Genomic DNA, 52,533 nt, shown 5'->3' on the forward strand with positions numbered 1-52,533 from the left:
GCTTCTTCAGCAAGATCAAGCACTTCCGAGCCGTCGCCACCCGCTACGACAAGGACCCCGACAACTTCCTGGCCAGCGTCAAGCTCGCAGCCCTGCGGGTCCGGCTGCGAGGACAACTTCCTGGCCAGCGTCAAGCTCGCAGCCCTGCGGGTCTGGCTGCGAACTTTATGAGTCTACGACCTAGCGCTGACACCGTGGTGATCACCCGGCATTTCGACAAAGCTCTCGCCGACGCGGAAGACTTTCTCCGGGCCGTCGTTGATCCGGCTGCGCACCGCGCCCTCGATCACTGTTGCCGTGATGAAGGCAGATGCGGCGTGGGTGTGGGACGGTGAGGAACCGCCCGGACCGTACTCGACGAGGACGCCGCGCAGGCTCTTGCCGGGAACCGAAGGTAGTGGATGGTCGAAGATCGTCGTGACGCGGGCCTCGCCCCTCACAATATCAATCGCCATCGCAGGAACGGCGGAGACGGCAACGAGGGCGCCCAGCAGAAATGCTCTGAACATGAAAGGGGTCTTTCTTCGTGGATGGGGAGAAGCGCAGCGGTTCAGGCAGCAGCGAGCCAGCTCTCGAAACGCGCCGGCCCGAGCCGCGCCGCTTCCGTCTGCTCGGGAACAAGCGAACCCTTATCGTGCGCGGCGCCGAAGTAGCGCGCCGCCTTATCGGCTAGCACCTCCCGACGGTCGCCGGTGGATGCGATCGAGTGGGCGACGAAGTCGCGGAACGGCATGCGCTCCGGCCCGGCAATCTCGATCGTCGTGTTGCGGGGAGGAGCAAGCGCGACATCGGCGAGCGCTGCGGCGACATCGACGGCGGCGATCGGCTGGAGGTCGGCATCGGGAACAACGATGCGGTCGCCTGCGACGGACGCCTGGGCAATCGTCGCGACGAACTCGAAGAATTGCGTCGCCCGGACGATGGTGAAGGGCAGGCCAGAAGCCGCGATCAATCGCTCCTGCGCGACCTTCGCGAGGAAGTATCCGTTCCCCTCCAGGCAGTCCGTGCCCACGATTGATAGGGCAACGTGATGTTTCACACCCGCCTCGCGCTCCGCGGCGAGGAGGTTGCGGCTAGAGCGCTCGAAGAAGTCGAGCACCGCCGCGTCCTCGACGGATGAAGAGTTCGATACGTCAACAACGACGTCGGCTCCCGCAAGAACCCTGGCCAAGCCTTCGCCCGTCAGCGAATTCACCCTGCTGCTCGGCGAAGCCGCAACGGCCTCATGTCCTTGTCGCGACAATTCGGCCGTTAGATGCCTACGGATGAGGCCGCTTCCGCCAATCACCACGATCTTCATGATACCCGTCTCCTCTTCGGGAACGGACGGGGCGACTCCTTGCTTTCAGGCGCCCGTTGGACAAATGACGAGGCGGGTCGGTCCCAATGTGACATGCCTTGGAAAAATCAGCACGTGAGACGTGGAACTGCCGCCAGAGATCGATTGACATCCACGGGAAGGGGACGGCGCTGGTGCCGCCCCTGACAGAGCGCAGAACCAACTAAATTTTCGCCTGGACCGGGAGGCGGAAGGGTGAACCAAGGCGGTTAAACGCGTTCATCGCCGCGATGGTGATCGTGAGGTCCACCAGATCTTTGGGCGCGAAGGCCGTGCTTGCGGCCGCATAGGCCTCATCGGAAGCATGCGTATCGCTGACCAGCATGACTTCCTCCGCCCACGCGAGCGCGGCGCGGTACTTTTCAGGAAGCAGGTGGGGCACCTCGGCCCAGACCGGAACCAAGACAACCTTCTCGATTGGCATCGTCTTGAGAAGGTCCCTGGTGTGCAGGGCGATGCAGTACGCGCAACCGTTGATCTGCGACACCCGCAGGAAGATGAGGTGGTTCAGCTCATGGGGTAGATCGGTGCTGGTCGTGATGTAGTGGTGAATGCCATAGAGCGCTTTGCCCCCCTGCGGGGCCACCTCGTTCCAGACCAGTCGCTTGATCTCGCTCATGTCTCATCCTTGTGCTCGGAGAGCCGGAGATCGATGTTCGAAGCTATGACGAACCGATCTGCACGGTTGTGACATGCGATGCCGCATTCTCTCACAAAGCGGATCATCTTCCAGGCGAGAGTATCTACATCCGCTTCCAAGGGGGTCGAGCGGTGGGCCCGGACGTCGCTGCTGTCGATGGCTGCAGCGTCACCCGCCCATCCGGCCTTGGCCAGGGCAGAGAGCATCGCGCGCCAGAAGCCACGACGGGACCAGCGATTGAAGCAGTTGTAGACGGTTGTGCGCTTGCCATACGCGGCCGGGCAGTCGCGCCAGCGGCGGCCTGAGGTAAGCACGTGCAGGATGCCCGAGATAACCTGCCGGTCGTTCTTGCGCTCGGGCCCAGGCTGGTCCTTCGGCATGAACGGCTCGATCACCGCCCGCTGGTCGTCCGAGAGTCAGAACAGATCCGCCATCGCCGCCTCCGCGCTGCAAACGGCGGCGGTGAATCACAAAACCAAAACCCTCGCAACGCCTTGGTCCAGTTCACCCCCTAAAGAACCAGGGCGAGTTCGTCGCGATGGCGGCGAGTGTCTATCTGCACGGCCGGTTGGCGCGTGAGCCCTTCACCCGGGACGAACTCCGCCAGACGTAGCCGTTGTACTACCGCTACCTTACCAAGCTTTTCGGCCCGGCCAGCGCCTGAGGTATTCAACGCGCGAACTGCGCTCTTCATCAACTTCATCCTGCAGACGGCCCGGAGCCATCGCAGCGCCGAGAAATGGGGGCGCCAATGTGCCCGCCCCCGCTGATGTAATGGCCGCCCGGCGCGCGTCTTCTTCAGGCCGTAGAAAAGACTTTCGAAATGGTAGTTCTTGAACTCAGCTTCGGTTCGAAATTTGCACACCTAATATTCGGCTTTGCGCCACATGCGGCTTTCGCACAGAGCTGCGCGAATGGCTGCTTAGCCTTCGGAAGCTGCCATTAACGTGTAACAGCAGGTCCGGGCGGCCACGACGTCCTCGGCAACGAGCCGCCGCCGAAGCAACACGAACAAGAATGCTCCACCGTGATCGGCGGTTGGTTCAAAAGCAAGGCACTTAACAACCGCTGAAAGCAGTCGTCGGGTTCCTTGATGGGATGCCCGGGCGCGCTCACGTCCGAGCTTGGCTGACTGCCGTCGGTGCAGCGAACATCTTGCCCCGCAGCAGTAGCATCACGGTCATGATGGCAAGGCCGAGGACGAGGCCGTTCGCGGCCAGGAACAGCGCCGGAGCGAGGACGGAGAGCGCTCCGGCATCGCCGTGGGCGACCAGGCGAACCGGGGCCGTGGCCATGGCACCGAAGCTGAAGGCCCAGAGCCCAGGGACAGCGCCGGCCTTCGCAATCCAGGGCGCGAGCCGCGCCTAGACCAGGACCTGAAGCAGGCCGTAGCCGATCAGGGCATGCGCGAAGAGGTCCGGCGCCCCGCCCCCGACCGAGAGGTAGGCCATGGCCCCGACCGGCGCGGGCGCCAACTGGATGCCCAGCGTCGGCCGCAGAGCAACAGGCTTCTCGGTCCCGGTCAGCAGGCGGTGGAGCAGCACCGATTCCATCGCGAGCCAGGAGAACAGGCCGGCGCCGAACGCGAGCTGGCCCCAATCGGTGAGACCGAGGACCGCGCCCACAGTAGCCGATACGAAGCTGCCAGCCACGGTCGGCAGATACTGCACCGCGGTCGTGGCAACGTAGTCCCTACCGCCTTGCCAGAGGCCGCCCGTCCGCCAGACCACGAAGCCGAGCGTGAACAGGACGCCGAGGCCGAACAGGACGGTTGCGGCTCCGGCCGAGTAGGGGATGAGCCCGCCCGCGACGAGCATGGTTGCAACGCCGGCGAGGCCGATGAAGCAGCACTGGACCGCATCGACCGCCTCTGCCGCCAGCTTGTCGGGAGCGAGGACGGCCTTGAAGGCATAGAGGACGATGAGCACAACCCAGACCGCGCCGGCAAGGGCGTAGACCGTCTCCCCGACGAGCGCGGACATGTGCCACGCGAGCGCGGCCGCGCGCCAAGCGCCGCCGAGGCCGGACAGCCCCAACACGATGCCGAAGTCGGCGACCGGCGTGTTCGCGGCGACCTCCCTGAGGCGTTGCGCGAGGTGGAGGCGTGGGCCGCCGACGAGAGAGACCGAGTTCATGATCCACCTCCTGCGAAGTCGGGATGTCGTCGGGCGGGCGCTGCGCCCACTACTTCTCGGCCAGGATGATAATGGACTGCGGTCCTGAATTTCATTCCGCTCTCGGTAATGGAGAGGTTCGCGACGCGATGCTTGAGGACGACCGCTCAGCCACCGATCTCGACCTCGTCGAAGCATGGAGAAGCGGTGGTGGAGATGGATAGGACCTGGTTCATCACGGGCTCGTCGCGGGGGCTCGGCCGGGCCTTGGCCCAGGCTGTCGTCGCGGCGGGTGAGCGGCTCTGCGCGACGGCGCGCGATCCTGCCGCGCTCGCGGACCTCGTCGAGGCCGGCGGCGAGCGCGTGCTAGCGGTGCCCCTCGTTGTCAGTGACGAGGCAGGCGCGCGCCGGGCGGTCGAGGCCACGGCGGAGCGGTTCGGTCGGATCGACGTGCTCGTCAACAATGCCGGGAACGGCGACGTCGCGCCCATCGAGGAAACCGACCTCGCCTCGTTCCGCGCGCAGGTCGAGACGAACCTGTTCGGCGTAGTCAACGTCACCAAGGCGGCCATCCCGCTGTTCCGGGCGCAGCGACGCAGCCACTTCCTGCAGGTCTCCTTCATCGGGGGCGAACCGGCGCGACCGGGCGCGGCCCGTACTCGGCCGCGAAGTTCGGCGTGGAGGGGTTCTCCGAGGTTCTCGCCATCGAGATGAAGCCCTTCACCCTCTCGGGGTGCTTGAGGGCGAGGCGGTAGCCGACCGGCGCGCCGTAATCCATCACGTACATCGCGTAGGACTTGGCGCCGCGTTGGCCGAGCAGGCCGTCCACGAGGTCGGCGTAGTGGCCGAATGTGTAGGCGAACTGGGTGTGGTCGGGCGCGTCGCTCTGGCCGAAGCCGCGGTAGTCGGGCGCGATGACGCGGTGGCGGTCCGCGAGCGTCGGGATCAGGTTGCGGAACATGGGAGGAGGTCGGGAATCCGTGCAGGAGCAGCACGGCCGGGCCGTCGGCCGGGCCGGCCTCGCGATAGAAGACCTTCACGCCGTCGACCGTCGCGGAACGGTAGTGGACCGTCGCCAGTGCCTAGGCGGCATCCGCGGCTTGCTCCGCCTTGGCATGAGGGGGAAGGACGGTGCCAGCCGTCGTGAGTATCAGGGCAAGCAGAAGGTGTTTCATCGGTGTCTCCTTTCGTGGGGGCGTAGAGGACCTCGCCGCCTCATGGAGACATCATCGGTGTTCAGCTTGCAGGCGTTAATCGACGTCGTGTGGAAGGCATTGTGGTCGCCTGCGGAACAGATAGGATCGCTTGGTGCCGATGACCTCGGCCAGGTCGAACCGACCCGGACCGAGGCCTCGCATCGACCCTGCGCCCTCTCAGTTGAGCAGCCGGCTTCCCCGGAGCGCCGCGACGGCCATGTCGACGAAGCTCCTGACCTTCGCCGGCGCCTGCCGCCCCTCGGGGTAGACGACATGGATGGGCAGCGGTTCCTCCTCGTAGTCGGCGAGCACGACCTGCAGGCGGCCTTCCATCAGGGCGGAGCCGATCTGGTAGTGCAGCACCCGGGTCAGGCCCCAGCCCGCGAGCGCCGCGGCGATGCCGGCTTCGTTCGTGTTGCTCATCAAGGCGGGATGGACCGTCACGCGCTGATCCTGCGCGAACCGCCACTCCGTCGAGGCCCAGGCGCCCGTGGACATGGCGACGCGGTGGTCCCTCAGGTCCTGCGGTGTCTGCGGGACGCCGTGCCGCTCGAAGTAGTCCGGCGAGCCGCAGACGACGCGGCGCACCGACCCGACCCGCGTAGCCGTGAAGCCGGAATCCGAGAGGTGGCCGATGCGCACGGCGACGTCGATGCCTTCCTCGACGATGTTGACCTGCCGGTCGACGAATAGCGTCCGTGCCGCCATGGTCGGGTAGGCGTCGAGGTAGTCGGTCACGATGGGCAGCACGTGCATGTGGCCGAACAGGACAGATGCCGTCACCGCGAGGGTTCCGGACGGCGTCGCGTAGGAACCTGCGGCGGCAGCCTCGGCCTCGACGATGTCGGCAAGGATGCGCCGGCAATCCTCGTAGTAGCGGCCTCCGGCCTCCGTGAGCTTCACGGAGCGGGTGGTGCGCACGAACAGCCGGGCGCCGACGGTCTCTTCGAGCGCGGCGACGGCCCGCGTCACGGCCGGCGGGCTCATGTGCATCAGGCGCGCGGTCTCGGCGAAACTCGCCGTCTCCGCGACCTTCGCGAAGATCCGCATGGCCTGCCAGCGGTCCATGTCCCTGCTCCCCCGTCCCCAACGGCCCGGCCATCATGGCCTTGACGAATACAGCTGTTCGAGCGGGCGCGCCGCCAAGCCGTCGCGCCATGGTGAACGGCATGTCGGGCCAGGCCGACTAGCCGTCGCGGGCGACCGTGGGTTCAGGGTCCGGCGCCGCTCCGTCGCTGGCGAGCTCTATGGCGAGGCTCTCGATCTCGCGGCAGACCTCGGCGGGGATGCCAGACCACACCGCCCGCGCACGCTCCTCGTGAAGGCGCCCGCCGTCCCGCGAGGCCGCCGCCAGGGCCAGGGCCAGCGCCCGCGACGTGCGCGCGTCGAAGCTCCGGCCGCGGCGCGCGGCGTCGACCTCGACGCCGCACATCCCGAGCCCGCGGGCCTCCGCTTCCCGCCCCGGAGAAACGGGCGGGTCGCGGCCGTCATCGGCCAGGGCGAGCGCGACGGACAGGCGCACGCGCCCGTCCAGGGTGAAGGAAGACATGGCCGCATTCCCAGGCTTCAAAGGTCGGTTCAGAAGCCGAAATGGCTGAGACCCGGATGGTCGTCCGGACGGCGGCCGAGCGGCCAGCGGAACTTGCGGTCCTCCTCCCGGATCGCGTGTTCGTTGATGCTGGCGTGGCGGGCCCGCATCAGCCCGTCCTCGGCAAACTCCCAGTTCTCGTTGCCGTAGGCCCGGAACCACTGGCCGCTGTCGTCGCGGTACTCGTAGGCGTAGCGCACGGCGATGCGGTTGCCGGTAAAGGCCCAGAGCTCCTTGATCAGGCGGTAGTCGAGCTCGCGGTTCCACTTCCGGGTCAGGAAAGCCTGGGCCTCGTCGCGGCTGCTGACGAACTCGGCCCGGTTACGCCAACGGGTGTCGGTCGTGTAGGCCAGGGCGACCTTGGCCGGGTCGCGGCTGTTCCAGCCGTCCTCGGCGAGGCGGACCTTCTCGATGGCGCTCTCTTCAGTGAACGGCGGCAGCGGTGGACGGGACATCGGCTTCTCCTCGGGGTTTTCGGGGTGGAAACGTATCGAGAGGGCGGTCGGCGGGCCGGGACCCTCGGCCATCGGCGCCGGTCAGAGGGCGAGATGGACGGGCCCACTGCCCGCGGCCGGGGTGGCCGAGCAGATCAGCACCTCGTCGTCCGCGCGGGGTGCTGTGGGGGCCTTCGCGTAGGTAACGGCGCCCTTGAGGAGCTTCGTCCTGCAGGTGCCGCAGGTGCCGGTCCGGCAGCTGAACTCCGGGCTGAGGCCGCGGGCTTCGGCGAGTTCCAGCAGCGACCCCGAACCCGGCACCCAGCGCGCCTCCTTCGACGCGTTCAGGAAGGCGACCGGAACTGGCTCCGTCGACGCACGCGGCAGCGTGGCCGCCTCGGCGTCCGCCGGCACGCTCCTGACCAGCGACGAGGGGCCGAAGGTCTCGGCGTGGATGCGGTCGTCGGCGACGTTCAGGTCGCGCAGCCCGTCGTAGAGCGCCTGCGTGAAGGCGGTCGGACCGCAGAGGTAGAAGTCGTAGTCGCCGAACGGCAGCACGCGGGCGAGCAGCGCCATGTCGATCCGGCCAGCGACATCGTAGTCGACGCCCGCCACCGCATCCCCGGGCGCGCTCAGCACCCGCACGACCCTCACCGCGCTCCCGGCCGCGGCGGCGAGCTCGGCCACCTCCCTATCGAAGGGACGCTCCTCCTTGGAGCGGGCCGCCTGGACCAGTGTGGTCGGCCGGATGCCCCGGGTGCGCAGGCCCTCAAAGACGAGGTGGCGCAGCATCGCCAGCAGCGGCGTGATGCCGATGCCGCCGGCGAGCAGCACGGCCGGCCGCTTGGCATGGGCGTCGATGGTGAAGCTGCCGGCCGGCGCCCGCCCCTCGACCAAGTCGCCGACCCGCAGCGTGTCGTGGAGGTGCCCGGACACAGTGCCATCGCGCTTGACGCTGATCCGGTAGACCGCGTCCGAGGGCGCGACCGAGAGCGTGTAGGTGCGGATGACCGGCTTGTCCGCGCCGGGGAGCGGCACACGGATGGGCAGGTGCTGCCCCGCCTGGTGCGGGATCAGCCCGGACCCGTCCGCAGGCTGGAGGTGGAAGGAGCGGATCGCGCGGCTCTCGTCGACGATCTTCGTGACCGTGAACGGGCGCCATTGCGTCGCGAGGTCAGCGGCCCGGAGCCGGTCGGCGGCCGCGTGCCAGTCACCGGTCATCAGGGAGTTCGGCGACCAGCCGTCCGCCTGAAACGTCCAGCGCAGGGGCAGCGCGCCCCGCCGCCGCACGACCCGGCGGGGCCGGAACGTCCAGAGCCGTTCAGCGCCCTGGAAGGCGGCGATCTCGGGGGAGGACAGGACGACCTCGGCGTCGCCCGTCATCTGCAGGAGGTCGCCGGTCTCGAAGTCGGCGAAGACGAGGCCGGCCCGGCCGTTCAGGAGGATGTTGCCGAGCGTGGCGAAGAACAGGTTGCCGGCGAAGTCGGGGACCGTGAGCGTGCCGTCCTCGGCGACGCGAACGAAGCCGGCCTTGCCGCCGCGGTGCGAGACGTCGACCTGGCGGCGGCCGTCGCGCTCGGCGTAGGAGGCGACGAAGAACGTGTCGGCACCCTCGACAATGGCGCGCGCGTCCGCGTCGAGGCCGGCGTTCTCCTCGACGGTTCCAGAAAAGGGCTCGCGCGGGTCGCGGACGAAGGCGAAGTCGCGCAGCTGGATGTACAGCGGGCAGTTGCCGAAGCTCTGGTCGACGGCGAAGTTCAGAACGCCGTCCGCCGCGGCGCGGATGAGGCCGTTGACGCGGTTGCGTCGGCGGGTATGCAGCTCGATCCCGAGCAGCCCGATGGCGTCCCCGTCGCGCAAGCCCGCGCTCGCCGGGTCGCTCGGATCCGGCCGCACCGCGATGTCGAGTGTCGTCGGCGTCGGCGAGGCGATGAACCCGGGACCGCCGGCGACCAGCGTCGCCCAGGCGTCGCCCCGACCGTCGACGCTGCCGGCCACGATGAACGGGATCTGTTCGTAGAACGCGCGGTGTTGGTCGGGCATGAAGTCCCGCACCACCCGGCGCCCGACCTGCTCCATCCGCTCGGCCACGCCGACCTGCTGCTGGATGGCCTTCTCGCCCGGATGCCAGGGCGACGACTTCGTGATGGTCGGACCGTCGCTCATGATACTCTCCCGTCCGGTTCGGGCGGGCGCGCCTGGCGGCGCGACCGCGCGCCAAGGTCACGCGGCGGCCGTGAGGCCGGCCGGCGTCTGAACGAAGGGGACGAAGCCCGGCAGGGCCTCGATCCGGCGCAGGTACGCGTTGACGTTGGCGTAGCCGGAAAGGTCGACGTTGCCCTCGGGGGCGCGCGCCAGGTAGCTGTAGAGCGCCACGTCCGCGATGGTGGGGTGCTGGCCGACCAGCCAGTCGCGACCGGCGAGATGGGCCTCCAGGCGGCCCAGCAGCGTGTGCGCCCGGCCGATCACCTCCTCCGGGTTGAACTTCGCGCCGAACACGGTGACGAGGCGCGCGGCGGCCGGGCCGTAGGCGAGCTCGCCGGCCGCGACCGACAGCCAGCGCTGCACGGCGGCCTCGCCCTCTGCGTCCACCGGCAGCCACTCCGCGCGCCCGAGCTTCCGGGCCAGGTACACGAGGATGGCGTTCGAGTCCGAGACAACCGTCCCGTCATCGTCGAGGACCGGCACCTGCCCGAACGGGTTGAGGGCGAGGAACTCGGGGCGCTTGTGCGCGCCCGCCTTCAGATCGACCTCGATGGCCTCGTGGGCCACGCCGAGCAGCGAGAGGAACAGGCGGGCCCGGTGCGCGTGGCCAGAGAGGGGATGATGGTAGAGCTTCATGACCGTGTTCCCTGAATTTCGGACCGGGCGAAGCCCCGAACCGCAGGGACAAGGTGCCCCGGTGGAAGCACGGCGAGAATGCTCGTCCTTCGCAGTGCATTGTTGTCGCGAGCGGAACAATCCAACGCGAGGGGAGCCGGTCGTCACCGTGCGGTCGGTGCCCGGCCCCCTTCGAGCGGTTACGCCTGCCCCGTCGCGGCCAGGAAGCCGGCGTAGTTGTTGCCGGCGAAGGACAGGTGGTCGCCCATCAGCTTCGCGTGTGCCTCGCCGGTGGCGGACTGCCAGCGAGTGAGGAGTTCCGTGCCGACGGCGACCGAGTTGATCGGCACGATGCCGGCCTGGACCATCCGGGTGATGGCTGCGTCCTCGACGAGCTTGCTCCAGGTGCCGGAGGCGTCGACGACAGCGTAGACGTCGTATCCCGCGTCCTTCGCCGACAGAGCCGCGAAGTCGGCGTTGTCGAAGGCGTCGATCTCGCCCGGCCGATGCACGATGGCGGCGTTCGGCAGGCCCTGCGCCACCACCGGCATGATCGGGCCGTTCGGGCCGTCCGAAGCGCTAGTCATGATCACGGCCGGAAGGCCGTAGACCTGCGCGATGGACACGAGCGCCTTCACGTTGTTCTGGAAATTCGCGGGCGACTGGGTCTGCACACAGTTGGCGAGCCCGGTCTGATGGTCGACGAACAGCACGGCGGCGTTCTCGGCAGTCAATCTCTCGTAGGACATGACGTTCTCGTTCGGGTGGGGCGGCCCCGCTCCGGAACTGCCTGACACCCCGAAGATGCCGTCCCACGTCCGGCGCCACTAGCCGTCTTTCCAGGCACTGTGCGTCCCTGAATGCGGGACGCCGTGATGGCGAGCACGTCCTCGGGCGGGATCATATGGCCACGGCGAAGCGGCTTACCGGCCGAGGCGCTCCATCAGCACGTCCGTCAGCAACATTCTGCCGCTTGGAAATGTCTTTTCCAGAGCGAGAACTTTCCTTAGTCCGGCCTCGACGCAGGTTTGCTTCTGAAATTGGCTGGACTGTCGAGGCTTGACCGGCACGACACACGTCACGCCAACCGCTTCAGCTCAGTATCGCGCCGCAGAAGCCACGGCTTCCGGAAGGCGGGCGATCGAATGGGGAATGCGCTCATGGCCGCCGTCACGCAGACCTTCGAGAACGCGCTCAACCAGACCGGCAATCCGCTCGTCCTCGGCGGCTTCGTCTATGCGCAGCGCAGCTATTCGGGTGCGGCGACAGGCACCCTGGCCGTCCAGAACTTCACCACGCTCTTCAGCCGCGACGCGCAACTCCAGACCGGCCAGGGGACAGGCGTGCAGGTCGGCGTCCTGGACGGATCGGGCTACCTGTCAATCTCCCAGGCCTCCGGCGGCCAGTTCGATTTCGACCAGTTGGACTTCAACAGCGGAACCCTCCTCGGAGCCGCCACCAACACCTACTTCGTCGGATTCAGGAACGGTGTGCAGGTCGTCTCCGGCGACGCGTTCCAGTTGCTCAACCTCAGCGGTCTGCTCGGCGATCAGCAGATCACCTTCGGGGACCGGTGGGATGGCCTGACCGAGGTCCGGATCTTCAACGGCAGCCTTCTCGATCTCAGTCTCGGTCGGCTCGGCTTCCGGATCGACGACGTGGTCTTGAACGACCGGTACGCCCCGGGCGCACCGAGCCTGAGTGCGGGCGTTGCCGTCACTGGTGACAACACCCCGACGCTCACCGGCACGGCCGAGGTCGGCTCGACCGTCGCGATCTTCAACGGTGCGACGCAGATCGGGACCGTCACGGCGGGCGCCAACGGGCAGTTCGCGTTCACGCCGACGACACCGCTGGCCGACGGAACCTACACCCTGACCGCGCGCGCGACGGATGCTGCCGGAAACGCGAGCGTTCCCTCGACCAGCGTCGCGCTGACGATCGACACGGCTGCGCCCGGCGCGCCGAGTGTCACGGCGCCGGCCCTGACCAACGACAGCACGCCCACCATCACGGGCACGGCGGAGGCCGGCACCACCGTCACGCTCCTGAGCGGGACCACCGTGCTCGGCACCGCGGTCGCGGGTGCCAACGGCACCTACACCTTCACCCCCACCACACCCCTGCCTGACGCCACCTACGTCCTGCGCGCCACCACCACCGACGCGGCCGGGAACGTCAGCGGTGCCTCCGCCGCCACCTCCGTGCGGGTCGACACGATCGCCCCCGTCGTCCCCGCCTTCACCTCAGCGGGCGGCACCACCACCGACAACACACCCACCCTCACCGGCACGGCGGAGGCCGGCGCCACCGTCACCATCCTCAACGACACCGCCGTGCTCGGCACAACCGTCGCCGGCTCCAACGGCACCTTCAGCTTTACGCCCACGACGCCCCTGCCGGACGGTCCCCTCAGCCTGACCGCCCGCGCCACGGACGCGGCCGGCAACGCCTCGCCCACCTCCGCCGCGCTCGGCCTGACCATCGACGCAACCGCCCCGGCCGCCCCGGTGCTGGCCGCCTTCACAGGCCCCACCAACGACACCACGCCGACCATCACCGGCACGGCGGAGGCCGGTGCCACCGTCACGGTCCTCAACGGCACCACCGTGCTCGGCACCGCAATCGCCGACGCCAACGGCGCCTTCAGCGTCACGCCCGCCCTGCCGCTGCCGCAGGGCACCGCGAGGCTGACGGCCACCGCCACGGACGCGGCCGGCAACACCTCGGTCCTCTCGGCCGCCACGCCGGTCACGATCGACACCCTGGCGCCGGCCGCCCCCGTGCTCGCCGCCTTCACAGGCCCCATCGGCGACACCACCCCCGACATCACCGGTACCGCCGAGGTCGGCGCCACGGTGACGGTCACGAGCGGCGCCACCGTGCTCGGCACCGCGGTGGCTGGAGCGGACGGCCGCTTCACCCTCACGCCCACCGGGCCGCTGCCGCAGGGCACCAGCACGCTCACGGCGACCGCCACGGATCTCGCCGGCAACACCTCGCCGGCCTCCACGGGCATCGCGGTCACCGTCGACTCGGCCGCGCCGGCCGCCCCGGTGATCACGACCGCGCCGGACAGCACCAGCGACCCCACGCCGACCATCACCGGCACGGCCGAGGCCGGCGCCACGGTGACGGTCCTGAACGGCACCGCAGTTCTAGGCACGGCAGTGGCCGACACCGGCGGCGCCTTCAGTTTCACGCCCACCGCCCCGCTGGCGGACGGGACGCTCACGCTGACGGCGACGGCGCGCGACGTGGCCGGCAATGTCGGCCCGGCCTCGGCCGCGGTCGCGCTAACCATCGACACGGCCGCGCCCGGCGCCCCGACGCTGAACGCGCTGCCGGCCACGACCGCGGACAACACGCCCGAGATCAGCGGCACGGCGGAGGCCGGCGCCACCGTTACCATCGCCAACGGCACCACCGTGCTCGGCACCGCGGTCGCCGGCGCCAACGGCGCCTTCACCTTCACGCCCGAGGTCCCGCTGCCCTCCGGTCCCTACACCCTGACGGCGACCGCCACGGACGCCGCCGGCAATACCGGCCCGGCCTCGAACGCGGTCGTGACCGCGATCACGGCGCCGGTCGTGCCCGACACCACGCCGCCGGCGCCGCCGGTGCTGGACGCCTTCCCGACGCCCACCAACGACACCATGCCGACCATCACCGGCTCGGCCGAAGTCGGCGCCGTCGTGACAATCACGAACGGCCCCGTCGTCCTGGGCTCGGCCATCGCGGGCGCGGACGGCAGCTTCAGCTTCACCCCCACGACGCCGCTGACAGACGGCGCCACCACCCTCACCGCCGTCGCGCGCGACCTGGCCGGGAATCCGTCCGGCGCCGCCACGGTGACGGTCACCATCGACACCGCCCCGCCCGCCGCGCCCACCTTCACGACGCCCGCGGCCAGCACCGACGCCACCCCCGCCATCACCGGCACGGCCGAGGCCGGTGCCGCCGTCACCATCGCCAACAACGGCACCACCCTCGGTACCGCGGTCGCCGGCACCAACGGCACCTTCACCTTCACCCCGGCCGCCCCGCTGGCAGAAGGCCTCAACAATCTCACGGCGACCGCCACCGACGTCGCCGGCAACACCTCCGCCCCCGTCACGGCCACGCTGACCGTCGACACGACCGGCCCGGACGCCCCGGTGCTCAACCCCTTCCCGGCGCTGACCCCCGACAACACGCCCGCCATCACCGGCACGGCGGAGGCCGGCACCACCGTCACCATTGCCAACGGCACCACCGTGCTCGGCACCGCGGTCGCCGACACCAACGGCGCCTTCAGCTTCACGCCAACGACCGCGCTGGCGGACGGCACCCTGACGCTGACTGCGACCGCCGCGGACGCGCTCGGCAACGTCTCGGCCGTGTCCGGTTCGGTCACGCTGACCATCGACGCGACCGCCCCGGCCGCCCCCGTGCTCGACACCTTCCCGACGCCCACCAACGACACCACGCCCGCCATCACCGGCACGGCGGAGGCCGGCACCACTGTGACCATCGCCAACGGCACCACCGTGCTCGGCACGGCGGTGGCCGACGGCAGCGGCAGCTTCAGCTTCACACCGACCACGCCGCTGCCGCAGGGCACCAGCACGCTTACGGCGACCGCCACGGATCTCGCCGGCAACACCTCGCCGGCCTCCACGGGCATCGCGGTCACCGTCGACTCGGCCGCGCCGGCGGCCCCAGTGATCACCACCGCGCCGGGCAGCACCAGCGACACCACACCGACCATCACCGGTACGGCCGAGGTCGGCGCCACGGTGACCATCGCCAACAACGGCACCGTGCTGGGCACGGCGATCGCCGACGCCAACGGCGCCTTCAGCTTCACGCCGGCCGCGCCGCTGCCGGACGAGACCCTCAGCCTGACGGCGACCGCCGCGGACGCGCTCGGCAACGTCTCGGCCGCATCCAGCCCGGTCACGCTGACGATCGACACGAGCCCGCCGGCCGCCCCGGATCTGGCCGCCCTCCCGGACGCCACCAACGACACGACGCCCCTCATCACCGGCACGGCCGAGGCCGGCACGACGGTGACGCTGCTGAACAACGGCGTCCCGATCGGGACCGCTCTGGCCGATGCGGACGGCCGCTTCAGTCTCACCCCCGGGACGCCGCTGACGGGGGGCGCCAACAGCCTGACGGCGACAGCCACCGACGCGGCCGGCAATACCGGCACGGCCTCGTCCCCGGTCACGCTCACGGTCGATCTCTTGGCGCCCGGCGCGCCCGTTCTCACCGCCTTCCCGAACCCGACCAACGACACCACGCCCACCATCACCGGCGCGGCGGAGGCCGGCGCCACGGTCACGATCGCGAGCAACGGCACGACACTCGGCACGGTCGTGGCCGGCACCGACGGCGCTTTCAGCTTCACGCCCACGACGGCGCTGGCGGAGGGGGCCAACAGCCTGACGGCGACCGCCACGGATGCGGCCGGCAACGTCTCGCTCGCAGCGCAGACGCCGCTCCGCGTTGATCTCACCCCACCGCCGGCCCCGGCCGTCGATCCCCTGCCGGCCACGACCGGCGACACGACGCCGACCATCACCGGCACGGCCAAGGCCGGCGCCACCGTCACGGTGCTCAACGGCAACGTCGTGCTCGGCACGGTCGTGGCCGGCGCGGGCGGCGCCTTCAGCTTCACCCCGACCACGCCGCTCCCGGTCGGCACCGCCAGCCTCACCGCCACCGCCACGGATGTGGCTGGCAACACAGGTCCGGCCTCCGCGACGATCGTCCTCGAGATCACGCCGCCCCCGGTCGCGGGTGACACCACCCCGCCGGACGCGCCGGTCCTCACCGCCTTCCCGAATCCGACCAACGAGAGCCAGCCCGCCATCACCGGCACAGCCGAAGCCGGCGCGACGGTGACCATCGCGAGTAACGGCGCCGAGATCGGATCGGTCGTGGCCGGCCCGAGCGGCACCTTCAGCTTCACGCCGACGACGTCGCTGCCGGAGGGCGCCAACACCCTGACGGCCACCGCCACGGACGCGGCCGGCAACACCTCGCCGGCCGGGCAGACGGTGCTGACGGTCGATCTGACCCCGCCGGCGCCCCCCGTGCTCGGCGCGCTGCCGCCCGCTACCGACGACAGCACGCCCACCATCACGGGCACGACCGAGCCGAACGCCACGGTGACCATCGCCAACGGCACCACGGTGCTGGGCACGGCTGTCGCGGACCCGGCGGGCAATTTCAGCTTCACCCCGAGCGCCCCGCTTCCGGCGGGCACCGCGAGCCTCAGCGCCACCGCCACGGATGTCGCCGGCAACACCGGCACGGCCTCGGCCGCGGTGCCGGTCGTGATCACGGCGCCGCCGGTCGGCGGAGGCGACACCACGCCGCCGGACGCACCGGTCCTGACGGGCTTCACGGCACCCACCAACAACACCACGCCGACCATTAGCGGCACGGCGGAGCCCGGCGCGACGGTCAGCATCGCGAACAACGGGGCCGAGATCGGATCGGTCGTGGCGGACGCGAACGGCGCCTTCAGCTTCACCCCGACCACGCCTCTGACGGCGGAGGGCAACAGCCTGACGGCCACCGCCACGGACGCGGCCGGCAACGTCTCGCCGGTCTCGACCGCGGTCGCGCTGACGATCGACACGACGCCACCCGCGGCGCCCACCCTGACCGGGCTGCCGGCCACGACGGACGACACCACGCCGACCATCACGGGCACGACCGAGCCGAACGCCACGGTGACCATCGCCAACGGCGGCACGGTGCTGGGCACCGCGGCGGCTGACGAGGTGGGCAATTTCAGCTTCACCCCGACCGCCGCCCTGCCGGCGGGCACCGCGAGCCTCACCGCCACCGCCCGAGACGTGGCCGGCAACACCGGGCCGGCCTCGGCCGCGGTCAGCCTGCTGATCGACCCCGGAATCGATGCGCCGCCGACCGCCACCCTCACGGTCGCCACCACGGCGGACGGCGTCATCAACGCCGCCGAGGCCGCGGCCACGGCCTTCACGGTGACCGGCCTCGACACGGGCACCACGGCGAGCGCCAGCTTCAGCGCCGGCGGCACCACCGTCACCGTGCCGGTCGTCGCCGACGGCAGCTACGCCGCCGACCTGTCCGGGCTGACGGGCCCGGTGAGCACGAGCCTGGTGCTGACCGGACCGGCCGGCACCACCGCCACCGTGACCGGACCGACCCTCGCGCTCGACACCGTGGCACCAGCGGGCACCGCATCCGCCAGCACGGCGGACGGCCCGGCGGTCGCGAGCTTCACTTACACGGTCAGCTTCCCCGAGGCCGTCACCGGGGTCGGTGTCGACGACTTCCTGCTCACAGGCACGAACGGTGCTGCCGGCACCATCACGGGCGTCACCGGCTCCGGCGGCAGCTACACCGTCACCGTAGCGGGCGTCACCGGCTCGGGCATCCTGACGCTGGGCCTCGCCCCGGCCTCGGACATCGCCGACCTCGCGGGCAACGCCGCGACCCTGGTCCCGGCGAGCCGCGACGTCACCGGCATCCCGCCGGTCCAGCCGGTGATCACGGGCTACAGCGACGATACCGGCGTGCCCGGCGACAACGTCACGAACGACAACACGCCGACGATCCGGGGCATCGGCGCCCCCGGCGCGACCGTGACGCTGACCGCCATCGCCGCGGGCGCGGCCGTCACGGCCACCGGCGCGGTGGCGGCCGACGGAACCTGGACCGTCGCCCTGCCGGCCCTCGCGGACGGATTCTACAGCATCACCGCGACCCTGACGGCCGCCGACGGCGGCGCGATCGGCACCTCCGGCCCGCTCGCGCTGACGATCGACCGCACGCTGGACAGCGCCCCCACGGCCACGCTCGGCCTCGACGCCACGGCGGACGGCGTCATCAACGGCGCGGAGGCCGGCGCGGTCGGCTTCACGGTGGCGGGGCTCGATCCCGGCACCACCGGCACGGTCACGTTCACGGACGGCATCCGCCAGACGAGCGAGACCGTGGGCGCAGACGGCACCTACACGGTCGATCTCAGCGGCTTCAGCGGGACGGTGAACGCGACGCTCGGCCTGAGCGACGCCGCGGGCAACGTGGGCACCGTCCCGGGCGGATCGCTCACCGTCGCGACCGGCCTGCCCGGCGCGCCGGTCATCGCGGCCCTGGCGGAGGATACCGGCCTGCCGGGCGACGGGCTCACGTCCGACACGACGCCGACGCTCTCCGGCGGGGCCGATCCCGGCACCACGATCCGCGTCACGGTCGGCACGCCGGCCGGCCCGGTGACGGTGGAGGCGCAGGCCGACGCGGGCGGTGCCTGGACGGCGACCCTCCCGGCGCTGGCGGACGGGGCCTACGCGGCGACGGCGGTGGCGATCGACGCCGCCGGCAATGCCGGCCCGGCGAGCGATCCCTTCCCGATCCGCATCGACGCGACGGTGCCGGCCGGCACGGCCGTGGCCGACGCCGCGGGCGGCCCGGCGGCGCAGAGCTTCACGGTCGCCGTGAGCTTCCCCGAGGGCGTCTCGGGTGTCGGCGTCGAGGATTTCGTGCTCACCGGCACGAACGGGGCCGCGGGCACGATCTCCGCGGTCACGGGCTCGGGCGGCAGCTACACGGTCACCGTGACAGGGGTCACCGGGACCGGCACCCTGAGCCTCGGGCTCGCGCAGGGCTCTGACATCGCGGACGCGGCGGGCAATCTCGCGAGCCTGGTCCCGGCCACGCGTCCGGTGGCGGTCGGCCCGAGCGCCGCGCCGCCGACCATCACGGGCTTCACCGACGATACCGGCGTGCCCGGTGACGGCATCACCCGCGACGCGACACCGACGCTCACCGGCACGGGCATCCCGAACGGGACCGTCGAGGTGCGCTACGACGGCGCCCCGGGGGCGCCCGCGCTCACCGGCAACGTCGCACCGGACGGCACCTGGAGCCTCGCCGTGCCGACGCTGGCCGACGGAACCTACGTCTTCTCGGTGACGACCCGGAGCGCCGACGGCGCGCTCGCGAGCGCCACGGCGGACGCCCTGCGGCTGACGATCGACACGGTGGCCGACAGCCTGCCGGCGGTCGCGCTCAGCCTCGACGGGACGGCGGACGGCGTGCTCGATCCGGACGAGGCCGCGGCGGCGACCTTCACCCTGACGGGGCTCGACGCGGACGCGGCGGCCGTCGTCACCTTCACGGACGGCACCCGCACCGTCACCGCGAACGTCGCCGCGGACGGCGCCTACACGGCCGACCTGTCGACGCTCAGCGGCACGGTGACCGCCTCGGTCACTGTTTCCGACGTCGCTGGCAACATCGCCTCGGCCAACGGCAATGCGGTGGTCGTCGGCGCCCAGCCGGGCGGCGGAGGCGGCAACGGTGGCGGAGGAGATGGTGGCAGCGCAGGCGGTGACGGTGGCGGGGTCGTCACGCCGCCCCCCGCACCGGCGACGCCGGTGATCGCCGGCATTCAGGACGATACCGGAACCCCGGGCGACGGCGTCACCGCCGACGCGACGCCCACGGTCTTCGGCACCGGCACGCCCGGCTCCTCCGTGACGATCGCCTTCACCGATGCCGGCAATCCGCGCTCGGTCACCGGCACGGTCGGCGCCGACGGGTCCTGGCAGGTCGCCCTGCCGGCGCTGGCGGATGGGACCTACAGCCTCGTCGCCACGACGGCCGACGGCGCGGGGACGGCCTCGGCCCCCTCGCAGGCGCTGCCGATCACCATCGACACGGTGGTGCCGACGGCTCCCGTCCTGGAGGGCGCCGTGGGCCAGACCGGCGGCAGCGTCGCCGACCCGACGCCGGCGCTCACCGGCACGGCCGAGCCCGGTACGACGGTCGAGGTCGTCATCGACACGCCGACCACGCCGGTCGTCGTCACCGGCGTCGTCGGCTCGGACGGCCGCTGGACCGTCGAGGCTCCGACGCTCGCCGACGGCAGCTACGGCGTCACCGTGACGGCCGTCGACACGGCCGGCAACCGCGGTCCGGCCGCCGGACCGGTCACGCTGGTGATCGATACGACCCCGGGCGACGGAACGGGCGGCGGGACAGGCGACGGCGGCGTGACGCCGCCCGGCTCCGGCCTCGGCGAAGAGGGCGGCCCGGCCCTCGTTGCGGACCTCAACCAGACGGTGACGCACGCGCCCGCCATCACGGGCAACCTGCTGGCGAACGATGCGGGCGGCGGCCTGCAGGTAACGGCGGTGCGGTTCTCCGACGGGCTCACGGTCGCGGTGCCCAGCGAGGGCGCGGCCCGGGTGGTGACGGATTTCGGCACCCTGACGGTGTCGGCGGACGGCAGCTACAGCTACCAGGCTATCGGAGCCAACAACCTGCCGGTCGGCTTCGGCGACCGCCAGCACTTCACCTACACGGCGGCGGATGCCGCGGGTCGCACCGCCGAGTCCACCCTCGACATCCAGCTCGACGGCGTGCGCCCGCAGGCGAGCGCCAGCTTCGACTTCTCCTTCACGCAGGCGAAGGTGGGGCTCGCGGGCGAGGCCCTGGTCCTCGTCGGACCGGACGGCGTCGTCACCGACGTCAGCGGCATCGACACGCTGAACTTCACCGACGGGCAGATCCAGAACAACGACGGCAACCGCCTCGTCGATGACATCTATTACTACGCGAAGAACCTCGACGTCTGGCAGGCGCATGTCGATGCCGACCTGCACTACGCGGTCTTCGGCTGGCACGAGGGGCGCGACCCGAACGCCTACTTCCGGACCGGCCAGTACCTCGCCGAGAACCCGGACGTCGCCGCCGCCGGCGTCAACCCGCTCGAACACTACCTGCAATCCGGCGAGCGGGAGGGGCGCAGCCCCGGCGCGGACTTCTCGGCCGAGGCCTATCTGCACTCGAACCCGGACGTGGCGGCTTCAGGCTCCGGGGCGCTCGCCCACTACCTGAACTTCGGCCGGGCCGAGGGCCGCACCGTCTACGCCGGGGAGAGCGACGGGCCCAACCCGGCGATCGGCGGGTTCGACGCGAGCTTCTACCTCGCACAGAACCGGGACGTCGCGGCCTCGGTCCCGGCGGGCGTGACCCCGGAGAGCTACGCCCTCCAGCACTACCTGAACTACGGGGCGGCGGAGGCGCGGAATCCGAACGCGCTCTTCGACACGGCCTTCTACCTCCAGCAGAACCCGGACGTCGCCGCGACCGGCGAAAACCCGCTGCTCCACTACCAGGAGGTGGGATGGCACGAGGGCCGCAACCCGAGCGCCGCGTTCGACACCGATGCCTACCTGGCGCGCAACCCCGACGTGGCGGCGGCCGGCATCGATCCGCTCGCCCACTACATCCAGTACGGGCTGCAGGAGGGCCGCGCGCTGGCCTGAGGCGGGCGCGCCCGGTCGCCGGGCGCGCCCCCCACTCGGCATCGGTGACGCTCGACACCGGTGCATCCTTCGCCGGACGCGGCGCGGGCCCCCTCTCCCGCAGGGGCGCGGGGACCCCGCGCGGCTCGGATGCCGCGTCCGAAGCCATCGACCACCTCCCATCCCCTCAGCGTTCGAGAGTGTACCGTGATCGCCAAACAGGGACGTGCCGAACTCGCGGCGGCGCTGGCACCGTGCCGGACCGCCTTCCTGGGGACCGCCCTGATGAGCGGGCTCGTCAACCTGCTCTATCTCACCGGCTCGTTCTTCATGCTGGAGGTTTACGACCGGGTCATCCCGAGCCGCTCGATACCGACGCTCGTCGGCCTGATGGTGCTGGCCCTCGTTCTCTACGGCTTCCAGGGCGCGCTCGAGACGCTGCGCGCCCGCGTGCTCGCCCGGGTCGGGGCAAGCCTCGACGAGGCGCTCTCGGCCCGGGTCTTCGACCTCGTCGTGCGCGCACCCCTGAAGGGCGCCCCCCCGGGCGACGGCCTGCTTCCCCTGCGCGACCTCGATCAGGTCCGTGCCTTCCTGGCGGGCGCCGGCCCCGGCGCCCTCTTCGACCTGCCCTGGATCCCGATCTATCTCGCGGTCTGCGTTCTGTTTCACCCGCTGATCGGGCTGGCGGCTCTCGGCGGCGCCTGCGTGCTCGCGCTGATCACCTTCACCACCGAGCGCACCACTCGGGAGCCGGCGCAGGCCGCGACTGGGCACGGCCTGCGCCGCAACGGGCTCGCCGAGGCCGGACGGCGCAACGCCGAGGTGCTGGCAGCCCTCGGCATGCAGAGCCGGCTCTCCGCCCGCTGGGCCGTGGCCAACCGCGCGTACATGGACGCGCAGGCCCGCGTGGCCGACGTCGCGGGCGGCCTCGGCGCCGTCTCGAAGGTCTTCCGCATGGCCCTGCAATCGGGCGTGCTGGCGCTGGGCGCCTGGCTCGTCATCCGGGGCGAGGCGAGCTCCGGCGTGATCATCGCCGCCTCCATCCTGGTCTCGCGGGCTCTCGCGCCGGCCGAGCTCGCCATCGCCAACTGGAAGGGCTTCGTCCAGGCCCGTCAGGCCTGGGGCCGTCTCGCCGAGCTGTTCGCCCGCATCCCGGCCTCAGGGCAGCCCCACGCCCTGCCGGCGCCGGCCCGGGAACTCGCGGTCGAGGGCATCAGCGTCGCCCCGCCCGGCACGATGCGGCTCGTGGTGCAGGATCTCGGCTTCGTGCTGAAGGCCGGCCAGGCGCTGGGGGTGATCGGCCCCTCGGCCTCGGGCAAGTCCTCGCTCGTGCGCGCCCTCGTGGGGGTCTGGCCACCGGGGCGCGGGAAGGTCCGCCTCGACGGGGCGGCCCTCGACCAGTGGTCGAGCGCGGACCTCGGACGCCATCTCGGCTACCTGCCGCAGGAAGCCGAGCTGTTCGCCGGCACGATCGCGGACAATATCGGTCGCTTCGAGCCGGAGCCCGATCCCGCGGCGGTGATCGCGGCCGCGGAGGCGGCGGGCGCACACGAGCTGATCCTGCGCTTGCCCGAGGGCTACGACACCCGGATCGGGGAAGGCGGCGCGGGCCTGTCCGCCGGCCAGCGCCAGCGGATCGGCCTCGCCCGCGCGCTCTACGGCAACCCGTTCCTCGTCGTGCTGGACGAGCCCAACGCCAACCTCGACAACGAGGGCGAGGCGGCGCTGACCGAGGCGATCCTGGGCGTGCGCCGCCGGGGCGGCATCTGCGTGGTGGTGGCCCATCGCCCGAGCGCGCTCGCCGCCGTCGACCTCGTGCTGATGATGGCCGAAGGTCGCGCTCAGGCCTTCGGCCCGAAGGACGAGGTCTTCCGACGCGTACTGCGCCCGGCGCCCGCCCCGCCGCCGACCATCGTGCCCGAGCCCGAATCCAATCCCATTCCGGCCCCCGCGCCGGTCCCTGTCCTGCAGGAGAGCGCCTGATGGCCGCGAGTCTCAACCCGGCCGGCCCGGCCACCCTCCTGCTCGATCCGACCGCCCGTCCCGGACCGCCGCGCCCGCGCGCCCAGGCCGCGATCCGCCGCCACCTCGCACAGGCGCTCGGGCTGTCGAGCGCGCTCGTCCTCGGGGTCGGCTCCTGGGCGGTGCTGACCCAGATCGCCGGCGCGGTGATCGCGCCCGGCCAGCTCGTGGTCGAGTCCGAGGTGAAGAAGGTCCAGCACCCGACCGGCGGCGTCGTCGGCGAGCTGCGGGTGCGAGAAGGCGCGCGCGTCCAAGCCGGCGAGGTGCTGGTGCGCCTCGACGAGACCCAGACGCGGGCGGGCCTCGACATCGTGCTGAAGGCGCTCGACGAGCTCGCCGCGCGCCAGGCCCGCGACGAGGCAGAGCGGGATGGAGCGGCGGCGATCGCCTTCCCGGAGGATCTCTCCGCCCGCGCCGGCTACGACCGCACGGTCGCCAACCTGCTGGAGGGCGAGCGGCGGCTTTTCGCCGCCCGGCTCAGCGGGCGCGAGGGCCAGAAAGCCCAGCTCCGCGAGCGCGTCGCCCAGCTGCGACAGGAGATCACCGGGCTGACCGAGCAGGCTGGCGCCAAGACGCGCGAGATCGCGCTGATCGGCACGGAGCTCAAGGGCGTGCGCGAACTCTACGAGAAGAACCTCGTGCCCTACGCGCGGGTGACCGCGCTGGAACGCGACGCTGCGAGGCTTGAGGGCGAGCGCGGCCAGCTCACGGCCTCGACCGCGGCGGCCCGTGGCAAGATCACCGAGACGCAGCTGCAGATCCTACAAGTCGACGGCGATATGCGGACCGAAGTCGGCAAGGACCTCTCGGAGATCCGGGCCAAGCGGTCGGAGCTCGTCGAGAAGCGGGTGGCGGCCGAGGACCAACTGAAGCGTGTGGACCTGCGCGCGCCGCAGGACGGGGTGGTGCACCAAATGACCGTGCATACGGTCGGCGGCCTCGTGATACCGTCCGAGCCCGCTATGCTGATCGTGCCCTCCTCCGACCAGCTCGCCGTCGAGGTCCGGATCCAGCCGCAGGACATCGACAGCGTCCAGCTCGATCAGCGAGCGGTGCTGCGCTTTTCTGCCTTCAATCAGCGCACAACACCTGAGATCGACGGTCAGGTGACCCGCGTCTCGGCCGACGTGAGCCAGGATCCCAAGACCGGACTGAGCTACTACACGGTTCGCATCGGCGTCGCGGAGGCCGAGCGGGCGCGTCTCGGCAGCCTGAGGCTAGTACCGGGCATGCCCGTCGAGGCTTTCCTGCAGATCGGTGAGCGCTCAGTGCTCAGCTACCTCACCAAGCCGCTCACCGATCAGATCGCCAAGGCGTGGCGGGAACGGTAGAGTCCCGATCCTTCTTGATCCCAGGCCGCCGCTGCAGAGACCACCCAGGATTGGTGCGCAACCAAACAAGACTAGGGCGAACTCTTGACTCCTTGCAGATGTTAGGGTCGCCTTTTCCGAAGGTCCGGATGAAGTGGATGAGCAGCCATCGGCGAAAAGGTGCAACGGACCTGACCGCCGTTGATCGCAGACGCATCCCATCTTGGTGTTACGGGAGCGGAGGCGCCAGCCGTTGGGCACCAGAAGCGGCTGTTATAGCCTCAGCCTATCGCGAAGAGGTGGGGCGTACATTGGTGCGCTGAGCTCCGGACAAGCCCACACGTGCCATCGACGTGGTGCTCAATCGCAGTCAGGACGTTATTCAACGAAGCATGGAAGGCAGGAATGCCATCGAGACGGCATCCACGCTCCGGTAGAATCACAAAGGACTCGTTCGGCCAAGCTGACTCTAGGATCAGGCCGAGATGGTGGCCAGAGCAATCGTATAGGGTCCACTCAGTGCCGTCTGCTTCGATCGGGTTGGCGATGACGTCCATGGCTCACTTCCGAATCGACGAAGATACAGTGCTTTCGGCCGCACCGGCGAGCATGTCTAGCGTTTCAGACTGCTTGGCTCAGGCCCTGAGCGGTAGGCGTAGCCACGTTCAGACAAGCAGCGTAATCAACCCATGGCAGATTGCTGCGATGAGGCCCGCCGCGGGAAGTGTCACCACCCAGGCGATCACGATGTTGCCGGCCACGCCCCAGCGCACCGCCGAGGTCCGTCGGGCGGCGCCAACGCCGACGATCGCGCCCGTGATGGTGTGCGTGGTCGAGACCGGCACGCCGAGCCATGTCGCCAGAAACAGCGTCATCGCGCCCCCGGTCTCGGCGCAGAAGCCCTGCATCGGGTTCAACCGGGTAATCTTCGAGCCCATCGTGTGCACGATGCGCCAGCCGCCGAACAAGGTCCCGAGCGCCATCGCTGATTGGCAGGCCAGCACCACCCAGAGCGGCACGTGGAACGTGCCGCCCAGATGGCCCTGCGAGTAGAGCAGCACCGCGATGATCCCCATGGTCTTCTGAGCGTCGTTGCCCCCGTGCCCGAGGGAGTAGAGCGAGGCCGAGACGAATTGCAGGACCCGGAAGCTTCTATCGACCGCGAAGGGCGTCGCCCGTCGGCAACTCCAGGACACGATGAGGACGAGCAGGAGCGCCAGCAGAAAGCCGAGGAGCGGGGAGAGCACGATGGCGGCGACCGTCTTCAGCAGGCCGGCCCAGACCACCACGTCGAGGCCCGCCTTCGCCATGCCGGCCCCGACGAGGCCCCCGACCAGCGCGTGTGAGCTGCTCGACGGGATTCCGAGCACCCAGGTGGCGATGTTCCACGCGATGGCGCCCACCAGCGCGCTCAGGATCACCCGCGGATCGATGATGCCCGCATCGACGATGCCGGTGCCGAGCGTCTGCGCGACGTGAAGGCCGAAGAACAGGAACGCGATGAAGTTGAAGAAGGCGGCCCACAGAACCGCGTATTGCGGCCGCAGCACACGGGTCGACACGATGGTGGCAATGGAGTTCGCCGCATCGTGCAGACCGTTGAGGAAGTCGAAGAACAGCGCGACCGCGATGAGGCCGGCCAGAGCGGGGAGCGCGAGCGAGACGGCGTCCATGCAGATCACACGTTCTCGATCACGATGCCGCTGATCTCGTTGGCGACGTCCTCGAAGCGATCGACGACGTCCTCCAAGTGCCCGTAGATCTCGGCGCCGATGATGTAGGCCATGGTGTCGCCGTCGCCGCCGTCCTTGCGGTGCGCCTGGTAGAGGGCCTTCAGGCCACGCTCCTGAAGCGCGTCAGAGCGGCCCTCGACGCGGGTGATCGCCTCCGTCAGCGCGCTGATGCGGGAGGCATGAGTTCCAACCGCGTTGAGAAGCGGTACCGCCTCGGCGGTGAGCCGGGCGGCCTCGAGCACGGTCTCGCCCATCTCCCGCATCAGCGGATCGAAGCTGCGCACCTCGTAGAGCGCGATGGTCTTCACGGTCTTGTTCATCTGGTCGATGGCGTCGTCCATCGACTGGATCAGGTCCTTGATGTCGCCGCGGTCGAACGGCGTGATGAAGCTGCGTCGCACGGCGAGCAGCACCTCGGCGGTGATCGCGTCCGCCTCCTGCTCCCGGTCGACGATGATCTGGCAGTAGCGCGGGACGTCCTCGCCGCCCTTCAGAACCCCCTGAAGCGCCTCGGCTCCGGCGATCAGGGTCTTGGAGTGGCGGGCGAAGAGGTCGAAAAAGCGGTCCTCGCGCGGCATCAGCGCCCGAAACCAACCCAGCATTCAGCTCCCCCTTCGCTCGTTTGTTCGGATCGCGACACTCAGATGAGGCGTATCTCGCTGGGCTTCAGATCTAGGCGACGGACCAGATCCCGCGAGAGGGAACCTGTGATCTCAACCTGCATGCCGTCGATCGCCAGGGCCCGCATCCGATCCAGCGCGTCGGTCTCGGAATGGGCGATGACGGCATAGACCCGCACGGCCTCGCGCTTCTGCCGCACCGCGACGAGAAACGCCGTGCCCTTTTTCCGCTTCATGCCCGAGAGGCCGAACTGCGATGACGAGCCTCCGATCCTGTGCGGTCAGTCCTTATCCGGCTTCTCCTTCGTGATCGCTCCTGTTTCGAGACCGGCGTGAAACTCCATCGTCACGCCGTTCCTGACCCACTCACCCTTCCAGCGGCCGTCGTCGGCCTCGATGCGGTGATGCGGGTATGACCTGCTTCCCTGAGCCTCTGCTTGACTTGATCGACGGGTATCCAGTCCGCCTCCGACAGTTCGGCGAGCGCCGGGCTGGCGCCACCCGGCGCCGGCGCGAAGGCCGCTGTCCATTTCATTAGCCGTCTCCCTATCCCTCGTGGCGAACAACGGGTGACGCGGAGAGCGGTTGCGCGCGGCTCGGCACGCCATCGGCCGGACCCTGCCCCGGGCAGCCTGATCGTGCCGAGGGTAGGACACAGGTCGCTGCCCGCGGCGCCGTCGACGCTGCACGAAGACCCCGCGCGGGCAGGACGCCGAACCCGTGCGATGGCTGCGCGTACCGAGCGGCTCGGTACGCGCAGCCGATCGTCAGGCGTGTCGCTTGGCGGCAGCGCCGTCGTGCCTCAAGGTCAGAGCCAGGAAGACGATCGCGAGAACGCAGGCGGACAGCAGGAGGACGAAGCAGCCGTTCCAGCCATAATGGTCCGTCGTGTAGCCGACCAGCGCACTGGCCGCCACAGAGCCGCCCAGGTAGCCGAACAGCCCCGTGAACCCGGCCGCCGTTCCGGCGGCCTTCTTGGGCACCAGTTCCAGGGCCTGCAGGCCGATCAGCATCACCGGACCGTAGATCAGGAAGCCGATGCAGATCAGCGCCGCGAGGTCGATGCCCGGATTGCCTTCGGGGTTGAGCCAGTAGACCAGCGTCGCGATCAGGACGCCGACCATGAACACGACGCCGGTGGCGCCGCGGTTGCCGCGAAACAGCTTGTCGGACAACCAGCCGCAGAGAAGGGTGCCCGGGATGCCGGCCCACTCGTACAGGAAATAGGCCCAGGAGGTCTTGTCGACAGAGAAGTGCTTGGCCTCCTTCAGGTAGGTGGGAGCCCAGTCCAGCACGCCGTAGCGCAGCAGGTAGACGAACACGTTGGCGAAGGCGATGTACCAGAGCAGCCGGTTCTTCAGCACGTGCTCGACGAAAATCTCCCGCGTCGAGAACTCGCGCTCGTGGTTCGCGTCGTACCCTTCCGGATAATCCTGCTTCCAGGTCTCGACCGAGGGCAGGCCGCAGGATTGCGGCGTGTCCCGCATGGTCAGGAAGGCGAAGACCGCCACGCCGAGGGCCACCGTCGCGGGAACGTAGAAGGCCGCGTGCCAGTCGTTGAACCACGCGAGACCGAGCAGGAACAACGGACCGATCAGGCCGCCCCCGACGTTGTGCGCCACGTTCCAGACCGAGACGACGCCGCCACGCTCCTTCTGCGACCACCAGTGCACCATCGTGCGCCCGCTCGGCGGCCAGCCCATCCCCTGGAACCAGCCGTTGAGGAAGAGCAGCACGAACATGATGCTCACGCTGGAGGTCGCCCAGGGCGCGAAGCCGAACAGGAACATCACCAGCGCCGAGAGCACGAGGCCGATGGGCAGGAAGTAGCGGGAATCGGATCGGTCCGAGACCAGGCCCATGAGGAACTTGGACAGGCCGTAGGCGATGGCCACGGCCGATAGGGCGGTGCCGAGCTCGCCGCGGCTGTAGCCCTGCTCGACGAGATAGGGCATGGCCAGAGAGAAGTTCTTGCGCAGCAGGTAGTAGCCCGCATAGCCCAGGAAGATGCCCGCGAAGATCTGCCACCGCAGCCGGCGGTAGGTCGGATCGATGCGGTCCGGCGGGATCAGCGGCCGGTGCGCGGCGGGCGCGAGGAAGCCGATCATCGTGCGCCCCCGTGTGCGAGGCCGTGACCGGCCCCGGGCGGCAGGGTCGCGGAATGGGGCCGGTGGCTGCCCTCGGGGCCGCCCTCGGCGGCCAGCCTCGCCGCGCAGCGGCGACCGGTACCCGGCCCCCCCGGCAGGCACGCGATCAGCAGGTCAGGCCTCGCCCTGCGCCGCCACCGCGCGGCATCGTCTCGTCGCAACATCGTTTCCCCCTTCGGGTTTGGCGTGTCTCCGGCCGAGGCCGGGCCGCCGTCTTCGAGTCCTGTCGCAGGCTCGTGCCTCGGAGCCACCTCAGCCGGCAGCCGTCGCGGGACCGGTCGCGGCGTCGTCGAGCGAGCCCGTCAGGGTGGCCATCGTCGTCCGCAACGCCGCGACCTCGTCGGCCGAGAAGGCGAGGCCGAGCTTCGACCGGCGCCAGAGCACGTCCTCGACGGTGCGCGCCCATTCCCGCTCGACCATCCAGCGCAGCTCGCCCGCGTGAAGCCCGTGGCCGAGGTCGGGCCCGAGATCCGCGGCGATGCGCAACGCATCGGTCCCGTAGGCCGCCACCAGGCGCTCGACCGTGGAGGCCGCGAGCCGGGGTGCCGCGCGCGCGAGGGCGGCTTCCAGTTCGGCGACCCCGTCCACCGGGAAGTCGCCGCCGGGAAGCGGACTGGTCCCTGTCCAGGAGCGCCCCCGTGCCCCGAGCTGGCGGCCGATCTCCGCGAGGGCGTCCTCGGCGAGCTTGCGGTAGGTCGTGATCTTGCCGCCGAAGATGTTGAGCAGAGCCGCCTCGCCGGGCCCGCCCTCCGTCTTGAGAACGTAGTCGCGCGTCGCCTCCTGCGCCGTGGAGGCGTTGTCGTCGAAGAGCGGGCGCACGCCCGAGAAGGACCAGACGATGTCCGCGCGGCGCAGCGGCTCGGCGAAGTACTCGCTGGCCGCGCGCAGGAGATAGTCGGTCTCCTCCTCGGTGATCGCCGCATCCGCCGGATCGCCGGAGAAGTCGCGATCGGTGGTGCCCACGAGCGTGGTGCCGTTCGCGTACGGGATGGCGAAGATGATGCGGCCGTCCGCGTTCTGGAAGATGAAGGCCCGGTCGTGCTCGTAGAGCCGGCGCACCACGATGTGCGAGCCCTGGACGAGGCGCACGTGCCGGGCCTCGCTCCGTCCGAGGGGCCCCTGGATCACCCGGTCGACCCAGGGGCCGGCCGCGTTGACGAGGAAGCGCGCGGCGATCTCCTCCTCCCGGCCGGACCGGAGGTCGCGCCGGACGATGCGCCACATGCTGCCCACCCGGCGGGCCGAGACGACGCGGCTGCGCACCGCGATCTCGGCGCCCCGCACCTCGGCGTCACGCGCGTTGAGAACGACGAGGCGCGTATCGTCCACACGCGCGTCGGAATACTCGAAGCCCCGCCGGAACGCCGCCTTAAGGGGAGCGCCGAGGGGGCCGGTGAGGTCTACCGGGCGCGTGGCGGGCAGCCGCTTGCGGCCGCCGAGATGGTCGTAGAGGAACAGGCCGGCGCGCAGCAGCCAGGCCGGGCGCAGACCCGCGTGCAGCGGCAGCACGAAGCGCAGGGGACGCACGATGTGGGGTGCGATGCTCCAGAGCACCTCGCGCTCCGCCAGCGCCTCGCGCACGAGGCGGAACTCGTAGTGCTCGAGGTAGCGCAGGCCGCCGTGGATCAGCTTCGTCGACCAGGACGAGGTCCCGCTGCCGAGGTCGTTCTGCTCTGTAAGCGCGACCGAGTAGCCGCGCCCCGCCGCGTCGCGGGCGATGCCGCAGCCGTTGATCCCACCACCGATGACGGCGACGTCGAAGGTTCGCATGGGCCTCCCCGTTTTCGGGCTGCGACGTTGGAAGGCAGCTGCGAAAGCCGGAGGATTAAATTCGAAGCCAAACGAAAGTCAACCGAAAGTCGATGGTCAACGTCCCGTTTCAACGAGGCGCACCCCGGACGCGCGGCAGAGATCGCGCAGGGCCTCGCTTTGACAGCGATCCGTCACGAAGGTGCCGATCTGGCCGAGATGGGCGAGGCGCACGGGCGCGCTGCGCTCGAACTTGGTCGCATCCGCGACGAGCATGACGTGGCGCGCGTTGGCGATAATCGCCTGCGCCACTCGGACCTCCCGATAGTCGAAATCGAGGAGCGACCCGTCTTCGTCGATGGCCGAGGCGCCGATGACCGCGAAATCCACCTTGAATTGGCGGATGAAGTCGACGGCCGCCTCCCCGACGATTCCTCCATCCGAGCGCCGGATGAGACCGCCCGCCACGACGCACTCGATCTCCGGGCTCGCGCGCAGGGCGTGAGCGACGTTGAGATTGTTGGTGATCACCATCAGACCGGAATGGCTGAGCAGGGCACTGGCGACCGCCTCGGTCGTGGTGCCGATGTTGATGAACAGCGAGGAGCGGTCCGGGATCAAGTCGGCTGCGGCGCGGGCGATCGCGGCCTTCTCGGGGGCCGCCAGCGCGTGGCGCGCCTCGTAGCCGAGGTTCTCGGCTCCCGCCCCGAGCACCGCGCCGCCGTGGATGCGCGAGAGGAGACGCGCATCGCACAAGTCGTTGAGATCCTTGCGGATGGTCTGGACGCTGACCGCGAAGTGTCCGGACAAGGCCTCGACGAGCACACGGCCATCGCTGCGGGCGATGGTCATGATCGCATTCTGACGCTCCGAGAGCATGCTGTCCGGCCTCCAGGGACGTGAGCGAAAGCTGTCGAGGCGCGAGCGAGCAGGATCTGCCAGCATGCGAAAGCTCGTTCGCGCTGAACCGAACGCTAGCGCATTCCACCCGGCGACGGAATGTCCGTCCTACCGCCCCCGGCGATCGTCAGGCCCCGCTCGCGCTCGTGGCGACGAGCCAGTCGATGAACGCGGTGAGCGTCGGTGTCTTGTCCGCGTCGTTCGGCACCAGAGCCACGTAGCCGGGGCGGGGCACGACAATCTCGGGAAAGGGCGCAACGAGACGGCCCGCCGCGAGATCACCGGACAGCACGGGCAGCGGACCAACGCCGTAGCCGAGCCCGTCCGCCGTCGCCTGCAGCGCGACGAAGTAATGATCGAACGTCCGTCGGGGGCCCAGTTCCAGGGGCAGGCCGGCGGCGGCGAGCCAGTCGCCCCAGTCGCCTGGGCGGGTCTCGCTCGTCAGCAAAGTGCCGCCCGCGAGGTCCGACGGTGCGCGCAGGGGGCGGGCGGCAAGCAGGGACGGGCTCGCCACCAGCGTGTTGGCCTCCGCCAGGAAGGGGACGGCGCGGTAGGCCCCCCAGGGATGGTGGGCGCCCGCGCCGAGCCGTGGCTCGCGCCGGACTGCGAGGTCGAAGCCGCCCCGCAGAGCGTTGTGCAGAGTGGTCGTCGTCGTGACGACCACTTCCGCCTCCGGCCGTGCCGCGTGGAAGCGATCCAGACGGGGAATCAGCCAGCGCATCGCGAAGGTCGTGGGTGTGCTCACCCGCAGGGTCCGCGGCGCGAGAGGCCGGCCGCAGATCTCGGCCGCGGCATCGAGCCGGTCGAAGGTGAGGCTGACGGCCTCCGCGAAGGCCCGTGCCGCCGGCGTAGGCACTACGTTCCGTCCGACCCGCACGAAGAGGCGCTGGCCGAACCACGCCTCCAGCGCGGCGACCTGCCGGCTGACGGCCCCGTGGGTCAGCCCGAGCTCGGCCGCCGCTGCGGCGTGGCTGCCGGCACGGGCGGCGACCTCGAAGACGCGCAGAGCGTGAAGGGGCGGAAGGCGACGCATCGGATCCCGGGGCCGGCACCCGTGAGCTTAGCGCACGGATACCGTGAGGCAAACGTGGCTCATCGCCGGAAGCTCACGGATGTAGCGCTCACGACGGCGGCCGCAGGCCGCACCGCACGCCGGACAGGGGGCGCTTCATGCCGACGACGACCGCCGAGGGAACGGAGGCGCGGGCCGCGGGCCCGCCCTGTCCGGAGGCCGGTGCCGCACCGCGGCCCGCGAGGACGCTGGCCGCCGCCGGCATCAATCACGCGCTGCACGACGGCTATACGGACCTGATCTACGTGCTGCTGCCGGTCTGGCAGGCGGAGTTCGGCCTGGGCTACGTCGCCCTCGCGCTGGTGCGCGCGCTCTATGTCGGCGCCCTGGCCGGCCTGCAGATGCCCGCGACCGCGCTCGCCCGCGCACTCGGCGCCCGCAGCGTTCTGGTGCTCGGCACGCTGCTCAGCGCGGGCGGCTACGCGCTCGCCGGGGCCTCGGGCGGCGTGGTCGGGCTTTGCGGGGCCCTCGCGCTCGCCGGAGCGGGCAGCAGCACCCAGCACCCGCTCGCCTCCGCGGTGATCGCGCGGGCCTACGGGCGCGGCGCGCGCGGCCCACTCGGCACCTACAACTTCGCCGGCGATCTCGGGAAGGCGGCGCTGCCGCCGCTCGTCGGCCTGCTGCTCGCCGGGCTCGACTGGCGCTCCGTGCTCTGGCTCGTCGCCGGTCTCGGTCTGGCCGTCGCGGTCGGGGTCGCCGGCCTGCTGCCGCGCGAGCCCTGCGCGCGCGGCGCGGCGGGGGAGCGCGCGCGGCCGGCTCCGCACGATGTGGCGCAAGGGGCCGACCCGCCGCCGCAGCGGGCCGCCTTCGGGCTCCTCGTCGCGATCGGCATGCTCGACAACGCCGCGCGCCCGGCCTTTCTCGTCTACCTGCCGTTCCTGCTGCAGGAGAAGGGCGCGGCGCTCTCCGCGGTGGGCATGGCCTTCGCGCTCGTCGCCGTCGGCGGTGCCCTCGGCAAGGCGGCGTTCGGCCGGCTCGGGGAGCGCTTCGGGGTGACGCGCAGCGTGCTCCTCACGGAGGTCGGCACGGCCGTGGCGATCCTGGCGATGATCATCCTTCCGCTGGCGCCCGCCCTCGTCGTGCTGCCGGGGCTCGGCCTGATGCTGAACGGCACATCCTCGGTGCTGTACGGCACGGTCCCGGATCTGGCGCCGGGCGGACGCGTCGAGCGGGCCTTCGCGATCTTCTACACCTGCACCCTCGGCGGCTCCGCGCTGGCCGCTCCCCTGCTCTACGGCCCGCTCGGCGACGCGGTTGGGCCGAGCTGGGCGGCGGTCGCTGCCGCAGCGATGGCCCTCGCCGTCGTCCCGCTCATGCTCGCCCTGGCACCGCATCTCGCCGTGCCGAGGCGCCCGTGACGCACGAGAGGAGCGACCGCGCATGAGTCCGCTCGTCCTCGCCTGCGTCATGGCCGCAGCGTTCCTGCACGCCGGCTGGAACGCGGTGCTGCGCGGCGGCAGAGACCGCCTCTGGTCGATGACGCTGATGATGATCGCCGTCGCCTGCGTTTCGGCGGCGACGATGGTGTTCCTGCCCTGGCCGAACGCGGCGGGTTGGCCGTACGTGATCAGTTCCGCCCGCATCCATACGGCCGACAACCTGTCCCTCGTGTGGACCTATCGCTCTGGCGACCCCGGGCAGACCTATCCGATCGCGCGCGGCTCCTCGCCCGTCCCCGTGGCGCTGGGCGCGGCCTTGTTCGCGCAGGAAGCCCTCGGCGTCCTGCCGATCGTTGGCGTCGCGCTGGTCTCCGGCGGTATCCTCTCGCTCGCCCTGCAGGGGCGGCGGGTGCGCGCCGACTTCCTTCCCGCCGCGCTGCTCACCGGCCTTCAGATCGGGGCTTACACCGTGGTCAACGGGATCGGCGTGCGGCTGTCCGGGAACAGCCTGTCGCACGCGGCGAGCATGTTCCTGCTGTGGAGCCTGACCATGCCGCCCCTCTTCTTCGCATTGCGCGGCGCGCCGCCGGCTTACACCGTACACCTTGCCGATCTCCGCGGCCGTCGTGAGGAGCCCGCTCGCGGTCCAGAACCAGACCTCGCGCTCTAACCCGCCCGGCCTGTGCCGATGAATGCGCCCGAGCGTGAGACCGTCCCGCTCCGCGACAAAATCGTGGGGCGCGTCGTCGAAGGTCCGGCGCCAGGTGATCACGCCCGTGGACTTCCGATCGGCCATGGCGTGGCTACGGTTGTCCTGGATTGAAGGGCAACTCGCCCGGCGCGCTGATCCTGGGCTTCACCCTCTCCAATAGCCTTCTGAACTCAGGCCATGAGTTAGAGTCTTTCATCAGCAGGACGACGTCACCCAAGTGGTCTTTGAGCTTAGGGTGACCGAATTCGTCAGTAAGATGCTGGAAGTGCTTGTGCTTTCTGTGACCGTGCCCATCTGAAGGATTTCTTTTATTCAGCTCATCTAGCGCGCCTGGCACTAGTCGCGCATATACGATGTCATTCGTGTAAGTGCCAATGACCCCGGGCCTAGCAGCTTATGTTTGGCGGGCGGTCAGAGTTTTGTTCCGAGATGTTGTTTTTGTTGAGTTTTCTCACCTTGCAGGCTATGGATCGCACCGCCGATGTGGCGCTCGCTCCCGAGTCGGCCCATCAGTTCCGGTAACTGCGCCAAAAGCGCACAGACTAGCCTAATGGCGCTTCCATAAGGGTTTGGGTTTGCCCAAACGCCTTGCTGCACGATCGGTTGTCGGCGTGTCGTTTGCCGTGACACGGGTCCAGCGCTTTCGGATTCGTACCAGGGCGCTTTTCGTGCTGTCATGATGGTCCGCGGACATCGGCGCGGGATGGGGGAGGCCGGCTATCGCGCGCGGGTCACACCGCTGAAGGGTGGGCGCCCCTGGCCAGCCACGCTGCGACTTCGCCTTCGACACGGAACCACTCATCCCGGATGCGGTGATCAGCGAAGCGGCGGTGAAGGGCTCGCTCCTCCGCTCAAGATCCGGGTCGACTCGCGAACACCTCCAGATCCTCAGGGCATCCGATCTGAAGGCCGTCGCGTCGGTAGCCGACCGTGCCATCGGTCCAACCGATCTTGACCTTCTCACCATAGCCAATCGCGTAGATCGTGCCGTCTGACCTCTTGGGATTGGCCAGCATACCGCCGAGGCTTCCGCGCACCGAGTGGGCGTATGGCTGCGATCCGATCTCCGGAAGCCACGCACGCAGTTTCGCCTTGGCGACGGCTTCATGGTGCGTCTTCAGCGATGTGCGGTGCTCGACGCCGTGGACGTTCGCGCGTCCCCACCAGACCCGTCCACGCTTGTAGATGTTGGCCAAGCGAGCCTCCCGTGCTCGCTGCAGATTGCCTCGCCCGGGGTGTGCCGGGAAGCGTGCCGGCTCAAATCACCATCTGTTCCTGTGTGTCCGAGATGTCTCGGCCTCTAACCCGCTGATGCGCAGGGAAGAATTGGCTGGGGCGCCAGGATTCTCACCCAGCATGACCTCAACAGAAGGCATCAGCTAAGTTATTGCAGTTGCAGGCGCCTCAGCTTCGTGTGCACACGCAGTGGATACGATCCTGCGATCACTGCCAAGGGCGCCCTCTGACCATCCACAGGCGGCTGTAAGGCATCCCCCTCTCGCTCACTCAGGTCGCTCTGAAGCATGCCGAAGGTCCACAAGGCGCCATAAGCGGAAGTTTGCTGCCGGCCCGGAAGCGGACGTTCCGCCTCCGACCCTTCTGAGACGTTGGGAGCGTCCGCTTTCGGGCTACGTGGCCGAAGACATCAGCCGAGCGACCGCACCAACGATCTGCCGGAGCTGAAGCGGCTTCTCCAACCGTTCGACGCCCTCGAACTCCGCCGGAATGCCAGTCGAGGATACACCCCGGGAGCTCAGCTCGCCTTCAGCACCCGATCAGTCATTGCCTCGGAGAGGCCGAGATAGTTCACGGGATCGGTCAGGCGGCGAATCTCGGCCTCAGAGATGACATCCGTCACCTCCTTGCGGGCTAGGAGCATCTCGGCGAGCGACCGGTCGCCCATCTGTGGATCGTGGATGATGGCGTAGAGGACGTCGTGCGCCTTGTCCCGCCCGAGCTTCGGCGCCAGCCCCATCATGACCGCCTCCGAGACGATCATCCCCTTGGTAAGCCCGAGGTTCCTCTTCATCGCGTCCGGATGGACTTCGAGGCCCTCCAGCACGAAGACCGCCTGTTTCAGCGCGCCGCCCGTGAGGGTGAAGACCTCCGGCAGCACGATCCACTCGATTTCCCACGGGCCGGTAGACCGTTCGTGATCCTCGACCATCGCATCGAGGAGGGCTGCCGTACCCTGGCGCACGGTCGCGGCGCAGGCGTGGATGTAGCAGCAGGAGATCGGGTTACGCTTTTGCGGCATGGTGGAGGAGGAGCCGCGGTTGGTGACGTAGGGCTCGGCCGCCTCGTCCACCTCGGTCTGCATCATCAGCTTCAGGTCGGTGGCGAACTTCGCGAGGGTGCCGGTCAGCAGCCCGAGGTAACAGCCCGCCTCGGCCACGCGGTCGCGCTCCGTGTGCCACGCGATCTCCGGCTGCGCGAGGCCGAGCTCCTTGGCCAGCGCCTCCTGAACGGCAAAACCCTTGTCGCCGAGGGTCGCCAGGGTGCCGGCCGCGCCGCCGAACTCGAACACCTCGATCCGGGGGCGGATCTCGACTAGCCGTGTGCGGTGACGCTTCAGGGTGGCCAGAAGCCGAGCCATCTTGAAGCCGAAGGTGATCGGCACGGCCTGCTGCAGGTTCGAGCGGCCCGCCATCGGCGTCGAGCGATGGTCGCGCGCGAGCGTCTCGGTCGCCACGATGGCCCGGTCGAGATCCTCGGCGATCAGGTCGAAGCTCGCCTTGATCTGCAGGATCGTGGCCGAGTCTGTAATGTCTTGGGTGGTCGCGCCCCAGTGGCAGTACTTGCCTGCATCGCCCTGACAGAGATGAGCGATCTGATGCACGAGGCCCAGCACCGGGTAGCCGATGGTCAGCGTCTCCTCGGCGTAGCGGGCGAAGTCGATGTTCTCTACCTTGCAGACCCGCGTGATCTCGTTCGCTGCCGTCTGCGGGATCACGCCGACCTTCGCCTGCGCCCGCGCCAAGGCGGCCTCCCAGTCGAGGTACATCTGCGTCCGGTACTCGTCGGACCAGATCCGGCGCATCTCCGCCGACCCGAACAGATCGCGGAAGATCAGGCTGTCGATGGCGCTCGTCGGCATCCGATACATTCCTGGCACGGCGGAAGACATCGCGTTGGGCCCGGACGTCACAGGCGCGGATGGTGCCGCCGGTCCGGCCACCGCCTCACCGCCGACGGGAAGAACCGAGGCCGCGCCGAGCCCTACCTTCAGGATGTCACGCCGATCAAAAATCAAACTTAAGCTCCAATCTCGAGAAACTCGCCTCCTCGCGCGCGGACCAGCGGTTCCCCGCTGCCGTCATGCCCGCGCTGCCGCGGGCGTCGAGGGTTCACCCCGGCAAAGGCATCACCGTCCCCCTGCCCGACGACCCAGAAGGTTTACTTAGCGATCATCAGGGATACACCGCGGCAGCGGAACCCGCGGCGAACGCAGCCCAGGGTCCCGGCGGCGAGGTTGAGCACCCAAAGCAGGCCGTGCAGGATAGTATCAGGCGTCAGATTTGGACCCCTAGGCAGCGGCGCGCGTGGGGCGTAGCACCTTGGCATCGACATGAGCCTATGAGTACGTCGTGAAGGCAGTCTACATCGAGCGGTTCGGCGGACCGGATGCCCTCGTCTACGGAGATCGACCAGCGCCTAAGCCGGCAGACGACGAAGTCCTGATCAACGTCAAAGCGGCGAGCATAAACGCCGCCGATTGGAAGCAGCGGCGCGGCAGTTACCCAAACCTCGTATCTCCACACATCCTCGGTCGGGATATTTCAGGCACGATCGTGGCTGTAGGTGCCGGTGTTACAACTTACCGCTTGGGTGATGATGTCTTCGCTGTCACGATGCAGGGCGTGGAGGGCGGTTACGCAGAGCAGATCGCGCTGAAGGCGGGCATCGTGGGCCGTAAGCCTAACGGCGTCTCGCATGAGCAGGCGGCCGCGATGGCTCTCACCGGATTGACTGCCGTCAGCGCGATCGAAGAAACGTTGCAGCTGAAATCGGGCGAGACGATCCTGATCCAGGGTGGAGCGGGCGGCGTCGCGGGCGTCGCTATCCAGCTCGCCAAACATCGCGGGGCGCATGTCATCACCACGGCGAGCGCCGCCAATCATGCCTACGTGCGCTCCCTCGGTGCCGACGAGATCATAGACTACAACGAAGCGGACTTCGTCGAGGCAGCGAAAGGCTGCGATGCGGCGCTCGATACGGTGGGTGGTGAGACGGGCGAGCGAACTCTCCTAGTCCTGCGGCCGGGAGGGCGGGCCGCCTTCATCGGTGGCCCACCTCCTCCATCGGAGGTGGATGGCATTTTGGCTCTGAAGCCGCCGGTGAGACGATCCGCAGAAGGTATGAACCGGGTCGCCGATCTGATCGAAGCCGGGGCCATTCGCCCGCCAGAGATCCGCACCTTCGCGTTGTCGGAGGCTGCCGAAGCCCACCGGATCAGTGAGGCGCGTCACTTGCGTGGTAAGTTGGTGCTCAAAGTGCCTTGATGCCGATTCACCACAAGCACCGTGGCTTCTCGTGAAGGGAGATTGCACCTTGACGCAGAGGTCGCGTTCCACCCTTTCCGGACCTCTGCAACGTCTGCTTGTCAGCAACCTTCTCGACCTCGCTCGCTCACGCGTCCGATCCATGCGCTCGAAGGGATCTCAGCGATCGAAGCGAACCCTGATCTTTGGGAGGGGCTGCGAGGTGGCGGCAGTCTTTGATCGTCGCCTTGGCCGTGTCGATCGCTATCGAGACGGCCGCCATCGTTCGCTCGTCCGGGTCGCGCTCGCGAGCGTAGCGCACAACTTCCGTGGCAAGCCGGTCGACCTCGACGTTGAGCCCCTCGATGGCTGCCGGATCCGTCAGCGTCCGGGCCTGCTCAGAGACCTCCAGCAAACGGTCAATAATTTCGTCAATTCGCTCACGGCGTAGGTTGGACAATCGCTGGCGCAGCCATGCGAGCGCCGAGAACAAGCCGCCGGCCAGAGCGCCCAGCAGGTAGAGGGTGTCGCCGTAGCGGTCGACAAACCCGTGCTGCTCGCGCTCGTAGTAGTCGATGGCACCAGGATGGATCGGGACACGCGCGCTCGTCGCCGCGGCGGTCGTGTCGTAGGCCGGCGCCTGGACGTACTCGGCGGCATCCGTCTTCTCGGCGGCCGCAGTGCGCTTCTCGAAGAGCATCTGCGTAACATCGGCCGCCACGACCCGACTGAGAGAAGCTCGGGCCATCAGTCGGTAGGAGGCCCCCACCGTCTTCACGTCGTCGGCGGGCAGCTTGGGGGCACCCGCGAAGAGGCCGCCCGGGATCGTCACGGCTTGAAGGCGAGGGAAGCGCTCAATGATGGCGCCATCGTCCTCGACCGCGACGAACTCGATCTTGCCGTTGCGGGCAACCGAGCGTACGGCACCGACCAGGGCCAAAGCTTTGGGTGCCGAAGGTGCGATGATGCTGACGAAAGCGTCGATCCGCTTATCGCGGAACGCCGCGGCTACGCCATCCTGATCCACACGGACGAGATGGACTGCGCCCTCCCGGACGGGGCCTCCGGCCGCTTCGGTGTCGAGGGCCAAGCCGTGGTAGCCGAGGATGTTTTTGAGGAGCGAGAAGTCGGCGTCCCGGTGAGCCGCGATGCCGAGCCGCTTGCCGGCAAGCTTCGGGAAGCTCTTGATGCCAGTCTGCGCGGGCGAGGCGATGATCATCGCCTGATCGCGCAGGATTGCGAGCGTCAGCCCGTTGGTGGGTAGAAGCACATCGGGCCGGACCACCGCGAGGTCGGCACGCCCGTCCTGAAGGGCAGCCGCGCTCTCGCGTACATCGTTGAAGGAGAGGATTTTGAGGCGGACGCCCTCGTGGCTCGCGTCCAGGGCATCGGCGTAGGCCTTGATCAGCTCCGGCTCCGTGCCGTCCCGCGGGGCGACCGCGATGGTGAGCACGCTGGCCTGCAAGAGGTACCAGGCCGCTACCGCGCTCGCACCGACCGCGAGGGTAGCCGCCAGGAGCAGCGTCTCGCGGCGGAGCAGCCAGGCTGGAACGGGAAACATGCGCGTCGCGCCTCGCAGGACCGGATCTTCTGCGGAAGGCAATGCTCGAGGTTGCCGCAAGTGCCATCTGGGCGCGGAGCTCCTGCTACAGGCGCGCCGTGTCCACGCCTGATAGGCGGCCATGTCTGCTTCGAAGATGCTGCGAGCCTGATCAAATGTCCGGTTGTCGGGACAGCGCGGAACGTCCACTTGCGGGCGGCGAGCTAATTTCCGCTTTCCACCCGTCTGGGACGCCCGGTAGGCGATTGGCGCCCGTCGGATCTGGCCGAAAGCGGAATAACTGCTCCGGGGCGCAGTTGCTGGGAGAGCCGACGGTCTCCATGCGACCCATGCCAGTCGCCAGCGCGTGGTCTTGTGGTTCCCAAAAGCGGACGTGGCTTTGTCCTGTCCCGGCGGCGATGCGACCGTCTTGGGCAGCTAGAGACCCTGAAATTTGTGACGGAAGCGAGAGTTTGCCTCCAGCCCAAGTCACCCCGTCGCCATGCTCAGGACCTCCGCGCGAAGGCCGCAAGGGCTTCGAGTTGCTTAGCCAGGAAGCCGCGGGTCACCTCGTCGGTGATGGTGCCGCTCTCCACGTCGACCTTTCCGGTCACGCTGCCGACCATCACTTCGGGCTTGTTCAGGACGTGCGCGTCGAGGAACACCAGCACCTGCCGGAGGTGGTACTGGGACCGGGCGCCGCCGATCATCCCGGGCGAGGCGGTCTGGATGGCCACTGGCTTGCCGGCAAACGGCGTCGAGGGCAGACGGGAGATTCAGTCGAGGGCGTTCTTGAGCGCACCGGGCACTGAGTAGTTGTAGTCGGGCGTTACGAAGATGACCCCGTCGGCGGCCGCGATGGCCTCGCCCATGGCGACGACCTCGGCCGGGAAGCCATTGGCCTGCAGGTCGGCGTCGTAGTGCGGGAAGGCGCCTATCAAACCCAGGTGCTCGACCGTCACGCCCTCCGGCGCGAGGTCCGGAAGGGCCCGGGCGATGGCCGCGTTGTAGGAGCCCTTGCGCAGGCTCCCGACCAGCGTGACGAAGCGGAGGGGTCTCAGGTCTGCCATGTGTGGTTCCGTTCCCGTGTCGAGAGTGCGCTCGGATCAGGCCTCGGCGCCCCGGGTCGATGTAACCGACGTCCCAGGGCGGGATGCCGGCAGCATGCCGCGCAGGATGCCATCCCGGTCGACGAAGTGGTGCTTCAGCGCCACCAGCGCATGGCCCAGGACCATAGCCCCCATCCCCCAGGCCAGGGTGACATGCAGGAGTTTCGCCGAGTCGTACCACTCCTTTGCCGGTGCGGTCAGGGGCGGCAGGGTGAACAGGCCGAGGACAAGGATCGGCTTGCCGGCCACCGAACTCCACAGCCAGCCGGACATTGGAAGGGCCAGAAGGGCCAGGGCATAGAGCGCCAGATGGCCGAGGCCGGCGACCCGTTTCATCGCCGGGCTGATCGTATCGGGCAGGGCCGGGGCCGGATGGGTCAGGCGCCACGCGATCCGCAATACGATCAGGAACAGCAGGGTGCTGGCCAACGCCTTATGGGTGATGGTGAGGCCGTGATGAGGGTTCAGGGTCTCCCGGAGGTAGACGGCGCAGAAGCCCAGGATCCAGGCGGCGATCCAGATCGCGGCCATCAGCCAATGCAGCGCCTTGGCGGTCGGCGTGTACGAATGCGCGCTCATCGAAGACCTCCGGTAGAGAGGGGGGACGGCGGCGCGACCCCGCGCCGCCGGACGGTCATGTCAGTCCTGCTTCTCGAAGGCGCCCGCGATCGTGAGATGCAGCTCGTCGCCGATCAGCGGCACGTAGGTCTTCACGCCGAACTCGGAGCGCTTGAGCTTGCCGGTGGCCTCGAAGCCGACGGTGGTCTTCTTGTTCAGCGGGTTGGTGCCGGCGCCGACCAGGGTGACGTCGAGCGTCACCGGCTTGGTCACGCCGTGGAGCGTCAGGTCGCCAGTTACCTTCGCGTGGTCCTTGCCGGCCGGCACGACCTTGGTGGACACGAAGGTCATGTCGGGGAACTTGGCGGCGTCGAGCCACTGGTCGCCCTTGAGCTCGTCGGTAAGCTTGGCGCTGGTGGTCGTCACCGAGGCAACCGGGATCTTCACCGAGAGCTTGGCCGCCGCCGGGTTCTTCGGCTGCAGCTCCAGCGTGCCCGACACGTCCGAGAAGCCGCCGGCGTAGTTCGAGAAGCCCATGTGGGAGACGCGCCAGCCGACCTGGGTGTGGTTCGGATCGACCGCGTAGGTGCCGGCCTGGATCTGGGCCGGGTCGCGAGTCGGAGCAGTCTGGGCGATAGCAGGCGCGGAAAGGGTCAGGGCCAAGCCAAGGATCGAGGCGGTGAGGGACTTCACGGTTGTCTCCGGTTCGTAAACAGGGCGCCGGGCTCGCCTTCCCGACGAGCCGTGTTTTGGCGTTGATGGTTGCCTACCCCCATTCCCGGCCCGATGTGAGACTGCTATCCGGCACCACATGGTTGCTCGAGCGGAAACCTTCGGCGGCGACATTCTTGACGTGCGCGCCTTCTGCGCGGTGGTCGATCTCGGCACCGTGACGGCGGCCGCCGCGAGCCTGCGGGAGACCAAGGGCAGCGTGAGCCGCCGGCTCTCCCGGCTGGAACGGGCGCTCGACGCCCGCCTTCTCGCGCGCCATCCCAGGGCGGTCACCCCGACCCCCGAGGGGCTCGCCTTCTACGCCAGGGCGAAGGAGGGCTTGGCCCTGTTCGACGAGGCCGCCGAGAGCGCGCGCGACTCCCATGCGGTCCCAGCCGGGCACCTGCGGGTGACCACCTCCGTCGATTTCGGCATCGAGGTCATGCCCGAGATCGTGGCGAGCTTCCGGGCTCTGTTCCCGCAGATCACGGTCGAACTCCTGAACACTGACGGCGTGCTCGACCTTGCGGCCAACCGGGTCGACCTGGCGCTTCGCCTGGGCGGCGAGGACGGCGACACCGGCTATCGAGCGTCCATGATGGCCACGCTCGCCATCGGGCTCTACGCCTCGCCGGCCTACCTGGAGCGCCGGCCGGCCCCGGCGGGGCTGCCCGATCTCGCTGACTACGATCTGATCCTCGGCCGCGAGAAACTCGGGCCCTTCGCGAAACTGCTCTCCGCCGACGGGCGGATCGAGCCGGTCCTGCTTCGGCCGGCCATCCTCGCCAGCGACTTCGCAGCGGTACTGAGGTTGACGCTGGTCGGCGCCGGCATCGGCCAGCTCCCGACCTTGGTGGCGGCCCGTTCCGTTCAGAGCGGCGATCTCGTGCGCGTGCTCCCGGGGTGGTCCTCCGGCGGCGGAACACTCCGCGCCATCAGCCTCGCGGGGCGGGAGTTGCCGGCCCGCGTTCGCCTGTTCCGCGAGCACGTGCGTGGCGCCCTGGCCAGCCGTTTAGCCGTGGAGATGGCGCCGCGCTGACCTGGGTCGGCCGGGGCTCCTTCCACGCTTCCGGGCATTTATCTGATCTGCTGGCGACCAAAACTTACCCCAGGCTTCCTGCAAATCGCTCGGCCAGACGCTCGGTCTTAAACGCCTCGACCACCCAACCGACGAAGACCCGCGTCTTCGGTGGCAGGTTGGCGCGCGAGGCGAAGTAGAGGGAGATCGCGCCGGCATCGGCGTACCAGCGTGGCAGCAGCCGTACGAGGTTCCCCCGTTCGAGGTCTGGGTACGCGTCGGGCACGGCTACGAGCGCCACGCCGAGCCCGAGCAGCGCCGTCTCCCGCATGGCGCTCGGGTCGTTCACGACGACGCTTTCCCGCAGGAGCGCGCTCTCCTCGCGGCCGGTTGCGTCTCGCATCGTCCAGTGCCTGATGCGACCGGTCTGGAGCGACCGCATGACGATGCCGTCGAATCCTTGGAGCCCAGCCGGATCGGAGGGCGGCACGCGGCCCCGCATGTAGGCCGGCGACGCCACAGCGATGATGTGGGCGGGTGCCAGAGTACGGGCCACGATGCCGGGGGACAGCGCGAAGCCGCCGCCGATGGCGGCATCGTACCCCTCGGCGACGAGGTCGACCTGGCGGTTCTCGAAGTGCCATTCCGGACGGACGCGCGGATGGCGGGCCAGAAAGCCCGGCAGAAGCGGCAGGACGTGGCTTAACCCAAAGGTCGGCGGCAGGCTGACCTTGAGCGTTCCGACCGGCTCGCCGCCGTCCGCTGAGACGCCGGCAATCGCGGCTTGCAGGCCATCCAGGTTTCCTCCGACCGCCTGGCGGAAGCCCTCGCCGGCCTCGGTCAAGGTGAGCTTGCGCGTCGAGCGGTGAAACAGCCGCACCCCGAGGTTCCGCTCCAACATCGCCACGTTGCGGCTGACCGCGGCCGGCGTCAGCGACAGCCGCCGCGCGGCCTCGGAGAAGCTGCCGCTTTCGGCGCTGCGCACGAAGGCTTCGAGGTTGGCCAAAGTCTCCATGCAACACCTTCAACGATCCGTTGAAGGCATACCAAGCCATTTCCGGCTAATCCAGAGCGAGTGGTTGGCTCATTCTCACGCCATCAATAACGCGATGGAGTGACGACGGTGACCCAGCAACCCCAACCCCTCGCCGGCAAGACAGCGCTCGTGACCGGCGGCTCCCGTTCGATTGGCGCCGCCATCGCCAAGCGACTGGCCGCCGACGGGGCTACCGTTGCCCTGACTTACAGCGCCTCGCCGCAGCGTGCCGCCCAGGTCGTGGCGGACATATAGGCGGCCGGCGGCAGAGCCGTCCCGGTCGAGGCCGATGCCGGTGACCCGGCGGCCGTCCGGGCGGCCGTCGCCCGCACCGTCGAGATGCTCGGCGGCATCGACATCCTGGTCAACAACGCCGGCATCGCCATCAACGCACCTATTGAGGAGGTCCGGTTCGAGGACTACGAGCGGATGCTCGCGGTCAACGTGACCGGCGTGTTCGTCGCGACCCAGGAGGCCGTCCGCCACATGAAGGCCGGCGGGCGCGTCATTCACATCGGCTCGTCGATGACCCGCTACGCCGCCTTCCCGACGGCCTCGGTCTACACGCTGACCAAGGGGGCCGTGGCGGGCTTCAACCGCAGCCTGGTCCGCGACCTCGGCCCGAGGGGCATCACCGTCAACACGGTGCATCCCGGTCCGACCGACACCGACATGAACCCGGCCGACGGGCCGGTCGCCGCCATCGTGGGTCCCGGCATGGCCATCGGCCGCTACGGCCAGCCCGGCGAGGTCGCCAGCGTCGTCGCCTTTCTGGCGAGCCCCGAAGCGGCCTTCGTGACGGGCGCGGACATCGTCGCCGACGGCCAGCTCACCGCCTGAACCCGGCCACCGCCAGGCCAGCGATACAGGAGCAAACCATGCCCAGCATCGGCATCATCGGCGCCGGACAGATCAGCGCCGCCATCGCGACCGCGCTCGCGCGCCGTGGGATCCCTGCCACCATCGCGAATAGCCGGGGGCCGGAAAGCCTGGCGGATACCGTCGCCGCGCTCGGGCCGAGCATCACGGCGGGTACCCGCGAGGAGGCCGCCTCGAAGGACATCGTCTTCGTCGCTGTGAACTGGTCGAAGCTGCGGGCCGCCCTCGATGGCCTGTCGGACTTCGCCGGCCGCATCGTGATCGATGCGAACAACGCCATCGAGGCGCCGCTGTTCAAGCCGTTCGACCTGGGCGACCGTTCATCGTCCGAAGTGTTCGTCAGCTTCGTCCCCGGGGCTCGGGTGGTGAAGGCTTTCAACCATCTGCGGCCGGATCTCGTATCCGGCGATCCCACCAGCGACGGGGGCCGCCGCGTGCTGTTCTACTCGGGCGACGACGGGCAGGCGAAGGCGGAGGTGGCGGCGCTGATCGACCGGCTCGGCTTCTTCGGCATCGACCTGGGCTCACTCGCGGTCGGTGGTCGCTTCGTCCAGTTTCCTGGCGGGCCGCTCACCGCGCTCGACCTCGTCAAGTTCGACTGAACACCCGAACCGGCCATGCCAAGGAGACATCCCATGTCGGACACAACATCGAAAATCTCAGAAGCGGCGGAGCCTGATTACGATCGGCTCCTACGCGCCAACTTAGAGCGTGTTTTCAACGAGCGGGACGCGGAGCGGCGCGCCGCAGCACTCGCCGAACTCTTCGTCGAGGAGCCTGTGATGTACGAGCCGGACAACGTCGTGCAGGGACGCGACGCCATCTCAGCGGTCGCCGGAGCCTTGCTGGACCGGTTTGGCCCGATATTCCGCTTCACGCCGGCCGGGACGGCCGTCGGCCATCACGGCTTTGGCTCGCTGCAATGGCAGGCGGGTGACGAAGGTGGCTCGGTCACGGTCACGGGGTCGGATGTCGCAGAAGTCGTCCACGGCAGGATCGCGCGCCTCTGGGTTCTGCTTAACCCGCCGGAAGCCTGAAACTGCCGGCGCGGAAGTTTATGGCAGGCTAGCGGAAAGGGCGATCATCCCGCTTGGAGCCGAATTCAGCCAATCGCCCACTGTCCGCTTTTCCCCCTTCCGCTCCCGGAAGCGGACAGTCGCAAAACCACCCATCGCGGTCGCCCGTTCGCAGATTGGGCTGCCAGGAAGCGGACATTCCCAAAGCCTGCTTAGGGTCATTCGGCACTCTGGGGGGGCGACCATCATGCTGGCACGCCGCGGCCATCTCGACCGCGGCGTCCGGTTCAGATCTCGGTCTGCTCTGAGAGGATCAGAGCGTCGTCAACCTCAATGCCGAGGTAGCGAACCGTGCTCTCCAGCTTGGTGTGGCCGAGTAGCAGTTGGCAGGCTCGTATATTGCCGGTGCGCTTGTAGACCAGCGCGACCTTCGTGCGGCGCAGGCTGTGCGTGCCGAACACCGAGGGATCCAGGCCGATCAGGGCAACCCAGCGGTCGACCAGCCGACTGTAGTGCCGCGTCGTGAGATGCTCTCCGAGTCGACTTCGGCTTGGAAACAGCCAGTCGCCGGCTTTCAACCTGCGCGCAGTCAGCCAAGCCGCGAGAGCCTCGCGCGTCGGTTCGGTAATCTCGAACGGAACCGGCCTGCCGGTCTTGCGCTGGCAGACGGTCGCTCGAAGACGCACGGCGTCGCCCAGGTAGATGTCGCTCACGCGCAGGCCGACCAGATCACACCCGCGCAGCTTGCTGTCGACGGCAAGGTTGAACAGGGCAAGGTCTCGCGTACGGTTGGCGAGCTGGAGGCGCGTGCGCAGGGCCCAGATGTGCTTCGGCTTCAGTGGCGGTTTGGGGCCGACGATACGGCCGCGGTTCCAGGGAACACGTGTGCTGGTGGGAACAGTGACAACTTCGGGCATGAAAGGCTCCTGGGTTGAGGAGCCCGCCATGAGGAATCCGATGCTGCCGCTGAACCCAACGTCGCAGACGGCTCTCTGCAGCACAAGCCGACATTGGCGCTGGCGGGCCTGGACCGCTGCTCCCGACCCGTAGCAGGCTCTGGGAAGGTCCGCTCCTGGACTACGCAGCCGTCGTCATCTTCGCGTTCAAGACTGTCACTCGTCGTGTGCCACGCAGCCGCCCGAGGCGTCCGTAGGCGATCGGGGGAGGGTTAGGACTGCGCCGGCACTAAGCAGCACCGAGGGTCGGGCTGTGAATCGTCTCGTGTCGCGGTTCGCGGACGACGGTGACGCTCGACGCACAAGGACCTGGGAGCCCGGAGTTCCGGCGCGTCATGACGCGCCGAGGGTAGCTGCGCGGCGTGCCGCTCGCCCCTTGGCGAACAGGCGCCAGCCGTTCCAGGCCATGGCAGTCGCCATGACACCAGAGCGGCCGTATCCGCGCGTTACTGCGTTAGTCTAAGCGATCCAATGCTGGATGCAATCTGGTTGAAGGCATTGATCAGACCATTTGCATCATTTGCAACGAAGAACTGATTAGTCGTACTCGCGCAGCTGCTGAGAAGGTTAAGGCCTTGCTGATCGATAGGGTCTGCCGAGACGCTGAAGCCAATCGTGTAGATCGATATACCAGCAGATTTTGCATTGCTACACGCCTGCGCAGTCAGGGCGTCTAACGCATTGCGCGAGTTTGAAGCGGTCGAGATGTTTTGGTTGCCTGGTGGCAGACGTGTATTCGGACCTGACCCATCCGCGTTCTTGATGTAGCCTGCTGGAAAATACATGGACTGGTTATAGGGCGAGTTCCCGTTCATTGGCCAACTGTTCTCCCCGTCCGTCATCAGGATGAGGATCTTGTTGACTGTGCTCGAGCTGTAGGAGGCCGGCGGGCTCGATCCGCTGGCGAAGACGCTCAATGGAGACAGCGTTCGCCAACCCCACATCAGGCCCTCGTGGATGTTGGTTGACCCCAGCGGCGCCATGCCGTTGATGAGATTCTTTAGGGCGGCGGTATCGCTTGTCAGCGTTTGCAATGGCTTGGTCGTGCAGCCAAAATTCGGGCCGTTTGGCACCCCGGTGTAGGAATTGGAATTTGTCGGTGCCGCCCCAGCAGGAGAGACGTACTTGCAGGACCTTCCTTCAAGCTGCGCGAAACTCAAATTGCTCGTAGAGTCGCATCCAGACGTCCCATTCATGTCTCTGATGTAGCTATTGAAGCTGCAGTTTGAACCTACACATGCGTACGTTACACTGCCATCTCCGGGCTCGTCGGGCGCTAGCATCGGCACAAAAAGGGAATCGTTGGAAGAGGGCATAACATCTTGGACGTTGAGCGGATAAGGCAAGGTCTCGAGACAGCCTGCCCAAGCCCAGTCAGCGTATGCACTCTGGAGTTTCGAGAAAATTTGAAGGCGATTCGTGAAGCCGGAGGCGCCCGGCGATAGCACGTTGGTCCAATGATACGAAGACTTTCCGGCAAGGTCGATCCAGGACGAGGAGCGATAGATTGCTGGAATCGCTACAGCCGAGGCAAAGGGCACGATGGAGAGGCGAGTCCCAGACGAGAAAGAGTCATTACTGTAGACGTAATCCACGAAGTTGGTCGCTGCCGTCTTCAGGGCTTGCATTTTCGTTTGGCCGCCGCCGGAGACGTTCATCGAGCCGGTGTTGTCGAGCACGAGAGCAATTTCGAATGTTTTAGGCAGGGGAGTGGCGCAGCGCGCGGTGGCGCGCGGCCTGATCGCCGTCGTACCGGTGATCTTGCCGAAGAAGATGGGCGAAGGCATCCGCGAAGTCAGCGTGATCTGTCGCGGATTGTCGGTGATGTTGAGTGGGTCAATTGTAACCGCCGCGCCCATGAAACCAGCCATCGTCATGCTGGCCTGGATCTGCAGCGCAGGCTTGGTCGTGGAGAGCGGCGTCTGACATAGGGCGAGTGCCGTCGCGTCTGTGGCAGCCTGCAGTTTCACTTCAAGACGAGTAGCCAACCCGTAGTCGATAGCAGCGCCTGTGAGGCCCAGAATCGGCAGGCTGAGAAAGGCAAATAGGATCGCGACGTTGCCGTCCCGGGCTCCACGCAGGCGTGCGACAGCCTTGCACACTGCGGCTACTTGCATTCTTCGCCTCCCGGAAGGACCACCTCGGTGTAGGTGTTCGCTCCGTATTTCTTGCCGCCCCGAGCCGGCCAGGGCATGCTAACCTTGAAACTGAAAGTTCCGTTCGCGTTGCCAAGCAGCTTGACCAATGCACTGCCGAGGAGTGGCCTATAGTCCATGTTGGCTTCAGTCAGGATATACCGTACGCCTGTTGTCTGAAATCCGGCTGGCACAGTCAGGTCGCTTGCGGCACCGAGACCTCGGGCCGTGGCGTTTGCGCTTGCGGTGCTGGAACAAACCTTCGGGATGAGGTTGAGCTTCGTCAGATCGACGCCCATCGCACTCACGACGATCTTGACTCCAGAACTATCGAATGGGCGCAGCACTGCATTCGAGGAGGCGAAGATATCTGCCATGAGACCGGAGCCGATAGGGTTCTGTGTGTCTCCCTGAGCTGTCAGGTCCGACACAGTACGGGCGAGCAGTGTCAGCTTGCGCCAGTTGTCGATCGCATGTGCGTACTCTGAGACGCCAGCGAAGACTAACAGCAGCACCGGCAGTATTAACGCAAATTCGGTCATGGCGCTGCCCGAGCGACACAAAGTAAAACGGGCCACTACGGTTCCGGGCGCCTCTAACTGGCACATGCTGTGGTTCCCGTAGTCTGATAAGGCTCGGTGCGGAAAACCGCCGTTGACATCAAAAGGTATGAGCCATCTGTGAAGGTACTGAATTTTACTCCGAGCAGGCCGAGGAAAGCCGGAAATTTAACGGCTGCCGTGACGACCACGATTGTGCCGGGCTTGGGGCACACATAAGTATTTCCGAAATTAGTACTCCATGTACCTGTATTCGGATCGACAGGGGCTGAGGGTGTGGACGCGCCGAAGGAGCTGGCCGTCCTCACGTCGAGTTTGACTGCAGAGCAGTTGAACAGAGTGATGAGATTGCTGGAGGCCGAGCCGCACATCTGTGACCGAAGCCCTGTAAGCAACGCCGCCGGGTCGGTTTGCCCGGCGTTAGCGAGCTGGAATTGCCCGGTGAATAAGGACCGAGCGCCAACTTGCAGAGAGCGATCGAGATTTTGAGCGGCCCAGATGAGGAAAGCGACCTGGATGATCGCGGCGCACAACCCCAGGAAAGGTACAGCGACTAGCGCGAACTCAACTGCTGCCGCTCCATCATCGGCATCAGCAAAAGCTTTAATCCTACTGAGTGGCGAGAAGCGGGCTGCCATCACATTGCAACGGTATGAAGCTGATTTTTGTAGATGCCTCTATAAGGCTAAGGTTAAAATTCGGTCTTTTTAGGAGGCCGCTCGCGGATCCGTTATCGTGGACAGAACAAGATCCGTATTCCTCTGCCTGACCTTCTTTTCCTACGGAGCGTTACATAAAAATGCTGGCCAGATGGTCTCTCAGAATCTCGAGATCGGATGTCCGCTGCTTGACACGTCGCCAAGTTGGACTTCCACTGTGACCTGCGATGGCTCGATGCAGAACACTGGCGCTGCCGGTGCGTTCTCAATCCTCGCCGAGCACGACCTCAGGCGGCTTGCTGCAGCTAGGATGATGCAGCAAGTCCGGTCGAACGCGGCGGGCCTTTTCATGCTTGGTTGTCGTCCGTAGCTTCAGCCCCTACACGACCCAGCTAGCCTGGAAGGACGATGCCGAGATACCCTGCAGGAGTACGCTGCCGTCGGACAGGGTGACGAGCGTGCCTCCGGCGACCTGGCTCACCGTGTAGCCCTGGCCCTGCAGCCACAACCTGTCGCCGCTCGCGAACGAGAAGTCGCTCACCGTGTCCTGACCCTGGCCGCGGCCGAACACGAATGTGTCGGCGCCAGCCTCGCCCCGGAGCAGGTCGTTGCCCGTGCCGCCTTCCAGTGCATCGTTGCCGTCACCGCCGAATACGATGTCGTCGCCCTCGTCGCCCCAGAGGCGGTCGTTGCCCGCCCCACCCTGCAGCAGGTCGTTGCCACCCTGGCCGCCCAGGATGTCGTTGCCGTCGCCGCCGTACTGGGTGTCGTCACCCGCGCCGCCCTCGACGAGGTCGTCGCCGGCC

Annotated in this window: 37 protein-coding genes and 8 pseudogenes; 12 read left to right on the forward strand and 33 right to left on the reverse strand. The window is 68.5% G+C overall.

From position 1 onward, the window contains the following. Window positions 1–101 (forward strand): annotated as a pseudogene (locus tag MFF56_RS28410) (IS5/IS1182 family transposase); the annotation flags it as partial. Window positions 102–176: 75 nt separating this feature from the next. Here the strand turns inward: MFF56_RS28410 and MFF56_RS28415 are convergent. From MFF56_RS28415 to MFF56_RS28435, 6 genes and pseudogenes are all read right to left on the reverse strand, one after another. Then, a pseudogene (locus MFF56_RS28415) lies at window positions 177–455 on the reverse strand (cupin domain-containing protein); the annotation flags it as partial. Window positions 456–550: 95 nt separating this feature from the next. Beyond that, complete coding sequence (locus MFF56_RS28420) at window positions 551–1,300, reverse strand: SDR family oxidoreductase (RefSeq protein WP_238231877.1); 750 nt, start codon at window positions 1,298–1,300, stop codon at window positions 551–553. 202 nt (window positions 1,301–1,502) lie between these two features. Further along, window positions 1,503–1,958, reverse strand: coding sequence for a carboxymuconolactone decarboxylase family protein (locus MFF56_RS28425; RefSeq protein WP_238231879.1), 456 nt, complete (start codon window positions 1,956–1,958; stop codon window positions 1,503–1,505). Window positions 1,959–2,104: 146 nt separating this feature from the next. After that, a pseudogene (locus tag MFF56_RS28430) lies at window positions 2,105–2,359 on the reverse strand (transposase); the annotation flags it as partial. Between the two features lie 732 nt (window positions 2,360–3,091). Beyond that, on the reverse strand, window positions 3,092–3,274 hold the full coding sequence (locus tag MFF56_RS32435) for a hypothetical protein (RefSeq protein WP_308445289.1): 183 nt from the start codon (window positions 3,272–3,274) through the stop codon (window positions 3,092–3,094). A gap of 69 nt (window positions 3,275–3,343) precedes the next feature. After that, the gene (locus MFF56_RS28435) at window positions 3,344–4,114 is read right to left on the reverse strand and encodes an SLAC1 family transporter (protein WP_308445290.1); all 771 of its coding nucleotides are present in this window, start codon (window positions 4,112–4,114) and stop codon (window positions 3,344–3,346) included. A gap of 195 nt (window positions 4,115–4,309) precedes the next feature. Here MFF56_RS28435 and MFF56_RS28440 point away from each other — a divergent pair. Continuing rightward, window positions 4,310–4,815, forward strand: a pseudogene (locus MFF56_RS28440) (SDR family NAD(P)-dependent oxidoreductase); the annotation flags it as partial. Here the strand turns inward: MFF56_RS28440 and MFF56_RS28445 are convergent. From MFF56_RS28445 to MFF56_RS28475, 7 genes and pseudogenes are all read right to left on the reverse strand, one after another. After that, window positions 4,803–5,172: pseudogene (locus MFF56_RS28445) on the reverse strand (alpha/beta fold hydrolase); the annotation flags it as partial. The pseudogenes MFF56_RS28440 and MFF56_RS28445 overlap by 13 nt on opposite strands. A 294-nt stretch (window positions 5,173–5,466) precedes the next feature. Further along, window positions 5,467–6,357, reverse strand: coding sequence for a LysR family transcriptional regulator (locus MFF56_RS28450; RefSeq protein ID WP_066919067.1), 891 nt, complete (start codon window positions 6,355–6,357; stop codon window positions 5,467–5,469). Window positions 6,358–6,475: 118 nt separating this feature from the next. Then, complete coding sequence (locus MFF56_RS28455) at window positions 6,476–6,838, reverse strand: hypothetical protein (RefSeq protein ID WP_066919068.1); 363 nt, start codon at window positions 6,836–6,838, stop codon at window positions 6,476–6,478. Between the two features lie 29 nt (window positions 6,839–6,867). Continuing rightward, window positions 6,868–7,332 (reverse strand): nuclear transport factor 2 family protein, encoded by a 465-nt coding sequence (locus tag MFF56_RS28460; protein WP_066919070.1) that lies wholly within the window; start codon window positions 7,330–7,332, stop codon window positions 6,868–6,870. 81 nt (window positions 7,333–7,413) lie between these two features. Then, window positions 7,414–9,477, reverse strand: coding sequence for a 2Fe-2S iron-sulfur cluster-binding protein (locus tag MFF56_RS28465; RefSeq protein WP_066919072.1), 2,064 nt, complete (start codon window positions 9,475–9,477; stop codon window positions 7,414–7,416). Window positions 9,478–9,534: 57 nt separating this feature from the next. Beyond that, window positions 9,535–10,152, reverse strand: a complete 618-nt coding sequence (locus MFF56_RS28470; protein ID WP_066919074.1) for a glutathione S-transferase family protein — start codon at window positions 10,150–10,152, stop codon at window positions 9,535–9,537. A 179-nt stretch (window positions 10,153–10,331) separates the two neighbouring features. Beyond that, on the reverse strand, window positions 10,332–10,880 hold the full coding sequence (locus MFF56_RS28475; protein ID WP_066919076.1) for a cysteine hydrolase family protein: 549 nt from the start codon (window positions 10,878–10,880) through the stop codon (window positions 10,332–10,334). Window positions 10,881–11,291: 411 nt separating this feature from the next. Here MFF56_RS28475 and MFF56_RS28480 point away from each other — a divergent pair, with 411 nt between their 5' ends. From MFF56_RS28480 to MFF56_RS28490, 3 genes are all read left to right on the forward strand, one after another. Then, on the forward strand, window positions 11,292–21,446 hold the full coding sequence (locus tag MFF56_RS28480) for an Ig-like domain-containing protein (protein ID WP_238231881.1): 10,155 nt from the start codon (window positions 11,292–11,294) through the stop codon (window positions 21,444–21,446). A 129-nt stretch (window positions 21,447–21,575) separates the two neighbouring features. Beyond that, entirely contained in the window at window positions 21,576–23,408 is a 1,833-nt protein-coding gene (locus tag MFF56_RS28485; RefSeq protein ID WP_082773337.1) for a type I secretion system permease/ATPase, read from the forward strand. Then, a complete protein-coding gene (locus tag MFF56_RS28490) occupies window positions 23,408–24,778 on the forward strand; it encodes an HlyD family type I secretion periplasmic adaptor subunit (RefSeq protein WP_066927076.1) in 1,371 nt (456 codons plus the stop codon). Before MFF56_RS28485 ends, MFF56_RS28490 begins: the two co-directional genes overlap by 1 nt. Before the next feature lie 644 nt (window positions 24,779–25,422). On the opposite strand, the gene MFF56_RS28495 is transcribed toward MFF56_RS28490, so the two are convergent. The 7 genes from MFF56_RS28495 to MFF56_RS28525 all read right to left on the reverse strand — a co-directional run bounded on the left by MFF56_RS28495 (window position 25,423) and on the right by MFF56_RS28525 (window position 32,939). Next, complete coding sequence (locus tag MFF56_RS28495) at window positions 25,423–26,430, reverse strand: inorganic phosphate transporter (RefSeq protein WP_238231883.1); 1,008 nt, start codon at window positions 26,428–26,430, stop codon at window positions 25,423–25,425. Between the two features lie 5 nt (window positions 26,431–26,435). Beyond that, a complete protein-coding gene (locus MFF56_RS28500) occupies window positions 26,436–27,092 on the reverse strand; it encodes a DUF47 domain-containing protein (protein WP_066927074.1) in 657 nt (218 codons plus the stop codon). Window positions 27,093–27,130: 38 nt separating this feature from the next. Further along, complete coding sequence (locus MFF56_RS28505) at window positions 27,131–27,346, reverse strand: hypothetical protein (RefSeq protein ID WP_066927072.1); 216 nt, start codon at window positions 27,344–27,346, stop codon at window positions 27,131–27,133. 531 nt (window positions 27,347–27,877) lie between these two features. Beyond that, a complete protein-coding gene (gene glpT / locus MFF56_RS28510) occupies window positions 27,878–29,218 on the reverse strand; it encodes a glycerol-3-phosphate transporter (protein WP_066927070.1) in 1,341 nt (446 codons plus the stop codon). Window positions 29,219–29,509: 291 nt separating this feature from the next. Then, window positions 29,510–31,027 carry a glycerol-3-phosphate dehydrogenase gene (gene glpD, locus MFF56_RS28515; RefSeq protein WP_066927065.1) on the reverse strand — a complete coding sequence of 506 codons (1,518 nt, stop codon included), beginning with the start codon at window positions 31,025–31,027 and terminating at the stop codon, window positions 29,510–29,512. Between the two features lie 96 nt (window positions 31,028–31,123). After that, window positions 31,124–31,885, reverse strand: a complete 762-nt coding sequence (locus MFF56_RS28520; protein WP_066927063.1) for a DeoR/GlpR family DNA-binding transcription regulator — start codon at window positions 31,883–31,885, stop codon at window positions 31,124–31,126. Window positions 31,886–32,033: 148 nt separating this feature from the next. After that, window positions 32,034–32,939, reverse strand: coding sequence for a LysR substrate-binding domain-containing protein (locus MFF56_RS28525; protein ID WP_066927061.1), 906 nt, complete (start codon window positions 32,937–32,939; stop codon window positions 32,034–32,036). Between the two features lie 137 nt (window positions 32,940–33,076). On the opposite strand from MFF56_RS28525, the gene MFF56_RS28530 reads away from it, so the two are divergent. Both MFF56_RS28530 and MFF56_RS28535 read left to right on the forward strand, forming a co-directional pair. Continuing rightward, window positions 33,077–34,336: an MFS transporter gene (locus MFF56_RS28530; RefSeq protein WP_066927059.1), complete on the forward strand. Its 1,260-nt coding sequence runs from the start codon at window positions 33,077–33,079 to the stop codon at window positions 34,334–34,336. 22 nt (window positions 34,337–34,358) lie between these two features. Further along, a complete protein-coding gene (locus tag MFF56_RS28535; protein WP_238231885.1) occupies window positions 34,359–35,027 on the forward strand; it encodes an EamA family transporter in 669 nt (222 codons plus the stop codon). A 133-nt stretch (window positions 35,028–35,160) separates the two neighbouring features. Here MFF56_RS28535 and MFF56_RS32365 read toward each other — a convergent pair. From MFF56_RS32365 to pcaB, 3 genes and pseudogenes are all read right to left on the reverse strand, one after another. Further along, window positions 35,161–35,448 (reverse strand): annotated as a pseudogene (locus tag MFF56_RS32365) (P63C domain-containing protein); the annotation flags it as partial. 472 nt (window positions 35,449–35,920) lie between these two features. Beyond that, window positions 35,921–36,265 carry a hypothetical protein gene (locus MFF56_RS28540; protein WP_066923729.1) on the reverse strand — a complete coding sequence of 115 codons (345 nt, stop codon included), beginning with the start codon at window positions 36,263–36,265 and terminating at the stop codon, window positions 35,921–35,923. A gap of 557 nt (window positions 36,266–36,822) precedes the next feature. Beyond that, window positions 36,823–38,166: a 3-carboxy-cis,cis-muconate cycloisomerase gene (gene pcaB / locus MFF56_RS28545; protein WP_066923730.1), complete on the reverse strand. Its 1,344-nt coding sequence runs from the start codon at window positions 38,164–38,166 to the stop codon at window positions 36,823–36,825. A gap of 490 nt (window positions 38,167–38,656) precedes the next feature. Here pcaB and MFF56_RS28550 point away from each other — a divergent pair, with 490 nt between their 5' ends. Further along, window positions 38,657–39,571 carry an NADP-dependent oxidoreductase gene (locus MFF56_RS28550; RefSeq protein WP_082773115.1) on the forward strand — a complete coding sequence of 305 codons (915 nt, stop codon included), beginning with the start codon at window positions 38,657–38,659 and terminating at the stop codon, window positions 39,569–39,571. Between the two features lie 127 nt (window positions 39,572–39,698). Here the strand turns inward: MFF56_RS28550 and MFF56_RS28555 are convergent, their stop codons facing one another. From MFF56_RS28555 to MFF56_RS28570, 4 genes and pseudogenes are all read right to left on the reverse strand, one after another. Further along, a complete protein-coding gene (locus MFF56_RS28555; protein WP_066923732.1) occupies window positions 39,699–41,111 on the reverse strand; it encodes a TAXI family TRAP transporter solute-binding subunit in 1,413 nt (470 codons plus the stop codon). 485 nt (window positions 41,112–41,596) lie between these two features. Beyond that, a pseudogene (locus MFF56_RS28560) lies at window positions 41,597–42,160 on the reverse strand (NADPH-dependent FMN reductase). 36 nt (window positions 42,161–42,196) lie between these two features. Further along, complete coding sequence (locus tag MFF56_RS28565; protein ID WP_066923733.1) at window positions 42,197–42,778, reverse strand: cytochrome b; 582 nt, start codon at window positions 42,776–42,778, stop codon at window positions 42,197–42,199. 60 nt (window positions 42,779–42,838) lie between these two features. Continuing rightward, window positions 42,839–43,450 (reverse strand): YceI family protein, encoded by a 612-nt coding sequence (locus MFF56_RS28570; protein WP_066923734.1) that lies wholly within the window; start codon window positions 43,448–43,450, stop codon window positions 42,839–42,841. Between the two features lie 160 nt (window positions 43,451–43,610). Here MFF56_RS28570 and MFF56_RS28575 point away from each other — a divergent pair, with 160 nt between their 5' ends. Beyond that, window positions 43,611–44,507, forward strand: a complete 897-nt coding sequence (locus MFF56_RS28575; protein WP_238231887.1) for a LysR family transcriptional regulator — start codon at window positions 43,611–43,613, stop codon at window positions 44,505–44,507. Window positions 44,508–44,571: 64 nt separating this feature from the next. Here the strand turns inward: MFF56_RS28575 and MFF56_RS28580 are convergent, their stop codons facing one another. Continuing rightward, the gene (locus tag MFF56_RS28580) at window positions 44,572–45,501 is read right to left on the reverse strand and encodes a LysR family transcriptional regulator (RefSeq protein WP_066923737.1); all 930 of its coding nucleotides are present in this window, start codon (window positions 45,499–45,501) and stop codon (window positions 44,572–44,574) included. 99 nt (window positions 45,502–45,600) lie between these two features. Between MFF56_RS28580 and MFF56_RS28585 the strand changes: the two are divergent. The 3 genes and pseudogenes from MFF56_RS28585 (at window position 45,601) to MFF56_RS28595 (ending at window position 47,438) form a co-directional block, all read left to right on the forward strand. Next, window positions 45,601–46,362, forward strand: a pseudogene (locus tag MFF56_RS28585) (3-oxoacyl-ACP reductase family protein). A 38-nt stretch (window positions 46,363–46,400) separates the two neighbouring features. Continuing rightward, a complete protein-coding gene (locus tag MFF56_RS28590; protein WP_066923738.1) occupies window positions 46,401–47,003 on the forward strand; it encodes an NADPH-dependent F420 reductase in 603 nt (200 codons plus the stop codon). A gap of 33 nt (window positions 47,004–47,036) precedes the next feature. Beyond that, window positions 47,037–47,438, forward strand: coding sequence for a nuclear transport factor 2 family protein (locus tag MFF56_RS28595; protein WP_066923740.1), 402 nt, complete (start codon window positions 47,037–47,039; stop codon window positions 47,436–47,438). A 266-nt stretch (window positions 47,439–47,704) separates the two neighbouring features. Here MFF56_RS28595 and MFF56_RS28600 read toward each other — a convergent pair whose 3' ends face one another. From MFF56_RS28600 to MFF56_RS28620, 5 genes are all read right to left on the reverse strand, one after another. Next, window positions 47,705–48,334, reverse strand: coding sequence for a tyrosine-type recombinase/integrase (locus MFF56_RS28600; RefSeq protein ID WP_066923743.1), 630 nt, complete (start codon window positions 48,332–48,334; stop codon window positions 47,705–47,707). A gap of 485 nt (window positions 48,335–48,819) precedes the next feature. Further along, window positions 48,820–50,490 carry a TadE/TadG family type IV pilus assembly protein gene (locus MFF56_RS28605; protein ID WP_082773116.1) on the reverse strand — a complete coding sequence of 557 codons (1,671 nt, stop codon included), beginning with the start codon at window positions 50,488–50,490 and terminating at the stop codon, window positions 48,820–48,822. Then, entirely contained in the window at window positions 50,481–51,050 is a 570-nt protein-coding gene (locus MFF56_RS28610) for a TadE/TadG family type IV pilus assembly protein (protein ID WP_238231889.1), read from the reverse strand. The genes MFF56_RS28605 and MFF56_RS28610 overlap by 10 nt, the downstream gene beginning before the upstream one ends. Before the next feature lie 53 nt (window positions 51,051–51,103). Next, the gene (locus MFF56_RS28615) at window positions 51,104–51,706 is read right to left on the reverse strand and encodes a TadE/TadG family type IV pilus assembly protein (protein ID WP_082773118.1); all 603 of its coding nucleotides are present in this window, start codon (window positions 51,704–51,706) and stop codon (window positions 51,104–51,106) included. 400 nt (window positions 51,707–52,106) lie between these two features. Next, window positions 52,107–52,533, reverse strand: a 427-nt coding sequence (locus MFF56_RS28620) for a calcium-binding protein (protein WP_373324226.1), incomplete at its 5' end; no start/stop codon positions are given.

Origin of the sequence: Methylobacterium hispanicum (assembly GCF_022179285.1) — a bacterium.
Classification (GTDB): Bacteria; Pseudomonadota; Alphaproteobacteria; order Rhizobiales; family Beijerinckiaceae; genus Methylobacterium; species Methylobacterium hispanicum.

Excerpts from the sequence above, each read along its gene's own strand:
- MFF56_RS28420 (WP_238231877.1), bottom strand. The coding sequence starts at position 1,300 with ATGAAGATCGTGGTGATTGGCGGAAGCGGCCTCATCCGTAGGCATCTA.
- MFF56_RS28425 (WP_238231879.1), bottom strand. The coding sequence starts at position 1,958 with ATGAGCGAGATCAAGCGACTGGTCTGGAACGAGGTGGCCCCGCAGGGG.
- MFF56_RS32435 (WP_308445289.1), bottom strand. The coding sequence starts at position 3,274 with ATGGCCACGGCCCCGGTTCGCCTGGTCGCCCACGGCGATGCCGGAGCG.
- MFF56_RS28435 (WP_308445290.1), bottom strand. The coding sequence starts at position 4,114 with ATGAACTCGGTCTCTCTCGTCGGCGGCCCACGCCTCCACCTCGCGCAA.
- MFF56_RS28450 (WP_066919067.1), bottom strand. The coding sequence starts at position 6,357 with ATGGACCGCTGGCAGGCCATGCGGATCTTCGCGAAGGTCGCGGAGACG.
- MFF56_RS28455 (WP_066919068.1), bottom strand. The coding sequence starts at position 6,838 with ATGTCTTCCTTCACCCTGGACGGGCGCGTGCGCCTGTCCGTCGCGCTC.
- MFF56_RS28460 (WP_066919070.1), bottom strand. The coding sequence starts at position 7,332 with ATGTCCCGTCCACCGCTGCCGCCGTTCACTGAAGAGAGCGCCATCGAG.
- MFF56_RS28465 (WP_066919072.1), bottom strand. The coding sequence starts at position 9,477 with ATGAGCGACGGTCCGACCATCACGAAGTCGTCGCCCTGGCATCCGGGC.
- MFF56_RS28470 (WP_066919074.1), bottom strand. The coding sequence starts at position 10,152 with ATGAAGCTCTACCATCATCCCCTCTCTGGCCACGCGCACCGGGCCCGC.
- MFF56_RS28475 (WP_066919076.1), bottom strand. The coding sequence starts at position 10,880 with ATGTCCTACGAGAGATTGACTGCCGAGAACGCCGCCGTGCTGTTCGTC.
- MFF56_RS28480 (WP_238231881.1), top strand. The coding sequence starts at position 11,292 with ATGGCCGCCGTCACGCAGACCTTCGAGAACGCGCTCAACCAGACCGGC.
- MFF56_RS28485 (WP_082773337.1), top strand. The coding sequence starts at position 21,576 with ATGCCGCGTCCGAAGCCATCGACCACCTCCCATCCCCTCAGCGTTCGA.
- MFF56_RS28490 (WP_066927076.1), top strand. The coding sequence starts at position 23,408 with ATGGCCGCGAGTCTCAACCCGGCCGGCCCGGCCACCCTCCTGCTCGAT.
- MFF56_RS28495 (WP_238231883.1), bottom strand. The coding sequence starts at position 26,430 with ATGGACGCCGTCTCGCTCGCGCTCCCCGCTCTGGCCGGCCTCATCGCG.
- MFF56_RS28500 (WP_066927074.1), bottom strand. The coding sequence starts at position 27,092 with ATGCTGGGTTGGTTTCGGGCGCTGATGCCGCGCGAGGACCGCTTTTTC.
- MFF56_RS28505 (WP_066927072.1), bottom strand. The coding sequence starts at position 27,346 with ATGAAGCGGAAAAAGGGCACGGCGTTTCTCGTCGCGGTGCGGCAGAAG.
- glpT (WP_066927070.1), bottom strand. The coding sequence starts at position 29,218 with ATGATCGGCTTCCTCGCGCCCGCCGCGCACCGGCCGCTGATCCCGCCG.
- glpD (WP_066927065.1), bottom strand. The coding sequence starts at position 31,027 with ATGCGAACCTTCGACGTCGCCGTCATCGGTGGTGGGATCAACGGCTGC.
- MFF56_RS28520 (WP_066927063.1), bottom strand. The coding sequence starts at position 31,885 with ATGCTCTCGGAGCGTCAGAATGCGATCATGACCATCGCCCGCAGCGAT.
- MFF56_RS28525 (WP_066927061.1), bottom strand. The coding sequence starts at position 32,939 with ATGCGTCGCCTTCCGCCCCTTCACGCTCTGCGCGTCTTCGAGGTCGCC.
- MFF56_RS28530 (WP_066927059.1), top strand. The coding sequence starts at position 33,077 with ATGCCGACGACGACCGCCGAGGGAACGGAGGCGCGGGCCGCGGGCCCG.
- MFF56_RS28535 (WP_238231885.1), top strand. The coding sequence starts at position 34,359 with ATGAGTCCGCTCGTCCTCGCCTGCGTCATGGCCGCAGCGTTCCTGCAC.
- pcaB (WP_066923730.1), bottom strand. The coding sequence starts at position 38,166 with ATGCCGACGAGCGCCATCGACAGCCTGATCTTCCGCGATCTGTTCGGG.
- MFF56_RS28555 (WP_066923732.1), bottom strand. The coding sequence starts at position 41,111 with ATGTTTCCCGTTCCAGCCTGGCTGCTCCGCCGCGAGACGCTGCTCCTG.
- MFF56_RS28565 (WP_066923733.1), bottom strand. The coding sequence starts at position 42,778 with ATGAGCGCGCATTCGTACACGCCGACCGCCAAGGCGCTGCATTGGCTG.
- MFF56_RS28580 (WP_066923737.1), bottom strand. The coding sequence starts at position 45,501 with ATGGAGACTTTGGCCAACCTCGAAGCCTTCGTGCGCAGCGCCGAAAGC.
- MFF56_RS28590 (WP_066923738.1), top strand. The coding sequence starts at position 46,401 with ATGCCCAGCATCGGCATCATCGGCGCCGGACAGATCAGCGCCGCCATC.
- MFF56_RS28595 (WP_066923740.1), top strand. The coding sequence starts at position 47,037 with ATGTCGGACACAACATCGAAAATCTCAGAAGCGGCGGAGCCTGATTAC.
- MFF56_RS28600 (WP_066923743.1), bottom strand. The coding sequence starts at position 48,334 with ATGCCCGAAGTTGTCACTGTTCCCACCAGCACACGTGTTCCCTGGAAC.
- MFF56_RS28605 (WP_082773116.1), bottom strand. The coding sequence starts at position 50,490 with ATGCAAGTAGCCGCAGTGTGCAAGGCTGTCGCACGCCTGCGTGGAGCC.
- MFF56_RS28610 (WP_238231889.1), bottom strand. The coding sequence starts at position 51,050 with ATGACCGAATTTGCGTTAATACTGCCGGTGCTGCTGTTAGTCTTCGCT.
- MFF56_RS28615 (WP_082773118.1), bottom strand. The coding sequence starts at position 51,706 with ATGGCAGCCCGCTTCTCGCCACTCAGTAGGATTAAAGCTTTTGCTGAT.